Source organism: Proteiniclasticum aestuarii (assembly GCF_017368455.1).
GTDB lineage: Bacteria > Bacillota > Clostridia > Clostridiales > Clostridiaceae > Proteiniclasticum > Proteiniclasticum aestuarii.
Genome location: NZ_JAFNJU010000001.1, coordinates 173,014 through 230,684, shown reverse-complemented (window position 1 = coordinate 230,684; position 57,671 = coordinate 173,014). Strand labels below are relative to the sequence as shown.

At 43.3% G+C, this 57,671-nt stretch carries 55 protein-coding genes and 1 pseudogene (2 of these 56 only partly in view); 42 read left to right on the top strand and 14 right to left on the bottom strand.

Features of this window, described 5'->3' with window-relative positions; genetic code table 11:
- From J3A84_RS01115 to J3A84_RS01090, 6 genes are all read left to right on the top strand, one after another.
- Positions 1-886, top strand: partial view of a replication-associated recombination protein A gene (locus tag J3A84_RS01115; protein ID WP_207598153.1) — the 3' portion only. Its footprint begins 383 nt before the window's first position; the window shows 886 of its 1,269 coding nt (coding positions 384-1,269); its start codon lies beyond the left edge, outside the window; its stop codon occupies positions 884-886.
- Positions 887-957: 71 nt separating this feature from the next.
- Positions 958-1,407 carry an Rrf2 family transcriptional regulator gene (locus J3A84_RS01110; protein ID WP_207598152.1) on the top strand — a complete coding sequence of 150 codons (450 nt, stop codon included), beginning with the start codon at positions 958-960 and terminating at the stop codon, positions 1,405-1,407.
- Positions 1,400-2,551 carry a cysteine desulfurase family protein gene (locus J3A84_RS01105; protein WP_207598151.1) on the top strand — a complete coding sequence of 384 codons (1,152 nt, stop codon included), beginning with the start codon at positions 1,400-1,402 and terminating at the stop codon, positions 2,549-2,551. Before J3A84_RS01110 ends, J3A84_RS01105 begins: the two co-directional genes overlap by 8 nt.
- 36 nt (positions 2,552-2,587) lie before the next feature.
- A complete protein-coding gene (gene mnmA / locus J3A84_RS01100; protein WP_207598150.1) occupies positions 2,588-3,667 on the top strand; it encodes a tRNA 2-thiouridine(34) synthase MnmA in 1,080 nt (359 codons plus the stop codon).
- A gap of 122 nt (positions 3,668-3,789) precedes the next feature.
- Positions 3,790-4,965, top strand: coding sequence for a DUF2812 domain-containing protein (locus J3A84_RS01095; protein ID WP_207598149.1), 1,176 nt, complete (start codon positions 3,790-3,792; stop codon positions 4,963-4,965).
- A gap of 38 nt (positions 4,966-5,003) precedes the next feature.
- Positions 5,004-5,183: a hypothetical protein gene (locus tag J3A84_RS01090; RefSeq protein ID WP_207598148.1), complete on the top strand. Its 180-nt coding sequence runs from the start codon at positions 5,004-5,006 to the stop codon at positions 5,181-5,183.
- Positions 5,184-5,222: 39 nt separating this feature from the next.
- Here the strand turns inward: J3A84_RS01090 and J3A84_RS01085 are convergent, their stop codons facing one another.
- Positions 5,223-5,837, bottom strand: a complete 615-nt coding sequence (locus J3A84_RS01085) for a 4Fe-4S binding protein (RefSeq protein WP_207598147.1) — start codon at positions 5,835-5,837, stop codon at positions 5,223-5,225.
- Positions 5,838-5,932: 95 nt separating this feature from the next.
- Here J3A84_RS01085 and J3A84_RS01080 point away from each other — a divergent pair, with 95 nt between their 5' ends.
- A complete protein-coding gene (locus J3A84_RS01080) occupies positions 5,933-6,598 on the top strand; it encodes a Crp/Fnr family transcriptional regulator (RefSeq protein WP_207598146.1) in 666 nt (221 codons plus the stop codon).
- A 74-nt stretch (positions 6,599-6,672) separates the two neighbouring features.
- Here the strand turns inward: J3A84_RS01080 and J3A84_RS01075 are convergent, their stop codons facing one another.
- The gene (locus J3A84_RS01075) at positions 6,673-7,548 is read right to left on the bottom strand and encodes a general stress protein (RefSeq protein WP_207598145.1); all 876 of its coding nucleotides are present in this window, start codon (positions 7,546-7,548) and stop codon (positions 6,673-6,675) included.
- Positions 7,549-8,146: 598 nt separating this feature from the next.
- Between J3A84_RS01075 and alaS the strand changes: the two genes are divergently transcribed.
- From alaS to J3A84_RS00985, 18 genes are all read left to right on the top strand, one after another.
- Entirely contained in the window at positions 8,147-10,765 is a 2,619-nt protein-coding gene (gene alaS, locus J3A84_RS01070; protein ID WP_207598144.1) for an alanine--tRNA ligase, read from the top strand.
- A gap of 101 nt (positions 10,766-10,866) precedes the next feature.
- The gene (locus J3A84_RS01065) at positions 10,867-11,121 is read left to right on the top strand and encodes an IreB family regulatory phosphoprotein (RefSeq protein WP_207598143.1); all 255 of its coding nucleotides are present in this window, start codon (positions 10,867-10,869) and stop codon (positions 11,119-11,121) included.
- 142 nt (positions 11,122-11,263) lie between these two features.
- The gene (ruvX, locus tag J3A84_RS01060) at positions 11,264-11,683 is read left to right on the top strand and encodes a Holliday junction resolvase RuvX (RefSeq protein ID WP_207598490.1); all 420 of its coding nucleotides are present in this window, start codon (positions 11,264-11,266) and stop codon (positions 11,681-11,683) included.
- Between the two features lie 17 nt (positions 11,684-11,700).
- Positions 11,701-11,970 carry a DUF1292 domain-containing protein gene (locus J3A84_RS01055; protein WP_207598142.1) on the top strand — a complete coding sequence of 90 codons (270 nt, stop codon included), beginning with the start codon at positions 11,701-11,703 and terminating at the stop codon, positions 11,968-11,970.
- 1 nt (position 11,971) lies between these two features.
- Positions 11,972-12,469 carry a Fur family transcriptional regulator gene (locus J3A84_RS01050; protein WP_207598141.1) on the top strand — a complete coding sequence of 166 codons (498 nt, stop codon included), beginning with the start codon at positions 11,972-11,974 and terminating at the stop codon, positions 12,467-12,469.
- Positions 12,450-14,117: a ribonuclease J gene (locus J3A84_RS01045; protein WP_207598140.1), complete on the top strand. Its 1,668-nt coding sequence runs from the start codon at positions 12,450-12,452 to the stop codon at positions 14,115-14,117. Before J3A84_RS01050 ends, J3A84_RS01045 begins: the two co-directional genes overlap by 20 nt.
- A 16-nt stretch (positions 14,118-14,133) precedes the next feature.
- Entirely contained in the window at positions 14,134-14,481 is a 348-nt protein-coding gene (locus tag J3A84_RS01040; protein ID WP_207598139.1) for a YlbF family regulator, read from the top strand.
- 202 nt (positions 14,482-14,683) lie between these two features.
- The gene (typA, locus tag J3A84_RS01035; RefSeq protein WP_207598138.1) at positions 14,684-16,501 is read left to right on the top strand and encodes a translational GTPase TypA; all 1,818 of its coding nucleotides are present in this window, start codon (positions 14,684-14,686) and stop codon (positions 16,499-16,501) included.
- 34 nt (positions 16,502-16,535) lie between these two features.
- Positions 16,536-17,558 carry an endolytic transglycosylase MltG gene (gene mltG, locus J3A84_RS01030; RefSeq protein WP_207598137.1) on the top strand — a complete coding sequence of 341 codons (1,023 nt, stop codon included), beginning with the start codon at positions 16,536-16,538 and terminating at the stop codon, positions 17,556-17,558.
- Positions 17,559-17,662: 104 nt separating this feature from the next.
- Positions 17,663-18,244 carry a 5-formyltetrahydrofolate cyclo-ligase gene (locus tag J3A84_RS01025; protein ID WP_207598136.1) on the top strand — a complete coding sequence of 194 codons (582 nt, stop codon included), beginning with the start codon at positions 17,663-17,665 and terminating at the stop codon, positions 18,242-18,244.
- Between the two features lie 163 nt (positions 18,245-18,407).
- Positions 18,408-18,605 carry a hypothetical protein gene (locus J3A84_RS01020; RefSeq protein WP_207598135.1) on the top strand — a complete coding sequence of 66 codons (198 nt, stop codon included), beginning with the start codon at positions 18,408-18,410 and terminating at the stop codon, positions 18,603-18,605.
- Between the two features lie 199 nt (positions 18,606-18,804).
- Entirely contained in the window at positions 18,805-19,656 is an 852-nt protein-coding gene (gene ku / locus J3A84_RS01015; protein ID WP_207598134.1) for a non-homologous end joining protein Ku, read from the top strand.
- A 2-nt stretch (positions 19,657-19,658) separates the two neighbouring features.
- The gene (gene ligD / locus J3A84_RS01010; RefSeq protein ID WP_207598133.1) at positions 19,659-22,169 is read left to right on the top strand and encodes a DNA ligase D; all 2,511 of its coding nucleotides are present in this window, start codon (positions 19,659-19,661) and stop codon (positions 22,167-22,169) included.
- 182 nt (positions 22,170-22,351) lie between these two features.
- Complete coding sequence (locus J3A84_RS01005; RefSeq protein ID WP_207598132.1) at positions 22,352-22,984, top strand: O-methyltransferase; 633 nt, start codon at positions 22,352-22,354, stop codon at positions 22,982-22,984.
- A gap of 1 nt (position 22,985) precedes the next feature.
- Positions 22,986-24,212 carry a peptidase U32 family protein gene (locus J3A84_RS01000; protein ID WP_207598131.1) on the top strand — a complete coding sequence of 409 codons (1,227 nt, stop codon included), beginning with the start codon at positions 22,986-22,988 and terminating at the stop codon, positions 24,210-24,212.
- On the top strand, positions 24,209-24,877 hold the full coding sequence (gene udk, locus J3A84_RS00995; protein WP_207598130.1) for a uridine kinase: 669 nt from the start codon (positions 24,209-24,211) through the stop codon (positions 24,875-24,877). Before J3A84_RS01000 ends, udk begins: the two co-directional genes overlap by 4 nt.
- 77 nt (positions 24,878-24,954) lie before the next feature.
- Positions 24,955-25,725 (top strand): shikimate dehydrogenase family protein, encoded by a 771-nt coding sequence (locus tag J3A84_RS00990; protein WP_207598129.1) that lies wholly within the window; start codon positions 24,955-24,957, stop codon positions 25,723-25,725.
- Positions 25,698-26,654, top strand: a complete 957-nt coding sequence (locus J3A84_RS00985) for a type IV pilus twitching motility protein PilT (RefSeq protein WP_207598128.1) — start codon at positions 25,698-25,700, stop codon at positions 26,652-26,654. The genes J3A84_RS00990 and J3A84_RS00985 overlap by 28 nt, the downstream gene beginning before the upstream one ends.
- Before the next feature lie 40 nt (positions 26,655-26,694).
- On the opposite strand, the gene J3A84_RS00980 is transcribed toward J3A84_RS00985, so the two are convergent.
- The 4 genes from J3A84_RS00980 to J3A84_RS00965 form a co-directional block, all read right to left on the bottom strand.
- A complete protein-coding gene (locus J3A84_RS00980; RefSeq protein ID WP_207598127.1) occupies positions 26,695-27,912 on the bottom strand; it encodes an FprA family A-type flavoprotein in 1,218 nt (405 codons plus the stop codon).
- Between the two features lie 284 nt (positions 27,913-28,196).
- Positions 28,197-29,951, bottom strand: coding sequence for an NADH-dependent [FeFe] hydrogenase, group A6 (locus tag J3A84_RS00975; RefSeq protein ID WP_242693916.1), 1,755 nt, complete (start codon positions 29,949-29,951; stop codon positions 28,197-28,199).
- Between the two features lie 9 nt (positions 29,952-29,960).
- Complete coding sequence (locus J3A84_RS00970) at positions 29,961-31,784, bottom strand: NADH-ubiquinone oxidoreductase-F iron-sulfur binding region domain-containing protein (protein ID WP_483434092.1); 1,824 nt, start codon at positions 31,782-31,784, stop codon at positions 29,961-29,963.
- A gap of 44 nt (positions 31,785-31,828) precedes the next feature.
- A complete protein-coding gene (locus J3A84_RS00965; protein ID WP_207598488.1) occupies positions 31,829-32,311 on the bottom strand; it encodes a complex I 24 kDa subunit family protein in 483 nt (160 codons plus the stop codon).
- 194 nt (positions 32,312-32,505) lie between these two features.
- Here J3A84_RS00965 and J3A84_RS15375 point away from each other — a divergent pair, with 194 nt between their 5' ends.
- The 9 genes from J3A84_RS15375 to J3A84_RS00925 all read left to right on the top strand — a co-directional run bounded on the left by J3A84_RS15375 (position 32,506) and on the right by J3A84_RS00925 (position 41,674).
- Entirely contained in the window at positions 32,506-32,634 is a 129-nt protein-coding gene (locus J3A84_RS15375) for a hypothetical protein (RefSeq protein ID WP_281069602.1), read from the top strand.
- Between the two features lie 73 nt (positions 32,635-32,707).
- Positions 32,708-34,306 (top strand): ABC-F family ATP-binding cassette domain-containing protein, encoded by a 1,599-nt coding sequence (locus J3A84_RS00960; RefSeq protein ID WP_207598125.1) that lies wholly within the window; start codon positions 32,708-32,710, stop codon positions 34,304-34,306.
- Between the two features lie 173 nt (positions 34,307-34,479).
- Complete coding sequence (locus J3A84_RS00955; protein WP_207598124.1) at positions 34,480-35,364, top strand: YitT family protein; 885 nt, start codon at positions 34,480-34,482, stop codon at positions 35,362-35,364.
- 116 nt (positions 35,365-35,480) lie between these two features.
- On the top strand, positions 35,481-36,785 hold the full coding sequence (locus J3A84_RS00950) for a cell division FtsA domain-containing protein (RefSeq protein WP_207598123.1): 1,305 nt from the start codon (positions 35,481-35,483) through the stop codon (positions 36,783-36,785).
- A 14-nt stretch (positions 36,786-36,799) separates the two neighbouring features.
- Entirely contained in the window at positions 36,800-37,897 is a 1,098-nt protein-coding gene (gene ftsZ, locus J3A84_RS00945; RefSeq protein WP_207598122.1) for a cell division protein FtsZ, read from the top strand.
- 14 nt (positions 37,898-37,911) lie between these two features.
- Positions 37,912-38,403, top strand: coding sequence for a transcriptional regulator NrdR (gene nrdR / locus J3A84_RS00940; RefSeq protein WP_207598121.1), 492 nt, complete (start codon positions 37,912-37,914; stop codon positions 38,401-38,403).
- Between the two features lie 197 nt (positions 38,404-38,600).
- Positions 38,601-39,302, top strand: a complete 702-nt coding sequence (locus J3A84_RS00935; RefSeq protein WP_207598120.1) for a response regulator — start codon at positions 38,601-38,603, stop codon at positions 39,300-39,302.
- Positions 39,299-40,993: a two-component system histidine kinase PnpS gene (gene pnpS, locus J3A84_RS00930; RefSeq protein ID WP_207598119.1), complete on the top strand. Its 1,695-nt coding sequence runs from the start codon at positions 39,299-39,301 to the stop codon at positions 40,991-40,993. Before J3A84_RS00935 ends, pnpS begins: the two co-directional genes overlap by 4 nt.
- Before the next feature lie 228 nt (positions 40,994-41,221).
- Positions 41,222-41,674: a DUF6241 domain-containing protein gene (locus J3A84_RS00925; protein WP_207598118.1), complete on the top strand. Its 453-nt coding sequence runs from the start codon at positions 41,222-41,224 to the stop codon at positions 41,672-41,674.
- A gap of 134 nt (positions 41,675-41,808) precedes the next feature.
- Here J3A84_RS00925 and J3A84_RS00920 read toward each other — a convergent pair whose 3' ends face one another.
- The 3 genes from J3A84_RS00920 to srtB all read right to left on the bottom strand — a co-directional run bounded on the left by J3A84_RS00920 (position 41,809) and on the right by srtB (position 44,768).
- Complete coding sequence (locus J3A84_RS00920) at positions 41,809-42,360, bottom strand: hypothetical protein (protein ID WP_207598117.1); 552 nt, start codon at positions 42,358-42,360, stop codon at positions 41,809-41,811.
- 269 nt (positions 42,361-42,629) lie between these two features.
- The gene (locus J3A84_RS00915) at positions 42,630-43,841 is read right to left on the bottom strand and encodes an MFS transporter (protein ID WP_207598116.1); all 1,212 of its coding nucleotides are present in this window, start codon (positions 43,839-43,841) and stop codon (positions 42,630-42,632) included.
- A gap of 126 nt (positions 43,842-43,967) precedes the next feature.
- Entirely contained in the window at positions 43,968-44,768 is an 801-nt protein-coding gene (srtB, locus tag J3A84_RS00910) for a class B sortase (protein ID WP_207598115.1), read from the bottom strand.
- A gap of 136 nt (positions 44,769-44,904) precedes the next feature.
- Between srtB and J3A84_RS00905 the strand changes: the two genes are divergently transcribed.
- Complete coding sequence (locus J3A84_RS00905; protein WP_242693914.1) at positions 44,905-45,531, top strand: fasciclin domain-containing protein; 627 nt, start codon at positions 44,905-44,907, stop codon at positions 45,529-45,531.
- 899 nt (positions 45,532-46,430) lie between these two features.
- Positions 46,431-47,048 (top strand): fasciclin domain-containing protein, encoded by a 618-nt coding sequence (locus tag J3A84_RS00900; RefSeq protein ID WP_242693939.1) that lies wholly within the window; start codon positions 46,431-46,433, stop codon positions 47,046-47,048.
- A 68-nt stretch (positions 47,049-47,116) separates the two neighbouring features.
- Here J3A84_RS00900 and J3A84_RS00895 read toward each other — a convergent pair whose 3' ends face one another.
- Positions 47,117-48,310, bottom strand: coding sequence for a DNA polymerase IV (locus tag J3A84_RS00895; RefSeq protein ID WP_207598114.1), 1,194 nt, complete (start codon positions 48,308-48,310; stop codon positions 47,117-47,119).
- 124 nt (positions 48,311-48,434) lie between these two features.
- The gene (locus J3A84_RS00890; RefSeq protein ID WP_207598113.1) at positions 48,435-49,820 is read right to left on the bottom strand and encodes an L-cystine transporter; all 1,386 of its coding nucleotides are present in this window, start codon (positions 49,818-49,820) and stop codon (positions 48,435-48,437) included.
- Between the two features lie 608 nt (positions 49,821-50,428).
- On the opposite strand from J3A84_RS00890, the gene J3A84_RS00885 reads away from it, so the two are divergent.
- From J3A84_RS00885 to J3A84_RS00875, 3 genes are all read left to right on the top strand, one after another.
- Positions 50,429-51,187 (top strand): EFR1 family ferrodoxin, encoded by a 759-nt coding sequence (locus J3A84_RS00885; protein ID WP_207598112.1) that lies wholly within the window; start codon positions 50,429-50,431, stop codon positions 51,185-51,187.
- Positions 51,188-51,337: 150 nt separating this feature from the next.
- Positions 51,338-51,685, top strand: a complete 348-nt coding sequence (locus tag J3A84_RS00880; protein ID WP_207598111.1) for a CidA/LrgA family protein — start codon at positions 51,338-51,340, stop codon at positions 51,683-51,685.
- Complete coding sequence (locus tag J3A84_RS00875; RefSeq protein ID WP_207598110.1) at positions 51,682-52,374, top strand: LrgB family protein; 693 nt, start codon at positions 51,682-51,684, stop codon at positions 52,372-52,374. The genes J3A84_RS00880 and J3A84_RS00875 overlap by 4 nt, the downstream gene beginning before the upstream one ends.
- Before the next feature lie 58 nt (positions 52,375-52,432).
- Here the strand turns inward: J3A84_RS00875 and J3A84_RS00870 are convergent, their stop codons facing one another.
- Positions 52,433-53,689, bottom strand: a complete 1,257-nt coding sequence (locus J3A84_RS00870) for a C40 family peptidase (RefSeq protein ID WP_207598109.1) — start codon at positions 53,687-53,689, stop codon at positions 52,433-52,435.
- Positions 53,690-54,038: 349 nt separating this feature from the next.
- Between J3A84_RS00870 and J3A84_RS00865 the strand changes: the two are divergent.
- The 3 genes and pseudogenes from J3A84_RS00865 to J3A84_RS00855 all read left to right on the top strand — a co-directional run.
- Positions 54,039-54,659 (top strand): annotated as a pseudogene (locus J3A84_RS00865) (RNA-guided endonuclease InsQ/TnpB family protein); the annotation flags it as partial.
- A gap of 165 nt (positions 54,660-54,824) precedes the next feature.
- Positions 54,825-55,046 (top strand): PC4/YdbC family ssDNA-binding protein, encoded by a 222-nt coding sequence (locus J3A84_RS00860; RefSeq protein WP_207598107.1) that lies wholly within the window; start codon positions 54,825-54,827, stop codon positions 55,044-55,046.
- Positions 55,047-55,282: 236 nt separating this feature from the next.
- Positions 55,283-56,137 carry a PhzF family phenazine biosynthesis protein gene (locus J3A84_RS00855; protein ID WP_207598106.1) on the top strand — a complete coding sequence of 285 codons (855 nt, stop codon included), beginning with the start codon at positions 55,283-55,285 and terminating at the stop codon, positions 56,135-56,137.
- Between the two features lie 46 nt (positions 56,138-56,183).
- Here J3A84_RS00855 and J3A84_RS00850 read toward each other — a convergent pair whose 3' ends face one another.
- Positions 56,184-56,849 carry a DUF6320 domain-containing protein gene (locus tag J3A84_RS00850; RefSeq protein WP_207598105.1) on the bottom strand — a complete coding sequence of 222 codons (666 nt, stop codon included), beginning with the start codon at positions 56,847-56,849 and terminating at the stop codon, positions 56,184-56,186.
- A gap of 14 nt (positions 56,850-56,863) precedes the next feature.
- Positions 56,864-57,671: the 3' portion of a condensation domain-containing protein gene (locus J3A84_RS00845; protein WP_207598104.1), read on the bottom strand. It continues 461 nt past the right edge of the window; 808 of the gene's 1,269 nt are visible here — the last part of the coding sequence; its start codon lies beyond the right edge, outside the window; its stop codon occupies positions 56,864-56,866.

Genomic DNA, 57,671 nt, shown 5'->3' with positions numbered 1-57,671 from the left:
CACGGAGAATCCTCATTTTGCAGTATTCAAAGCGCTTCTTTCCAGAGCCATGGTCATTGAATTCAAACCGCTGGAGTTTGAGGATATTCTCGACGGCATGAATCGTGCCATCACGTTTTACAAAGAAGAAAAGGGACTGAAAGAGGTACTGATCTCGAAGGTTTCCATGGACTTCATTGCAAGCCTTGCCAATGGAGACATGAGAAAGGCCATCAATAATCTGGAACTGCTTCTTCTATCCAAAGACCGGGTCAATCAGGAACGTATAGAAATCAGTCAGGAAGATGTGGAGACTCTGCTGCAGAGGAAAATCATCAATTTCGATATGGACGGCGATTATCATTATGATCTTCTAAGCGCATTCCAGAAATCCATCAGAGGAAGTGATGAGAACGCCGCACTTCTGTATCTGGCCATGCTGCTCAAGGGGGGTGACCTGATTTCCGTGAACAGAAGACTGCTGGTCATTGCAGCAGAGGACATCGGGCTAGCCAATCCGCAGGCCATTTCCATTGTGAAAGCCTGTACCGATGCGGCCCTTACTCTGGGGCTGCCGGAAGCGCGCATCGTACTGGCCCAGGCGGTGATTCTTCTTGCCACGTCGCCGAAGTCCAATTCCGTCATTACCGCCATTGATTCGGCAATCAGCACGGTGGACTCGACCTCGGTTCTGGAGCTTCCGGCTCATCTGCGAGACGGTCATTATGCAGGAGCCAAATCTCTGGGTAGAATGCAGAAGTATCTTTACCCCCACAGCTACAAGAATAACTATGTGAAACAGAACTATATGCCTAAAGGACTGGAAGGCAGAAAGTTCTATGTCACTGGAACCAATAAATACGAAGATGCCACAAAGAACTACTGGAAACAGATCAAGGAAGAATAAGGGTCAATAAAGTTGACACAATCACTCGGAATTGATACAATTTATGGATGAAATGCCTTGGAGGTGTAGAAGTGAAACTATCAACAAAAGGAAGATACGGTGTCAAAGCGATGATGGATCTGGCGATTCATTACGGGAACAATCCGATTTCAATAAAGAGTATTTCCGAGCGTCAGGGGATCTCAGAATATTATCTGGAACAGCTTTTCGCACCCTTAAGACGAGCGAAGCTTGTTAAAAGCGTAAGAGGTGCACAAGGTGGGTATATCCTGAACAGACTGCCCAAAGAGATCACGGTGCTGGAAATCATGGATGTTCTGGAAGGTCCTGTGGAGATCTCGGACTGCCTGACCAATGATGAGTGTGATTATCTGGAAGCCTGTGCCACAAGAGTGCTGTGGGCTAAAATAAGAGATTCCATCAATTCGGTCATGGCGGGCGTAACTCTGCAGGATATGCTCAATGATTACAGAAAAATGCAGGCGACGCCGATCAAAGAGGGGATATTTCTGAATGACTGATTTTATATATCTGGATAATGCAGCCACCACATTCATGGATTATGATGTGCTGAAAGCCATGGAACCCTACTATCTGGAAAAGTATTCCAATCCATCCTCGATTTATTCCTTTTCCAGAGAAAACAAATCAGCCATGAAAAGAACCAGAGATGTAGCAGCGAAGCTTCTGGGCGCAAAACCCAAAGACATCTATTTCACTTCAGGTGGAAGTGAAGCAATCAACTGGGCGATCAAGGGTGTTGTATATGGCAATGAAGGCAAAGGCAGACACCTGGTTTCCACCAGGATCGAGCATCATGCTACCCTCCATGCGCTGGAGTTTCTGGAGAAACAGGGTTATGAAGTGACCTATCTTGATGTGGATGAAACAGGACAGATCGATCTTTCGGAGCTGAGCCGCGCCATCAGACCGGATACTGTTCTTGTAAGCATCATGGCTGCCAATAATGAGATCGGGACCATTCTTCCGCTGAAAGAGATTGGAAGGATCTGCAGAGAAATGGGGGCTTTTTTTCATACAGATGCGGTCCAGGCTGTGGGTGCAGTGGAGATTGATGTGGAAGAGATGAATATCGATTTTCTTTCAGCATCGGCACATAAGTTTCATGGTCCAAAAGGAGTCGGATTTCTTTATCTCAGAAGCGGAATCGTTATTGAGAATCTCATCCATGGCGGAAACCAGGAAAGAGGCAGACGATCCGGTACGGAGAATGTGGCTGGAATTGTAGGAATGGGCAAAGCACTGGAAATTCTCATGGCAGAAAAAGAAGAGAAAAACGGAAGGCTGACATCGCTTCGCAATCAGCTCACAAAGGGGCTTCTGCAGATAGAAGGAAGCAGACTGAATGGCCCTAAAGGCGTAGACAGGCTTCCGAACAACGTGAATATCTCCTTTTCCGGGGTGGATGGTGAAGCCCTGCTCATGAATCTTGATCTGGCTGGGATTTTAGCTTCATCAGGCAGTGCGTGCACCTCTGGTGCCATCGATGAGTCTCATGTGCTCCAGGCCATCGGAGTAGAAAAGGAATATATCCGAGGCAGTCTGAGATTTACCCTGAGTAAATACAATATGGAAGACGAGGTCGAAAAGACCATAGAAACAGTAAAAGAAGTTGTAATGAGACAAAGAAAAATCGGAAGATAGCTCATTGTGTGTGAATAAACAGAGTAAGGTGAAAAGATGAAAAAGAGAGTAGTACTGGGTATGTCAGGTGGAGTGGATTCCGCCGTTGCGGCATACCTGTTAAGAGAGCAGGGTTATGAGGTCATCGGTGTGACCATGCAGGTCTGGCAGGATGACAATGGGTTCAAGGAAAGAGAAGGCGGATGCTGTTCCTTGTCTGCAGTGGATGATGCCAGAATGGTTGCAGATACTTTGGACATTCCGTTTTATGTCATGAATTTCAAAGAGGTATTCAGGGAAAAGGTCATTGATTACTTCATGGAAGAATACATAGAAGGCAGAACACCGAATCCCTGCATAGCCTGTAACAAATACATCAAGTTTGATGAGCTTCTGCATCGTGCGGAAACGCTGGGGGCTGATTACGTGGCCACAGGTCATTATGCCAAGATCTATGAGAAAGATGGCAGAATGGTGATTGAAAAGGCGGATGACGATACGAAGGATCAGACCTATGCGCTCTACAACCTGACCCAGGAGCAGCTTAGAAAGACACTGATGCCCTGCGGAGAGTTCAAGAAGAGCAGAATCAGAGAAATCGCCAAAGAGATGGACCTGGGGGTTCACAACAAGAAAGATTCCCAGGAAATCTGTTTCATCGATGACAACGATCATGGCAGATACATCTACGAAAAGAAGCCTGAGCTGAAAATGCCTGGAAATTTTGTGGATCCGGAAGGAAAGGTACTGGGACAGCATAAGGGTATTGCCTATTACACCATCGGACAGCGTAAGGGATTAGGTCTTTCTTTAGGAAGACAGGTATTCGTGTCCAAGATCGATAAGGATACCAATGAAGTGGTTCTCACAGATGAAAGTGCACTGTTCAAGAATACCCTCATCGCCCATGATCTGAACTGGGTTTCAAGGGATGAGGTCCAAGAGCCCTACAAGGCCAAGGCGAAGATCAGATACTCCGCAAAACCCGCAGAATGCACCATCTATCCTTTGGAGGACGGTAAGGTGAGAGTTGTGTTTGAAGAGAAGCAGAGAGCCATGACAAAAGGTCAGGCTGTGGTGTTCTATGAAGACAACTTCGTCTTGGGCGGAGGAACCATCTACGCAATTGAAGACTAGCAAGAGAGGAGCTTATCATATAAGCTTCTTTTTTTATAGCTCGTTGACCGCAGGATAGAATGAAGGTATGATAAGAATATAACATTTTATAGTTCAGAAAGATCAGGAGGAGGCAGCAAGGCATGGCAAAAAGATTCTGGGTACCCTATGCAGCCTATGATGTGGAAAGCATCAGGATGTGGCTGGAAGAGAAAGCGGACGAAGGCTATCGTCTCAAAAAGATGAAGCCTTATTTTGCTGTCTTTGAAGAGACCGACAGAGAGCATCTGAAGTTTCATCTGGAACCTACGCTGAAGGATGCCAGGGAGCCCGAAAGCGAAGTGGTGGAAGCCCATGCTGACAGAGGATGGACCTATGCAGGGACCCTTGCGGATCACTTTCATGTGTACTACGCAGAGAAAGATACACCGGATTTCTATACGGATCCCCATTCAGTGAAATGGAAATATGAAGAAAAGCTGAAAAAGGAAAGATGGGGGATATTCTGGTCGATTCCAGGATTTCTGCTGCTTTTTCTTCTGGATCTGGACTTTCTGAATGGATTCAGTGATCCGATTTTATGGATTCTCCAGAATCTCCAGGTGTATCATCTACTGTATCTTTCCTTTATTGTCTTAGGCCTTATGACAAAAGTCATCACCTATCGAAGGCATAAGAAATATGTGGAAAACTTGGATGAGAAAGAAGACTTTCAGACCCCATCCACTGGGATTTTCAGAATGGTGAATCTCATGGGGAACTTTCTGTTCTATGGTGCAGCCATAGGTATTCTCCTCTTTGCGTTTTCAGCAGATCAGGAAATGTATGGCTACCGCGAGATTGAGAATCTTGATTTCGAACCCGTGATTACACTGGAGGAGATTGAAGAGCTGAAGGATCCCGATTTCAGGGAGGAAGAGCCTTTCGATTATGGAAATTATGCCAGTGTTCGAAAAAGCATATTTCTGAACGATCAGATAGTGATTGATGAAAATCTGTGGATCATCAACCGGTACAGTCCGGGACTGCAGACCACATATTATCAGGTGTCTTCTCAGTGGATACTGAATTTTTTCGAAGACAGGCTGATCAGCCGGGTGGAGAAAAGCACTGGTGACACAGATTCCATCAAAGAGACGTACGGCAACGTATCGGTCAGCTATTTTGATGTGCCTGAACTTAGGACCATGATTCTACGCATGGAGGATCGACTGATGGTGGTGAATTATCGTGGGAGAGTGGACCTGAAGAGCTTCAAGGAACTCATAGCAGAGAGGTTCTCGGCGTCCGTGGAAAGCGCTCTGGCAAAAAGTGAATGAGAAAAGGATCTTCTATGTGCTGAAAGGAGCGTACAGTAATGAAATTCAAACCAAGGACTTTGATGATTGCGGCCTTATTCGTGGCGGTATCGCTGATCTATTACTTCATCTATCGAAATGATACCTTCTTCATCGGTGCCACCATGCTCATCATGGTGCTATGGCTGCAGCTCTCAGGAGGATGGAAGCCTAAAAGAAGAAAAAAAGAAGAAAAATAAGCAAATAGAATAGACCCGTGAGGGTCTATTTTCATGGGATTATTTATAGGAAATGGCATTGGTAGGACAGGAACGGATGCATTCTCCGCAGACGAGGCATTCGTCTTTCAGAATCTCATGCTTGTCTTTTCTGATTACAGCCTTGGATGGACAGACTTTCGCACATTTTGTGCAGTTGACACACAAGTCGGAGGATATGGTTATAAAATACTTGGCTTTCTTTGACGGAAAGCTGAGGAAAAGTCCATAAGGGCAGAGAAAGCGGTGCCAGAGTTCTTCATGGAAAAACAAGGTCAGGATGGCACCTAGCAGCACCATGGCTGGAAGTACAGGGAGTTTTTTTCCTGATACTACTGATATCAGAAACAGACTGATCAAGAGAACCAGAACCACTATGCGTGTGGCTGGCTTTTCCAGCAGAGGGGACACTTCATGATCTTTCAGATGCAGTTTTTTCTTGATCCATTTAACAGGCTTCATGAGGGTGTTGATGGGACAGATGTACCCGCAATAGATCCTGCTGAATGCAAAAGCGAAGATCATGGAGGCCACAAAGAGAATCATCCAGATCTGGGGTTTTCCAAGAAATACAAGAATACCGAATAGAATCAGAAAGAATATCTGGATGGCCACTTGCGTACTTTTCGTTGTCATAATTCATACCTCACATAATTGAATATTGATTTATCTATAGCATACTGCTACTATGAAGAATATAGTGTTACCGTGGTAACTAGAGGGGTGAGTTCATGAAACTGAATGATTATATGGAAGATCTTGCTCAGCTCCCTCTTTTCGAAGATTTCAGAAGAGACGACCTGAGAAATCATCTTATGGAAAGAGGGACTGCACTGCACAGATATCTAAAGAATGAAATGATCTATCTGCAAGGACAGACTGCATCCAAGATGGATATTGTCCTCTCAGGGAAAGTTTCAGTACAGAGACTGGATGAAAACGGCAATGTGCTGAGAATCGAGGACTTCAGAAAAGGCTCTCTCATCGGGGCCAATCTCATTTTCTCTACTTTCAGTACATATCCCATGACTGTCGTTTCTGAGGAGGAAACAGTGCTTCTTTCTTTGGATGCGCCACTGATTCTGAAGCTATGCACTCTGAACAGGGACTTCATGGTGCAGTTTCTCAAGGCGGTTTCAGATCGCACACTTGTGCTCACAAATAAGATTGAAGAGATTTCTCCTGGTACACTGCGGAAAAAGCTTCTGGATTATCTTACCTACGAACAGAAATTCCAGAAAAGCAGCTGCATCGTCCTGGATGGCACCAAAAAGCAGCTTGCGGAAAGGCTGGGGGTACAGCGGACTTCCCTGAGTCGTGAACTCCAGAAGATGAAAAAGGATGGTCTTATTGACTATGACAGAAATACCATAAGGATCAAGAACCTTATTGAATGAAGAACGCAAAGAAAAGGAGACTCCATGTTGTTAGAGTCTCCTTTCCCATTCAAGGGGAGAAATACTATGAAAATTTAAAACTGATCTACATCTCTTAGTTTTTTGTCCAGTTCATAGGGTTTATCGGCTTCAAAAGGCTCATCTTTTTCAAGCTGCCTTTCGTGACCGTCCACGATATGATTAGTGTTTCCTTTTTCCGGATCCTTGTTGATTTCCTTGTTCCAGCCTTTGTCATGGGTGGCGATTCCGCCATCATAAGCTGGATTTTCATTGACTTCCTCGTCATTCTTCTCCAGTATTTTGTCTAAATCTTTGTTTTTATCCACTTCAACAATCACCTCTTCATTTTTTTCCGCATAACTATCTGTCAGATAGCTGGGTTTTCCGGTTTCTTCTGATATACTATCATCTTCATAGGGGGCGCTTCGATCTCTATGCCTGTATGTGTCTCTGTTGAGGCTTTCATTTCTATAAAAATTATCGTATGCTTCATTACGTTTTTCTTCTTTCTCCTCTACAAGAATCAGGATATCACCTTCATTGATGCGTTGCTCATATTCCTTCGCTTCTGTTTCAGGTACACCATAATCAATGAGTGCACCGGCAAGTCCGCCTACGACTCCTCCTGCGAGGGCTCCTGTGATGGCGGCTGCAATAGGACCAGCAGCGACGATGGGACCTACTCCAGGGATAGCCAGAGCGCCAAGACCCAGAAGCAGTCCGCCTAATCCGCCGATGGTGCCTCCGGTTACCGCTCCTGCAGCAGCACCGCTGGCAATGTCCTGTTCATTTGTTATATCATTACCAACTTTATTGACAAGTGTATTATACTTTTCTTCATCCTTAGTGATGATGGAAATCTCCTCATCTCTGTATCCGGATGATCGTAAACCTTCTATGGCTCTTGTGGCAAGCTCTTCGGTTTTGAATATTCCAATGATTTTTTTCATTTTTACCTCCTGTGAATAATCTGAATTTCACATATTGAAATTGACTATGTAATAATGATATCGCTTCAATTGGAACTGACCATGACTGTTTTATAAACAAGTGGATAATTGACTGAAAACAATACTTCATGAAATTAATGAATTTTCAAAATTGATCTGCAGTCTATGAACCATAAGGCCATATTATGAAGGGATTGTTGATAAAGGGTTTCAATATCTGCAGCAGTACTCAGCCTATTGTGATGTTTCTCTTCTGATGCTGCGTCTGCCATGGGTTCTTTCTTTAATATGTGGATATGTAAATGATTGACTTTATGGAAGCTAATGAGTATACTTTAAAAGTAAACAGTGAATACTGGATGTTGAAGAGAATGAGTACTCATCGGAATCTACCATTTAGAGAAGAGGCGGCTGGTGAAAGCCTTCGGAGAGAGATGACGAAGCTGTCTTGGAATCCGGATCTTTTAAGAGATGAATGCAGCGCATTCATAACTAGGGTGGTACCGCGGAAGCAGAGCTTTCGTCCCTTGCTGGGATGAGGGCTTTTTTGTTGTATTAAATTATAAATAGAGAAGATTAATTTTATGGAGGAAGAATAATGGAAAAACTTACAACCAATGAAATCAGACAGAAATATCTGGACTTTTTCAAAGAGAAGGAGCACTACGTGATGGAGAGCTTTCCTCTGGTGCCAAAGGATGACAAATCACTCCTTCTGATCAATGCGGGCATGGCACCATTGAAGCCCTATTTCACAGGTGTGAAGGTTCCTCCTTCAAAGAGAGTGACCAGCTGTCAGAAGTGCATACGAACCGGTGATATTGACAATGTAGGGCGCACGAAAAGACATGCCACATTCTTTGAAATGCTGGGAAATTTTTCCTTCGGCGATTACTTCAAAGAGGAGATCATTCCTTGGGCTTGGGAGTTTGTCACAGAAGTCCTGAAAATCGACAAATCAAAACTCTATGCGACGGTCTATTTTGAAGATGATGAAGCTTTTGAAATCTGGAAGAACAAAACAGATATCAATCCAGACCGCATATTCAGACTGGGAAAAGAAGATAATTTCTGGGAAATCGGTGTAGGTCCATGCGGCCCATGCTCGGAAATTCATTATTACAAAGGTACAGATGAAATAAAGACCACGGACGATTTCATCGCAGCCTCTGATCGGGATGAGATGACTGAATTCTGGAACCTGGTATTCACACAGTTCGATAAGGATGAAGAAGGAAACTACAATCTTCTGGCAAATCCGAATATTGATACGGGTATGGGGCTGGAAAGAATGGCCACCATCATGCAGGGTGTAGACTCCATCTTTGAGATCGATGTTCTGAAAAACATCATTGATAAAGTCACGGAAGTCACCGGAAAAGCTTATGGGAAGAACAAGGCAGAAGATGTTTCCATAAGAATCATCGCTGACCATGCAAAAAGCATCGCTTTTCTCATCGGAGATGGCGTACTTCCATCCAATGAAGGCAGAGGCTATGTACTGAGAAGACTGTTAAGACGTGCAGCAAGACACGGCAGAGTACTTGGCCATAAGAAACTCTTCCTTAATCAGATCATTTCTGCGGTGATGGAAAGCTATGGAAAGGCATACCCGGATCTTCTGGAGAGAAGAGAGTATATCGAAAAAATCGTGGACCTGGAGGAGAAGAAGTTCCATGAGACGCTGGATGCGGGCATGGAGATGCTTCTGGGATTCGTGGAAGAAACGGAAGGCGATACTTTCAGTGGAGAACATGCATTTAAGCTCTACGATACCTATGGATTCCCTCTGGAGCTGACGGAAGAAATCATCGCTGAAAAAGGAATGAAAATCGATCTGGAAGCATTCAGGAAGGAAATGAATGATCAGAGGCAGAGAGCCCGTGCTGCCAGAGGAGAAAGCTCCTATATGGGTTCTGAGAATTCGGGTATAGACGTACTGGAGGAAGCTGTTTCGACTACGTTCACTGGATACTCTTCTTTAAGTGATGATGCTGAGATTGTATTCATCTATAATGAGGATGAGCTGGTGGAACATCTGGAAGCCGGGCAGAAGGGTTATGTGGTTTCGGACCGGACTCCATTCTATGCAGAGATGGGTGGTCAGGTAGGAGATGTGGGCTTCATCGCTGGAGAGGCGTTCAAAGCGGAAGTGCATGATACACGAAAGAGCAGAAACGGAAATACCGTGCACCTTGTTGCGGTATTGGAGGGGAATCTGACTAAGGGCAAGGCGAATTTCCAGGTAGCAGAAGCGGTTAGAAAGAGCACAGAAAGAAATCATACCGCAACACATCTGCTGCATAAAGCCTTGAAGATGGTTCTCGGCAGTCATGTGAATCAGGCCGGTTCAGTGGTGCAGCCTGATAAGCTGAGATTTGACTTCAATCATTTCCAGCCCATGACGGAAGAAGAAATAAGAAGCGTGGAACAGATTGTCAATGAAGAGATTCTGAAGGCGACACCTGTTTCTACTGCACTCATGTCCATGTCTGATGCGAAAGCTTCCGGAGCCATGGCACTCTTTGACGAGAAGTACGGTGACGAAGTACGCGTGCTTTCGGTAGGAGAGTTCTCAATGGAACTCTGTGGTGGAACCCATGTGAAGAATTCCGGGGAAATCGGGCTATTCAAAGTGACTTCCGAAGCGGGAATCGCATCGGGCGTAAGAAGAATCGAAGCAGTCACCGGGATGAATTCCTTTGAACTGTTCAACCAGAAGGAAAAAACGCTGAGTGAGCTCCAGGATCTTCTCAAAGTAGGGAAGAATGAGATTGTCAACAAAGTCTCAGCGAACTTACAGGATATGAAAGCGCTGCAGAAAGAACTGGAAGAGACAAGAAAAGCGCAATCTCTGGGATATGTGGATGAACTTCTGAAGATGAAGGAAGAAGTTCATGGAGTTCAGCTTGTCCGAGGAGAAGTGCAGAATGTAGAGGCCGGAGATCTGAGAGATCTTACCGAGAAAATTCTGGATAAACTCCAGTCAGGGATCGTTGTACTGGCAGCCAAAGGGGAAGGGAAGGTCAATTTTTCCGTCATGATCTCAAAAGATAAAGTGAAAGACGGATACCATGCTGGAAAGCTGATCAAGGAAATTGCAGCCATTGCCGGTGGCGGCGGTGGTGGCCGACCTGACATGGCTCAGGCAGGCGGAAAGAAACCTGAAATGCTGCAGGAAGCACTTGAAGCCGTAGAAGAACTCCTGAAGAAATAAGTTAATTCTGAAGTTGTCTATACAATTTAACCAGAATAATTTATAATATAGATAGTAAGGTACTATTTTCAAGGGGGTGAAGCTGCGAAGCAGCGTTGTTTATGAACAATAAAGATCATACCATGCAATTTGACTTTGAGAATGATAAGAAAGATCTGACCAAAGCGATACTTGAAGAAGTATATAATGCGCTCAACGAAAAGGGATACAATCCCGTAAATCAGCTGGTTGGATATATCATTTCCGGCGACCCGACGTACATCACAAACTACAATGGAGCAAGAGCCCTAGTAAGAAAGCTTGAGAGGGATGAAATCCTTGAAGAGGTTCTGAAATCCTATTTAAACATTAAGTGATAGGAAGGGATACCTTGAATAAGGTATCCCTATTGCTTTTATTCTCATTATGTGCAAGAATGATACGATAAAAACATAAGGTTTTTTAAGGAAAGTTTGATACAATATAATAGTATCAATTTGAAAGGATTTAAATTTATTGATGAGGTATATTGGACTGGATGTAGGCGATAGAACCATAGGGGTTGCGGTAAGCGATCCGTTAGGGTATACCGCCCAAGGAATAACTACTGTGAGAAGAAAGTCGCTTGAAAAGGATTTTGAAAAACTTCGAGAGATTTTCAAGGATTATGAGATTCTGGGAATCGTTGTGGGACTTCCTAAAAACATGAATGGAACCATTGGACCCCAGGCTGAAAAAGCCATGGAGTTCGGCAGGGTTCTTGAGGAAGAATTCGGACACAAGGTGATTTACTGGGATGAAAGGCTTACAACCATGGCTGCACACAGAGCCATGCTGGAAGCGGATATGTCCAGAAAAAAGAGGAAAACTCTGGTGGATAAGATTGCAGCCACCTATATACTTCAGGGATATTTAGATAAAATTAGCAGCACAAAATAAACAAAGAGGTGAAAATTATGGAAGACATGACAGATTTAATTGTACTGACGGATGAAGACGGAAATGAAGTGGAAGTTGAAGTCGTAACAAGAATGGAAATAGAAGATGTTGAATATTTCATCGTTTCTCCCGTCGAAAGTGATGAGGAAGAACCTGTATTTACAGCCCTCAAGGTTGTGTATGACGAAGAGGGAAATGAATTTTTCGAAACCGTTGAAGATGATGTAGAAATCGCCATGATTGAAGAGGCATACAGCGTTATATTCGACGAAGACGGACTGAATTAATATGGTAACCACTTATACCAGAGAGGATATTCAGACCATAACCAGTAAACTTAAGAAAAGCGGTTATAAGCTGACACCCCAGAGACAGGCGATTGTTGATGCAATCATCGAAAGTGTGGGGGAACATCTGACCGTGGAAGAATTATTTGAAATCGTAAAGGTGAAGAGGCCGGAAATCGGTCTTGCCACTGTTTATAGAACAATCATGCTGATGCATGAGGAAAATATTGTTACACGACTGGATCTTAAAGACGGAACTGCGAGATATGAACTGACCAGGTCAGATGAAGAACATACACATCATCACCTGATCTGCATAAGATGTTCCAAAGTTTACGAGTTCATGGGTGACCTCCTGGATCCTCTAGAAGAGGAGATTGGTAGAAAGTATAAATTCAGGATTCTCGATCATAGCCTTAAATTTTACGGTATTTGTAATGAGTGCGCTAAAGAGGAAGAACTTAAGGAGGAAACAAATAATGGCAAAAGAGAAGGATAATGTTAAAATTATACCTCTTGGCGGTACGAACGAAATTGGCAAGAACATGACAGTAATAGAATACAAGGATGAAATCATCGTGGTGGACAGTGGTTTGAAGTTCCCGGATGATGACATGCTCGGTATTGACGTTGTCATTCCTGATATTACTTATCTTGTTAAGAATCAGGAAAAAATCAAGGGTATTTTCATAACCCATGGTCATGAAGACCACATAGGAGCACTGCCATATGTGTTGAAGCAGATCAATGTTCCTGTATATGCAACAAAGCTGACAGCAGCTTTGATTAATCTGAAACTTACGGAGCATCGCATCCAGGATGTGGTGACAGTGAATATTGTGAAGGCAAAAGATGTGATTAAACTGGACAAGATGTCCGTTGAGTACATTAAAGTCAATCACTCCATTGCAGATTCCTGTGCGCTTGCAATACATACTCCACTGGGCGCCGTAGTGCACACAGGGGACTTCAAGATAGACTATACTCCCGTTGATGGAGAAGTCATCGATCTGCAGAGATTTGCGGAATTAGGAAAAAGAGGAGTGCTGGCCCTTCTATGCGATTCAACAAACGTTGAAAGAGAAGGATTCACCATCTCTGAATCTTCTGTGGGAGACAGTTTTAAAAGAATATTCCACGGTGTTCAGGGGAGAATCATCATATCTACTTTTGCGTCTAATATCCATAGAATACAGCAGATCATAGAAGCGGGTATCGCTGCGGGAAGAAAAATCGCTGTTTCAGGAAGATCGATGGAAAACATCATTCCCATCGCCATTGATCTGGGATACATCCATATCGATGAAAAGCATCTGATTTCCATTGATGATGTGAAGAAATATCCGGACAATCAGATTGTGATTGTAACCACAGGCAGCCAGGGAGAACCTATGGCGGCGCTGTCAAGAATGGCCAACAACATGCACAGGAAAATCCAGGTGAAACAGGGTGATACAGTTGTATTCTCTTCCTCACCGATTCCAGGTAATGAGAAGCCGATTTTCAGAACCATAGATAAGCTTGCACAGCTTGGTGCGGAAGTGGTTTACGGAAAGCTGGAAGCCATTCATGTATCCGGCCATGCATGCAAAGAAGAAATCAAACTGATGCATACTCTGACAAAACCGAGAAATCTGATTCCTGTTCATGGAGAATACAGAATGCTGAGAGAGCACAGAGATCTGGGCATGAAGCTCGGATTAAGCGGCAACAACATTGTGATTCCTGAGAATGGAGACGTCATCGAGGTATTCAGAAAGGGCATCAAAAAGGTAGGTACTGTGAATTCAGGACATGTACTCATTGATGGTCTCGGTGTTGGAGATGTAGGAAGAATCGTATTGCGCGACAGAAAGCACCTGTCCGAAGACGGAATCATTACTGTGGTTGTGACCATGGAGAAGGAAAGCGGCTTAGTCGTTGCAGGACCAGACATCATAACAAGAGGATTTGTATATGTGAAAGAAGCGGAAGCGCTTATGGACAGTTCCAGAAAAGTTGTCATGGATGCACTGAGAGAATGTGAAGACAAACACATCACGGACTGGAACATCCTGAAGAACATCATCAAGGATACACTGAAGAATCATCTTTTCGAGAAAACCAAGAGAAGACCCATGATTCTACCGATCATCATGGAAGTGTAATAGGAGGGCAGATAAGTTGAATATTTATGACAAATTCAATGAATTGGCAGCCGAGCTGAAAGTGAACCCGGATGTGGTCGCCTTCAGAGAAGCAGCTCTAAAAATTCAGTCTGATGAAAAGAAGACCAAAATGCTGGAGGATTTCAGAAAAATTCAGATTGCAGCTTATACCGAATCTATGGAGAGTGGAAAGGTTTCAGATGAAACCACAGAACAGATGCAGAATTTCGCATCTGTCATCAAGACCAATCCTGATATCAACGAGTATCTGCAGGCGGAAGTAAGATTCTCCATCCTGTTTGAAGATATGATGAAAATCATCAATGATGCCGTCGGTGTGGATGTCATCGGAGCAGGGAAATAAAAGCAGCCAAAACAGAATGATGATATGAGAAGCAGTGAGATGTAATCTTGCTGCTTTCTTCATTCATTGCCATGATTCACGTGAATATGCATAAAAATTTCAGCGTAAACCGGTTACATGAGAGAACGAAGCTGTAAACTTCCCACAGGGCAATGTTTTTATGCTATAATACATTGTTAGATACAAAAAATGGAGGAATAAGATGTCATATAAGAGAGAGAATGTCAGAAACATAGCAATTATTGCCCACGTTGACCATGGTAAAACCACACTGGTGGATGCTATGCTTAGACAGTCCAATAACTATAGAAGTAATGAAAAAGTAGAAGAAAGAGTGATGGATTCCAATGATCTGGAAAAAGAGAGAGGAATTACGATTCTTTCCAAAAATACATCCATAACGTACAAGGGTTATAGAATCAATATTGTCGACACACCAGGTCATGCTGACTTTGGTGGGGAAGTGGAAAGAGTACTTATGATGGTGGACTCTGTACTGCTTGTTGTGGACTCCAATGAAGGAGCCATGCCTCAGACGAAGTTCGTATTGAAGAAGGCGCTTGAAGCCGGACTGAATCCAATGGTTGTTGTAAACAAGATCGATAAGAAAGACGCCAGACCGGATGAGGTCATCGATGAGGTCTTTGACCTTTTCGTGGAGCTTGGTGCAACGGATGAACAGTGTGATTTTCCGATCATCTACGCATCCGCGAAAGATGGATATTCAGGCGAGAGCACTGATGATGAAATGACGGACATGATTCCTCTGCTTGATAAAATCATAGATTATGTGAAACCACCTGAAGGAGATATTGCTGGCCCCCTTCAGATGCTGGTTACAACGCTGGACCATAACAACTTTGTGGGAAAGATCGCCATCGGTAAGATTGTAAGAGGTATTGCTAAAAGAAATCAGCCTATTGCAATAATTGAAACAGATGGTACGATTAAGAAGACAACCATATCCAATCTCTATCTATATGATGGACTAAAGAGAGTGGATACAGAAGAAGCTGCCATAGGCGACATCGTTGCGATTTCAGGGATCGGTGATGTTCACATCGGTGATACCGTGACAGATGCCAATGCGCCGGAAGCACTGCCTTTCGTGCATATTGATGAACCGACACTATCCATGAATTTCATGGTCAATGATTCTCCCTTTGCTGGGCAGGATGGAAAGTTCATCACCTCCAGACATCTTAGAGACAGACTGATGAAAGAGCTGGAGACCAATGTCTCTTTACGTGTGAATGAACTCACACCGGATACCTTTGAAGTTTCAGGCCGAGGAGAACTCCATCTTTCCATCCTCATTGAAACCATGAGAAGAGAAGGATTCGAGCTTCAGGTATCAAAGCCAAGAGTCATCAATAAAGAGGTTGACGGGGTAACCATGGAGCCGATGGAATACCTGACCATCGACGTACCAGAAGAATTCATGGGTAATGTCATGGAGAAACTGGGGCCAAGAAAGGCGGAAATGGTCAATATGACATCAGCCGTCAATGGATACACCAGACTGGAATTTGTGATTCCTGCAAGAGGACTCATCGGGTTCAGAAATGAATTCATGACCGATACACGCGGAAACGGAATTATGAACCATGTATTCCAGGGATATGAGAAAGTCAAAGGAGAAATGCCTGGAAGAAGCAGAGGTTCTCTGGTGGTGTTTGAAACTGGCGAAGCCATCACCTACGGTCTGTATAACGCTCAGGAAAGAGGAACTCTCTTCATTGAAGCAGGAACACCAGTTTATGCAGGTATGGTCTGTGGAGAATGTTCCAGAGCAGAAGACATCGATGTCAATGTCTGCAAGAAGAAACAGCTGACCAATACAAGATCCTCAGGAGCAGATGATGCCTTAAAGCTGGTTCCTGTAAAGAAAATGACATTGGAGAATTATCTGGAGTTCGCTGCAGAGGACGAAATTGTAGAGGTGACTCCACTTAATATCCGATTGAGAAAGAAGTTCCTTGATCACACACAGAGAAAGAGAGCTGCAAGAAACAAATAATCAATAAATGATAATGAGCCGGGGGGGACGACCATTGAAGAAATTCCTGATTTTTCTACTGATTTTAGTTCTGGTACTGGGTGGAGCTGCACTTTACGGATGGAACTACTATAACGATGTGGGTGAAAGACCACTGACAACAGATGAAGAGATTATTGAAATCACTGTAGAACCCAACGACAATTTCAGTCGACTGATTACCAGACTGGGTGAAGAAGGTCTCGTGAGAAACGTCCTTCTGACCCGTATTTATTTCAGAATGAATCCCATGGAAACTGCATTGAAACCAGGGACGTTTGAAGTGAATGCCAAAGGAACTTTACATGAAATCATCACCGAACTGAATGAGGGTGAGGATATCTATGAAGTAACTGTGGTGATTCCTGAAGGGCTGTCCATTGATCAGATGGGGGAAGTCTTCGAGGAGAAGGGACTGTTTACCAAAGAAGAATTCATTGAAGCCACCAGGAGCTACATCGTGCCCAGCTGGCTGGAAAATATTGAAGAGAGAAGACATGTGCTGGAAGGATTTCTTGCACCTGCCACGTATAAACTCAAGATCGGTCAGACACCTGGATATGTTGTGGACGTCATGTATAAAGCTTTTGTCAACAGAATGTATGGTGTCATCGAAGAGCTTGGAGAAAATCTGCCCACATCTGAGTGGAACGAGATTGTGACCATTGCTTCCATGATCGAACGTGAAGCGGCCAACACAGCTGAAATGCCTAGAGTAAGTTCTGTGATCTACAATAGACTTACAAAGGGGCAGAAGCTGCAGATTGATGCCACTGTAGTGTATGCCCTTGGACTGACCTCCAAGGACAAAGTGACACTCGATGATCTGAAGGTGGAATCGCCATTCAACACCTATCATGTCAGCAGTCTGCCTATAGGGCCCATCTCCAATCCGGGTGCGGCAGCTATCAGAGCTGCGCTGAAGCCAGAGAATACAGAGTATTTCTATTATGTTCTGGATCCTTCCATCGGGGAGCATTTCTTCACAGATGACTATAATGTGTTTCTGCAGAAGAAGAATGAATTTGCTGGTGAATAATCTGAAATCCTCTTATCCCGATGACGGGATGAGAGGATTTATTTTTGATTTGCAGAATAATGATGCTAGAATAGGACTAGAGTAAAAAACGTTTGGAGGATGCCATGTTACAAGTAGATCCAATAATCAGGCAGGAGAAGAAGGAGCTGAGAAAAGAGCTCATTGAAAGACTGAAGAGTTTAGATGGAGCTTACAGGAAAGAAGCTTCCGAGAAAATGCTTAATGAAATCATCACCCAGAAGGATTATCTCCTGGCGGGCACGATTTTCATTTATGTGGGAACAGAGATTGAGGTGGACACCAGTCTCATCATTAAGGATGCCCTTGCCAAGGGAAAGAAGGTGGTTGTGCCCAAAACCATCGAATTGGGTCATATGGAAGCCTGTGAAATAGATTCCATGGAAGATCTTCATCCTGGAAGACATGGTATTCTGGAGCCTGAAAATACCCTATACAGACTGGAACCTGATAAAATAGATGTGGCATTCATACCCTGTGTCGCCTATACAGGAGAAGGGTACAGATTAGGATATGGGGGCGGATTCTATGACCGGTTTCTTCCTAGAGGAAAATTCAAGAGAATTCTGCTGGCATTTGGCGCCATGGAAGTGAAGAAACTTCCTGTTGATCATTTTGATGAGAAAGTCCAGGGGATTCTTACAGAAAAAGGGTATGTAGAAGTATAGATCCATGAAAAAAGAGCCTACGGGCCAATGTCATTAAGTTAAGAAAATCAGTGTATGGAAATCATACACTGATTTTTTAATGGAAATATCAAGAAAAAGCTTGATAATCATCATCAAAATGCGACGAAGCCCTTTGGATATAGAGATTTGAAGGAGGGCTATCATGCCGAAACAAACTTTCCCCACTGTTGTTCGAAAAAAGCTATTTACTGATGTTGATGACCATAATGCACGAAAACATGAGTTTCTCTCTAATCCAGAACGAGATTTTACGCGCCGTCGTAAGCTGTCTCTAGACAATATGATTAAAGTGGTTTTTACAGTCTGTCGTGTAGATACTGATGATATCTTCCAGATCTGAACTCTAATCTCTGATCAGAGTACAGATCTCACGCTTTAGATATAAATTAATATAATGAAATATAATATATATTCAGATTAATAAAGAACGGTGAAAAAAGATATAAGAATCTCGTAAAAATCTAAACAATATGGTAAAAGATTGTACAAATTGATCTGCTATAATGACGCTAACAATGGAGATATAAAGGGGTGATTTTATGCGTTCCATTTGGAAAGGCGCAATTTCCTTCGGGTTGGTCAATATTCCTGTCAGTCTGTATTCAGCTGAGGAGAGAAATGATCTGAAGTTCAGTCTCATAGACAAGAGGGATGATGGCAAGATCCGATATCAGCGGATCAATGAAACTACGGGAGAAGAAGTGGCTTATGAAAATATCGTGAAAGCCTACGAGTTTGATGATGGTGATTACGTGGTCATGACCGATGAGGATTTCGAACAGGCTGATGTGGAAGCGACAAAGACGGTTGATATCGAAACCTTCATACTGCGTGAGGAACTGAATTTCATGTATTTTGAAAAGCCTTACTTCATCGCTCCGACAAAAGGTGGAGAAAAGCCTTATGTGCTTCTGAGAGAAGCCATGGAAAAAACCGGGAAGATCGCCATTGCGAGGGTGGTTATCAGAACCAAAGCATATCTTGCGGCGATCTACAGTTCAGACAAGATTCTTGTGCTTAATCTGATCCGCTTTCATGATGAGCTCAGATCATCTGACGAGCTGAAAATCCCAGATTCTGTGAAGATCTCAAGAAAAGAGATGGATCTGGCGGAGAGTCTCATAGAAGGCATGACTGCGCAGTGGAAACCGGAGGACTATGAGGATGAATATAAGGATGCGGTGATGAAGAGGATCGAAGCCAAGGCCAAGATGAAAGGGAAAGAGGTGCTTCCTGAAGAAGAGAAAGCGGAAGATTCTGGAAGTGGTAAAGTGGTGGATATCATGGATCTTCTTAAGAAATCGGTGGAAGCGAAAAAAACGGATGCTAAGAAGAAAACGGGAAAGAAATCAGCTGAACCGGATGATGATAAAAAGAAAGCGAGTAAGTGATGATGTCAGATAAACTGGAAAGTTATAATAAGAAAAGAGATTTCAGGAAAACAGAAGAACCTTCAGGGAAGGAAGAAAAGAGCGGAAAAAAGCTTCGTTTCGTCGTGCAGAAACATGATGCGTCCAGACTTCATTATGATTTTCGCATCGAGTGGGATGGCGTTCTTTTGAGCTGGGCTGTGCCCAAAGGTCCATCCTACAATCCGAAGGAGAGAAGGCTGGCAGTGGAAGTGGAGCCGCATCCCGTATCCTACAGAGACTTCGAAGGAACCATTCCAGAGAAGGAGTATGGTGGGGGTACAGTGATGCTGTTTGATGAGGGGTACTGGGAACCCCAGGAAGAGATGGAGAAGAACCTGAAAGAAGGCTCCATCAAAATGATTCTTCACGGAGAAAGGCTGAAAGGGAAATGGACGCTGGTCAGAATGAAGGCCAAAGAGGAAGAAGAAAACCGAAACTGGCTGCTGATCAAGGAAAAGGATGAGCTGGTTCAGGAACAGGACGGAATCAGTCAGTTCAAGACCAGTGTAAGAACCGGTAGAACCATGGAGGAGATTGCGCTGGAGAAGAGGCCTGCAAAGCAGGCTAAGGAGAAGAAACTGCCTTTTCAGGAATACACCCTGCAGCTGGCGAAGCTCGAAAAAGAGGTTCCTGAAAACGGGGAATGGGTCTATGAGCTGAAATATGATGGATACCGAATCACTGCGGAAATAGAAGGGGGGCAAGTGCGGCTACTCACAAGAAACCAGAAGGACTACACGGAAAAGTTTCCAGTGGTGGCAGAGGCACTGAAGGAGATGGCCGGCACAAGAAATATGATTCTTGATGGAGAAATCGTGGTTCTGGATGATAACGGCAGAAGCGATTTTCAGAAACTGCAGAGATATCTGAAGCACCCCGGTGGTAAAAACATCACCTATATCCTGTTTGATCTCCTGGCACTGGGGGAGAAAGACTACAGAAGCCAGGAGCTTCTGAAGAGAAAGAAGGAACTGAAAAAGCTCCTGGCAGAAGAACATCCCCATCTTCATTACAGTGAACACACTGATGGAGAAGGAGGAGAGATCCTGAAGGCTGCCTGTGAAGCGGACATGGAGGGAATCATCGGCAAAAGAGCGGACTCGCCTTATGCGGGCAGCAGGAATGGAGACTGGATCAAAGTCAAATGCGAGAAAAGACAGGAATTTGTCATCGGGGGGTACACGTCTTCTGATAAGAGAAGCAAGGGCATCAGTTCACTGCTTCTCGGGGTCTACGAAAAGGAGGAGCTGGTTTATGCGGGAAGAACTGGAACAGGGTTTTCTCAGAAGCAGCGGAAGGAACTGGAGGGGAAATTCAGCTCTATTCTTAGAAAAACCCCGCCTTTCAGGGATGCCCCAGAAGAAAGAAGCGGAGAGGAGATTTTCTGGGTAACCCCGAAACTCATTGCTGAAGTCAGGTTTCAGGAATGGACGGATGAGCATCTGCTCAGACAGGCCAGCTTCAAGGGGCTGAGAGAAGACAAGAATCCTTTCGATGTGATAAGGGAGAAGGCTGCTTCCAGAGAAGCAAGTGAAAAGGGAAAAGAACCGATGAAGCTGATTACACCAGATGAAGCTGATGGGCAGAGAAAAGGGACAAGGGGAAACAAAAAGAAAGAACGTGAGAGCATCACGGTCAAGGGAATACGAATCAGCAGTCCGGATAAGGACATGTATGATGGAGACCAGATCACCAAAGAAGAGGTGGCGAGGTATTATCATCTTGTTTCAGAAAGAATGATACCTTATGTTTCAGAACGTGTATTAAGTATCATGCGCTGCCCGGATGGTATAGGAGAGTGTTTTTATCAGAAGCATCTGGATCAGATCGGTAAAGGTCTGGAGAAAATTGAAATCACGGAAAAGGATGGAGACAGGGAGGACTATGTCTATATCGGAAGTGAAGAGGGAGTCTTGTCGGCGGTTCAGATGGGTACCCTGGAATTTCATATATGGGGCAGCACTGTGGACAAGCTGGAATTTCCGGATATGATCGTTTTTGATCTGGATCCTGCTGAAGGGATGAAGGTGGATAAGGTCAGAGAAGGGGTCCGTGACATGAAGAAGATACTGGATGAACTGTCTTTGACTTCATTTCTGAAAACCAGTGGTGGGAAGGGGTATCATGTGGTGGTGCCTGTGAATCGAACTGCTGACTGGGATCGGGTGCGTGACTTTGCGAAGCTCTGCGCTCAGGCTATGGAAGAGCGCTGGCCTGAAAAGTATACAAGCAATATGCGAAAAGAGAAGAGGAAAGGAAAGATCTTCATCGACTGGGTCAGAAATGGCAGAAGCGCCACATCCGTTGCACCTTATTCCCTGAGAGCCAGAAAAGGAGCACCCGTATCCGTGCCGATTTTCTGGGAAGAGCTTGATGAGATTACACCGAATCAGATCAAGCTGCGAGACATAGAAGAGAGGCTGGAAAAGGAGGATCCCTGGAAGGATTTTTTCAAGGTCCATCAGGGTATTCGAGGGCAAATGGATGAATAAGTGCTCTCATCTGGATAAATGATGGGAGATGAGAATAATATTTTGATCAATCTGCTTTGGAGACAAGGCAGATTTCTTTTTAATAATGGAGCTGCTGTGTTTGATAAAGCTTATCAAATCGGCTATAATAGGATAGGAATTTTACGGGCCCTCAGGGGTTAATTTTATATGTAGGTGTTTGTATGGATGGAATTGTATATCCGAAGGTTTCGGAGTATATAGAAAAGTTTGGTGGAATAAAGGAACTTCAGAACCTTGAAGACTATGCGAAAGAGAATCACGTGCCCATCGTCATGAAGGATGCAGCAAGGCTTCTGGCGTTCATGGTGTCTCTTCATAGACCGGAGAAGATTCTGGAGCTGGGCACAGCCATCGGGTATTCCGCCCTTGTTATGGCTCTTCATTCGGGTGCGGAGATCGTATCTGTGGAGAGAGAGGAAGGGATGAAAGAGACTGCACTGAAGAATATCGAAGAATATGGGATGAAAGACCGTATTTCCGTGGTGCTTTCAGAATGCGAGGAGTATCTTCAGAAAACAGAAGATACCTTTGATTTCATATTTATGGATGCAGGAAAATCTCATTACAGAGAATACCTGGAACTATCGTTACCTAAGCTGAACCCGGGCGGATTCATCTTATGTGACAATGTCCTATATAAGGGACTTGTGGTTCATGATACTGCGGCAAGAAAACACAGAACAAATGTAGTAAAACTTCAGGAGTTTCTTGATTATGTGCACAGCAGAGAAGACCTTAGGGTGTCTCTTCTCACTGTGAGTGATGGAATGCTTCTGATCAGGAGGAAAGAATAAAATGAATAAACCGGAACTGTTAGCCCCAGCGGGGAATCTGGATAAACTGAAGACAGCAATAGACTATGGCGCGGATGCCGTATACATGGGAGGAGCCAGGCTGAATCTGAGAGCCTTCTCAGACAATTTCACCAACGAGGAAATGATGGAAGGCTTGAAATATGCCCATGATCGAGGAAGAAAGGTCTATGTGACCATCAACGTCTTCCCTCATGAGAGTGACATGAAGGGGCTGGATGAGTATCTTCTGAATCTGCAGGAGATCGGCGTGGATGCCATCATCGTATCAGACCCCGGCGTCATCATGACCGCCAGGGAAGTGGTCCCTGATATGGAAATCCATCTTTCCACCCAGGCGAATAATGTGAACTCACGCTCTGCCACCTTCTGGCATAAGATGGGTGTTGCAAGAGTGATTCTTGCCAGAGAACTTTCTCTCAAGGAAATCAAGGAAATCAGAAAGAACATACCAGAAGAGCTGGAACTGGAAGCCTTTGTTCATGGGTCCATGTGCATGGCTTATTCAGGAAGATGTCTTCTGTCCAACTATATGACAGGCAGAGATGCCAATCGTGGTGCCTGTGCACAGCCCTGCAGATACAAGTACTATCTCGTTGAGGAGAAAAGACCCGGGGAATATATGGAAATCAATGAAGACGAGCGTGGAACCTACATCATGAATTCGAAGGATCTATGCATGATCGAGCACATTCCTGATCTGATCGCATCAGGACTTCAGTCACTGAAGATCGAAGGCAGAATGAAATCAGAGTTTTATGTGGCTGCCATTGTAAAAGCCTACAGACAGGCCATTGACACCTATTTTGATGATCCTGAAAACTTTGTCTATGATGAGAAGTGGCTGGATATTCTGAATATGGTAAGTCACAGAGAATATTATACAGGATTTTACTATGGCAGAGGAAATTCTGAAATCCATGGTACCAGTTCCTATGTTCGCACCCATGAACTTATAGCCATCGTGAAAGAGGATCTGGGAGACGGAAGATATCTCATCGGACAGAAAAATCGTATCTATCCCGGTGAGAAAATTAAGATAATGAGACCAGGGGATGATATAATAGAAGCAGTAATGACAGAATTCAGAGATGAAGAAGGCATTGAAATCGAAGTAGCCAATAAAGCAGCCATGGATTTCACCGCTTATTCATCCGTGAAGCTTTACCCGAATGATATACTGATTAAAGAAAAGGAAGATCAATTATGAAAAAGCCTATACTTATCGGAATCACAGGTGGTACAGGATCTGGAAAGAGTACTGTAGCTAAGTCCATCTATCGCAACTTCAAGAAAGAAAGTATCAGCATCATCATGCAGGATTCCTATTACAAAGATCAGAGCGATATGACCTTTGAGGAAAGAACGAAAACGAATTATGACCATCCACATGCTTTTGATACGCCTCTTCTGATCAGTCATCTGGAAATGATGCTCAAAGGGCAGGCCATTGAAATGCCGATCTATGACTTCACCATCCATAACAGGAAGAAGGAAACCGTAAGGGAAGAGCCCAAGGATATCATCATCGTGGAAGGGATTCTGATTCTGGAAGATGAAAGACTCCGCAACCTATTTGATATCAAGATTTATGTGGATACGGATGCAGATATCAGAATTCTAAGAAGGCTGACGCGAGACATCAGAGACCGCGGAAGGACACTGGAATCTGTGATAGATCAGTATTTAGGCGTAGTAAGGCCCATGCATCTGCAGTTTATTGAACCGACAAAAAGATATGCGGATCTCATTATACCTGAAGGTGGGAAGAACCGTGTTGCTATAGACATTCTTGTATCGACAATCAAGCAGCATCTGACTGAGGGACCGGTTGACGAACTACCCAGACCCGATGTAAGCAAAATATTGAAATAGACAGAAACAGCAAAGGGAGCGCAGCTCCCTTTGTTTAATATTAAGGTTCATGATGCATAATAGAGTAAGGAGAGGGGATGAAGAATATGAGAAAAACGGGACTATTAGGCAGACGGATCGGCTACTCCAGATCACCTGAAATTCATGAAAGATTATTTGGAAACAAAAGAATGGATATCACCTATGAGATCTTCGATCTGCCCAGAGAGGAAATCAGAGCATTCATTGATTCCCTTGCTGTGAACCAGATCATCGGATTCAACGTGACGATTCCATATAAGGAGGAAATCATCAGCTATATTCATGAGTTGGATTCCACTGCGCTGGAATGTGGAGCGGTGAATACCGTGGTCATCAAGAACGGGTGGAGAATCGGCTACAATACCGATGTCTATGGATTCATGCAGTCCCTGAAGGACAACAGGGTGGATGTGAGAGGGAAAGATGTGCTGATTCTAGGCAGTGGTGGCGCAGCAAAGGCTGTCTACACTGCTCTTAAAAAGATGAAGGCGAATATCCATATGGCTTTCCGCTCTGAGACCAGAAGAAAGGAATTCCCGGAAGCCATCACCATCACTCCACTGGATGAAATTTCGGATATCTCAATGTATCATCTAGTCATCAACTGCACGAAGCTTGGGAGTGTGAATTTTGACGAAATGCCTATTGACATCAGAAACTACAGCAATGACACCATCCTATACGATCTCAACTATGAACCCATGCATTCGGCCTTCCTGAGATTCGGCACAAGTGCTGGACTTCAGGTGATCAATGGGGAGAGCATGCTTTTCAACCAGGCGGTGAAGAGTCAGGAACTATGGATAGACGCATTGAATCTATTTTAGATGAAGCACGCCTTTTGGGCGCGTCAGATGTGGTTTTAAAGGAAGATCAGAAGGCCATCTACAGAATCCTTGGGAAGCTCACGGAAAGCGATCAGATTGTCAGCAGAGATGAACTGGAGCGGTTCACTTCATTTCTGAGACCTGCAGGATATGTTCAGGAGTATCTGGGTGGGACTTCAGGTATGGATGTGTCTTTCGAGTATCATGGTCGCTATCGCGTCAACTGCTTTTCTTCCATGGGAAAACGCTGCGCTGCCTTGCGTGTGATCAGTGATGAAATAAGAACGCTGAAAACCCTCGGCTTGCCGGAAGATCTTTCCCGACGTGTCGTAGAAAGAAAAGGCTTATCGCTGATTGTAGGAAAAACCGGAGCAGGGAAGTCCACCACGCTCGCGGCCATCACCCAGAGTATTCTGCTGTACGAGAAAGCGCACATCATAACGCTGGAGGATCCTGTGGAGTACAGGTACAGCCGAATGCAGGGTGAAATCACGCAAAGAGAAATGGGCATAGACTTTCCGGGCTTCGAAGTGGGAATACAGGATGCGCTCCGACAAAGTCCGGATTATATCGTCATCGGTGAAATCCGTACACTCAGTGCCCTTAAGGCGGCCATAAGCGCTGCGGAGGCGGGTCACGGAATCATAGGTACCATTCACTCCATTGGGGCTGCAAGGACCCTTACACGGATGCTGTCCATGTTCAGTGAGGCAGAGAAGGAGTTTATCCGATATCAGCTGTCTGCAAACCTGAACTTCATACTTTCCCAGAAACTGACCTATAGTGAAATGAAAGCACATCTGGATTATGAACTGATGCTGAATATTCCTTCCATGGAAAACACCATAAGGGAAGGGCGATTCAATCAGATGGACAATCTGATTCTGCTGGGGGAGAAACAGGGGATGAAGAGATTCAGTGTAAAATAGAAGGGATGAAATCTTAAAATGTTAAGATTTCATCCCATTTTTATTCTTCCGTATTTCCTAGTACCGATGCAGCGATCACATCTGCCAGGTCATCCAGCTTCTGTTCTTCATCATCTTTGAGTCTTGATTTGATGTCGAAGGTTTCTCCGATGATTTCCATGTTCTTCATGCTGCTGAATCTCTCTGTCATCAGTTTCTGTGCTGCACTGGACCAGCTGTGATTGCCGATGATGGCAACCTTACGGTTCTTGACGCCTAATGCAGCCATTTCATGGAGCAGGTTATCCATCGGATAGTACAGTCCCATATTATAAGTAGGAGCCGCTGCAACCAGATGGCTGTATTTCCAGATGTCGCTTATGATATAGGAAGGATGTGTTTTGGAAACATCATATACACGAATGTCCTTGACGCCACGCTGACCAAGTTTATTCGCCAGAGCATCCGCCGTGTTTGCTGTATTTCCATACATGGAACCATAGAAGATGACCACGCCTTCTTTTTCAGGTTCATACTTAGACCATTTGTCATACAGATCCAGAATCAGATTCAGATCAGATCTGAAAATCGGACCGTGGAGTGAGCAGATCATATTGATTTTGAAAGAGCTGATCTTTCTGAATACCGACTGTACCTGGGCACCGAACTTTCCTACTATATTCGCATAATATCTTCTTGATTCATCTAGATACAGATTCCTGTAGTCCACTTCATCATCGAAGAGATTTCCTGTAAGCGCACCAAATGTACCAAATGCATCTGCAGCAAACAGAATTCCTTCTGTGGTTTCGTAGTTCATCATGACTTCTGGCCAGTGCACCATTGGTGCAGTGATGATTTTCAGATTATGCTTTCCTAAACTGATTTCATCTCCTTCACCTACAAGCATCTGATTATCCGTGATATCCATATTATAGAACTGGTTGAACAGCTGGAAGGACTTCTTGTTTCCGACTACTTTCACATTAGGATATCTGCGCACAAGATTTTCGATATTGCCGCAGTGATCCGGCTCCATATGGTTGATGATAAGATAATCAAGTTCTCTTCCCTGCATGAGATGTTCGATGTTTTCCAGATACTGATCTGTTACCGCATCATCGACGGTATCAATGATTGCGGTTTTTTCATCAAGAATCAGCCAGGAGTTATACGATACACCGTTTGTCAGCGGGAAGAGGTTTTCAAACTGTTCCAGTCTTCTGTCATTTCCACCGATCCAATAAATCTGTGGGGATATTTCTCTTACATTATACAATTTAAAAGCCTCCTAGTTTACATTTACCTTTACATGCCGATTGAAGGGTTGGTTCAATCGATAAAGAATCTTCATAAATATCATAACGCATCGTGAGAGATATCTCAATAGTCCGAGGATAATTAATTGCACACAATTCAAATAATGCGGACCCGAATCTTCATCAAAAATGCCTCATAGTACTCGATTGATTGTACAAAGTGATTTCTGGAATGACATCTGATGATAATTGTTTTTCATAAAGAAATGGCGCTGCAGCATATTCAGCGCCATTTCTGGAGGTGTCAGATCATTTCCTTTGCTGTATAAGTAGTGTGCAGAAGTTCATGAGCCTTTTCTCCATAAGGATCTCCCAGATATTCACGGTACAGTTTCATCACCATCTCATTTTCATGGGATTTCCGTTTCGGCTTTCCTGCATCTTCACGGTATATGGCTTCCTGCCTTTTCCTAATTATACTGAAGTCCCCATGATGATAGGGCTGTCCGCCCCCACCGATGCAGCCGCCAGGGCAGGCCATGATTTCAATGGCATGAAAATCCAGTTCGCCTCGCTGAATCCCTTCCAGCATTTTTCTTGCATTTCCGAGCCCGTGGGCAATTCCGATCTTTAAGGTCATGTCCTTGAGGGGTACTTCTGCAGAACGGATCCCTTCCAGTCCTCTTAATTGTCTGAAATTCACATCTGTCAGTTCTTCATGTGTGATCCATTCATAAGCCGTTCGAACAGCAGCTTCGATGACGCCGCCAGTTGAACCGAAAATGATGGATGCACCTGTGCTTTCTCCCAGAATCTGATCGAATTCTCCTTCTGGTAAGGTTCTGAAGTCAATGCCTGCTTCCTTCAGCATATAGCCGAGTTCTCTTGTAGTAATGACCCAATCCACATCTTTCATCTCTCCGATTCTCAGTTCTTCTCTCTGCACTTCAGCTTTTTTTGCGATGCATGGCATGACAGAGACCACAAGAATGTCTTCTGGTGCGATGTTCATTTTTTCGGCATAATAGGTCTTAATCATAGTACCCATCATGATCTGGGGAGATTTGCATGTAGAGGGGATATCGAGGAGGTCAGGAAACTGATATTCGAAAAAGCGAACCCAGGCGGGACAGCAGCTTGTCAGTATCGGGAGTTTTCCGCCATGCTCGATTCTGTGAATGAGTTCCGAGGCTTCTTCGATAATGGTGAGATCTGCAGCCCAGTCTGTATCGAATACGCCATTGAATCCCATTCTCCGGAAGGCTGTGGCCAGCTGTCCTGTGGTGATGGATCCTGGTTCCATATCAAACATTTCTCCGATGGCGACACGCACAGCAGGAGCGACCTGTACAACCACATGCTTCTCATGTTTCAGAAGAGCTGCCCACACTTTATGCATGTTATTGATTTCGGATAAGGCGCCTGTAGGGCAGACGGCAACGCACTGACCACAGAAGGTGCAGGATGTATCAGCCATATCAAGATTAAATGCGGGACCAACAAAGGCATCAAACCCTCTGGAGTTTGCAGACAGGATACCGCAGGTCTGGACTTCATTGCACATGGTCTCACACCTTCTGCACATGATGCATTTGTCGGGATTTTTTACCAGTGCAGCAGAGCTTTTATCCAGAGGTCGGCTCATTTTCTCTCCGACGAACTGGATATCGTATATACCCAGTCTCTTTGCCAGGGCTTGCAGATCGCACTGGAGATTCTTTCTGCAGGTAAGGCATTCCATGGGGTGATTCGACAGCAGCAGCTCCAGATTCAGTCTGCGAGCGGAGACAGCCTTCAGGGAGTCTGTGATGATTTCTATTCCTTCTGTCACCATTTCAGAGCAGGAAGGAGACAAAGCCTGTCTGCCTACTACTTCCACCATGCATACGCGGCAGGAAGCTGTTCTATTGACCATTCCGAAGCCTTCAAGATTAAGGTGACACAAGGTGGGAATGTCCGCATTCACAAGTTTTGCCGCTTCATGGATTGTAGTGCCTTTTGGAACGCTCAGATCTGTTCCGTTGATTCGGATATGAACCATTTCAAGTATGTTTTCCATATTCTTCACCTAAGCCTTTTTTATCGCGTTGAATTTACAGGCATCAAAACATGCACCGCACGAAATACAGAGATTCAGATCAATGAAATGAACCTGCTTAGGATGTCCAGAAATGCAACCTACGGGACATACTCGCCTGCAGGCGGTACATCCGACGCATTTTTCTGGGATCACACTGTATCTGAAAAGTCCTTTGCAGATCCCAGTGGGGCATGTCTTTTCTTCCACATGCATCCGATACTCTTCTTCAAAGTATTTCATAGTGCTGAGCACCGGATTTGGGGCAGTCTGTCCCAACCCGCAGAGTGCAGAGTTCCTGATGTTGTTCCCGAGCATGTCCAGCTGTTCCAGCACATTAGGGGAAGCGGTACCTTTGGTGATGCTGTCCAGAAGTTCGTAGAGGCGTTTTGTTCCGATACGACAAGGAGTGCATTTGCCGCAGGATTCATCCATGGTGAACTTGAGATAGAATTTTGCGATATCAACCATACAGTTGTCTTCATCCATGACGATCATTCCTCCAGAACCCATCATGGTTCCCAGGGAACGAAGACTCTCGTATTCTATAGGGGTATCCAGATAATCCACTGAAATCACACCGCCCGATGGACCACCGGTCTGGACTGCTTTAAAGGCCTTGTCATCGGTGATGCCCCCACCAATTTCATAAATGATCTCTCTTAGCGTGGTTCCCATGGGCACTTCCACAAGTCCTACATTTTTCACTTTACCAACCAGTGCGAACACTTTTGTTCCCTTTGAATTCCTTGTTCCGATAGAAGCAAACCATTCTGCGCCTTTGTTTATGATTTCAGGGACATTGGCCAGTGTTTCCACATTGTTCACTGTGGTGGGTTTGTGAAGATATCCTTCTTCGGAAGGGTAAGGAGGTTTTTTAGTAGGTTCACCTCTTTTTCCTTCCACAGAGTGGATCAGAGCGGTTTCTTCACCGCACACGAATGCGCCTGCACCAAGTCTTATTTCAATATCGAAATCAAAGCCGCTGCCCAGAATGTTCTTACCCAGAAATCCATAGTCTCTTGCCTGATCCAATGCCGTATTCAGTCGTGCGATGGCAAGAGGGTATTCTGCTCTGATGTAGATGATGCCCTGATTTGCACCAGTAGCGTATCCTCCGATGATCAGACCTTCCAGAACACTATGAGGGTCTCCCTCGAGGAGTGAACGGTCCATATAAGCACCGGGATCTCCTTCATCCGCATTGCAGATCATATATTTCTGAGGGTTTTTCTGCTGGTTTGTCGCCTGCCATTTCAGGCCGGTGGGAAAACCGCCTCCACCACGACCGCGAAGACCGCTTTCTTTCAGAACATGAATGACGTCGAGAGGTGTCATTTCAGTGAGTACTTTCGCTAAGGCTTCATAACCATCAAAGGCGATATACTCCGTGATTCTTTCAGGATCGATATTACCGCAGTTTTTGAGTGCAATACGGTACTGTTTTTTCTTGGCACCGGAAGGATCTGTTCTGTTGAAGGTCATGGGAACCACTTTATCCTTCAGTATCTTTCCCTGTAGAACGTGTTCGTTTAGGATTCTTCCTGCCGTTTCCAGGTCAACATATCCGTAGTATATGGGGGCATGACCTGGGATGTTGACCTGCACAGTGGGTTCACAATAACAGGAACCGATACAGCCTACTTTCACGAGATCGACATTACTTAAGTGCATATCGCTGATCAGAGATTCCAGTTCTTCGTAGATTTCTCTACCGCCTGCAGCAATTCCGCATGTAGCTAAACCTACCAGGAGTTCTATGCGCTTTCCTTTGCCGCCTCCTAACTCACGAAGCAGCCTCATTTCATTCTGCATTTTTTTGATCTCAAGAAGTTCATTCCGATCTTTTATCATAGGTATCACACACCCTTGTAACTGCTTGTGACAGCTTTAATATTACCTTCATTCATGTGTCCATAGACTTTATCGTCGACCATGACAGCAGGTGCCAGTCCACACGCTCCGATGCATCTGATTTCTTTCAGTGTGAACAGTTCGTCGATGGTTGTTTCATCCATACCGATTTTAAGTTCCTTTTTCAGCGCTTCTTTGACCTGCTCTGCGCCTTTCACGAAACATGCCGTACCCATACAGACACTGATTGTGTGCTCCCCCCGTTTTACCTGCGTAAAATAGGAGTAGAAACTGACGACTCCGTATACTTTAGAGGCCGGAATGCCTATCGAACGTGCGATATAAAGCTGTAGATCAGGTGGCAGATAGCCGAAGAGATGCTGTGCGCGATGTAGAATATGGATCAGCATACCTTCCTGATCATCGAGACTCCGGATATAGGTGTCAAGCAGTGAAAGTTTGTCTTCAGGAAGGGTAACGGATTCCATCAGAAGAAGATCCTTTTCCATTTGTATTCACCTCCGTTGAAAATTCAGAAAATTTCTTAATTACGTTGTATCAATAAGAATGAGTCGTGTCAATAATTTAACAGATATTTATGAATAGTTCGTTTTTGATTGATTCCATTAATAAATTGATGAATCAGAAGAGATTTTCTTCAGGTTGACAGGCAAGACTGGTTATGGGAATGTCAGGTTACAGAGAGGGAAGTAGAAATAGAATAAATGTAAATGAAAATGAAAAAAGAAAAAAAGAAAAAAAGAAAAAAGATTGCAATGAAGATGTATTTATATTGAGTTTCATGGTATAATCATAATTTGTGTGATAGAAATCATGTAAGAACTGACGATTGAAAATAAACTAATATGGAGTGAATAAATTTAATGCTGAATGTAAACAATGTAAGTCTGAGATATGGTGGAAGAAAACTTTTTGACGATGTGAATATCAAGTTCACCTCTGGGAACTGTTACGGCGTAATTGGGGCCAACGGTGCAGGTAAATCCACATTTCTGAAGATACTGTCTGGTGAAATAGAACCCAATACAGGAGATGTTTCCTTAGGCAAGGACATGAGAATGTCTGTGCTGAAACAGGATCATTTCCAGTTTGACCAGGATAAGGTCATCGATACAGTCATCAAGGGAAATGACAGACTCTACCAGATCATGAAAGAAAAAGATGAGATCTACAGTAAAGAAGACTTCTCCGATGAAGATGGTATCAGAGCATCTATTCTTGAAGGTGAATTTGCCGAACTGAACGGATGGGAAGCGGAAGCGGAAGCGGCATCACTGCTGCTGGGCCTTGGCGTGGATACCGACAAACATGATAGAATTCTGAGTGAACTGGAAAGTGCTGAAAAGATCAAAGTCCTTCTGGCGCAGGCTTTATTCGGAAAGCCGGATGTGCTGATTCTGGATGAGCCTACCAACGATCTGGATCTGCCTTCCATCACCTGGCTAGAAAACTATCTTGCTGATTTTGAGGGAACCGTCATTGTAGTATCTCATGACAGACATTTCCTAAACATGATCTGTACGCATATCTGTGATGTGGATTATGGTAAAATCAAAATCTATATGGGCAACTACGATTTCTGGTACGAGTCAAGTCAGCTGATGGCCCAGTTGATGAAGGATTCCAATAAGAAGAAGGAAGAGAAGATCAGAGATCTTCAGAGCTTCATCACCAGATTCTCTGCCAATGCGTCAAAATCGAAGCAGGCAACTTCAAGAAAGAAGCTTCTGGATAAAATCACCCTGGATGACATCGCTGTATCAAACAGAAGATATCCATTTGTGGGATTCAAACCGGAAAGAGAGCCTGGTAATGATATTCTCATCGTGGAAAACCTGACAAAATCCATAGATGGTGTAAAGGTACTGGACAATGTTTCCTTTATCGTCGGCAGAGAAGATAAAATCGCATTTGCCGGAAATGACATTTCCGTAAGTACGCTCTTTAAGATTCTAGCTGGTGAAATGGAGCCTGACAGCGGTTCATACAGATATGGAGTGACCATCACAAAGGGATATTTTCCAAGAGACAATGGTAAATACTTCAATGACATCCATCTGAATCTGGTGGATTGGATGAGACAGTATTCAGAAGAAAAGAGTGAAAGTTATCTGAGAGGATTCCTCGGAAGAATGCTGTTTTCAGGAGAAGAGGCTCTGAAAGAAGCTCATGTTCTTTCTGGAGGAGAAAGGGTAAGGTGCATGCTGTCAAAGCTTATGCTTTCCACTGCGAATCTTTTGATTGTGGACCAGCCAACGAACCATCTGGATCTGGAATCCATCACTGCTGTGAACAACGGATTGATTGATTTCAAAGGCGTGCTGCTCTTTTCAAGTCATGACCATCAGTTCAGTCAGACTGTTGCGAATCGTGTCATAGAGGTCACGCCAGAGAGCTTCTATGATAAACTCTGTAGTTTCGATGAATACATTGAAAACAGGGAAGAAAGAAAAGTATCCTGAAGATAAAAACTTCGAATGCGCAAGCATTCGGAGTTTTTTTTATAAGAGCTGAGTGATACAATGAATTGTGAAAATATAATCCCAGCTTCTATGGAAATGTTTACAGAAAAGCGTTATATTAGTTAAAGAATAGTATTTATTGAGATGATAATATCTCTAGAATGAGGTTAGATTTGAAAAACGAAACAAAATTTCTTAAAAAAGCGCAGCTGAAAGATTATGTTCTGATTTTTCTTGGAATCATTCTCACAGCCGCATCCATAGTCTATATTTTCACACCGAACAGACTTGCTGCAGGTGGAGCGCAGGGGATAGCTCTTGTGGTCAATCATCTGACAGGTATAAACAGCGGGCTTCTCATGATTCTGATCAATGGGATGCTCTTTATTACGGCGTTCATGATTCTTGGCACAAGTTTCGGCGCCAAGACGCTGTTCTCCTCTTTGGGGCTGTCCTTTGTCGTATTCATCATGGAAAAATACCTGTATTATGGACCGCTGACAGACAACCCGATGCTTGCGACTATTTTCGGAAGTGCACTCATGGGAATGGGGGTCGGTATCATACTCAACCGAAATGCTTCCATAGGTGGAACAAGTCTCATCGGGAAAATCATCTCCAAGTTCACCTATCTGGATCAAGTGAACTGCATCGTAGCTACGGATATTCTCGTCACACTATTTTCCATGGTTGTATTCGGCATAGAAATCGGATTATATCAGCTTCTTTCCGTGTATCTCACGGGGGAGATCATTAACAAGGTCATTGATGGAATTACCTATCGCAGAGAAGTCATGATCATCAGCGGGAAAAGGGAACTGATCATGAAGTATCTGATTAATGATATGAAGAAAGGTGCCACCCTTCTGAACGGAAGAGGCGGATTTACAGGGAAGGATACGGAAATCATTCTAACCATACTTACCAGGAGGGATTTCATCAAGCTGAAACTTTTCATCCGAAAAGTGGATCCCCAGGCATTCATCTCAGTGAATATTGTGGCGGAAGTCTCCAGTGCGGCAACCGAAAGTCCTCTGGTGAAGATAAATCACTCATAAGTTACAGAATTTAATGAATTATGTGAAATAACATGTGAATTACTGAATTTTGTTTTAATTATTGAGAAATAGAATGTATAATTGATTTATATATAATTTTAGGGAGGTATGCCATAGTGCAAACGGACAACTTTATAATAGGGCTTGATATCGGTACACAGTACATAAAAGCATCTGCATCTTCAGTGCAGGATAATACCCTTATGTATGGATCCGTTGTTGAATCCCAGGGAACTGATAAAAATGGAATTACAGATATCAAAGCGCTGAGCAGCGCAATCAAAAAAGTCATAAGCAAACTTGAAGTGAAGATTTCGAGAAACATCAACACCGCATTTGTATGCATTCAGCCTGAATATGTAAAGCTGTTGGACACACAAGGTCATGCATCGGTTTTAAGTGATGAGGTCACCCAGTATGAAATCGACAAGTCGCTTGATGGAGCGCAGCTCATCTCGCTGGAGCCTGGTGAAGAAATTGTAGATATTATCGTGAACAAATATTATGTGGATGATACAGTTTACAGAGATCCGCTAGGGGTAAAAGGTAGACATCTGGATATTAAAGCGCAGCTGGTCACAGCGAAAAAAGACTATATCGAATCCATCTATGATGCCATGGCCATGGCTAAACTGAAAGTAGCAGGTACAGGACTTGCGAGCGTTGCTGCTTCAAGTCTTCTGCTCAGCAAAAGGGATCTTCTGAGTGGAGCGATTTTAATCGATACAGGCGCCAATATGACGAGAGCATCCCTGTTCAAAGACAATAAGCTGGTGGATTCGGATGTCATCAATCTTGGCGGCAAGAGTATTACGAGGGATATTGCCATCGTCATGAAGACTTCTCTTCTGGAAGCGGAAGAAGTGAAGAAAGGATATGCAAAGGGTGAGCTGACGCTGGAGGAAGAAAAATATAATCTCGTTGAACAAATCATCAAAGCCAGAGTGGAAGAGATCATGTCCTTTGTGGAGAGATTCACAGATAAGTACAACAGTGATGAAGACATTAGAAAAGTTGTGATTTATGGTGGCGGCTTGTGCGGATTTACAAATATCAATAAATTGTATGAATCTACCATGAATAAGTCCACAAATTTTGTTACATCTGATATAATAAGGGATGATAGTGTGTTTAACATTCAATCAGGAGGATTAGCCTATCATTTATTGACTGCGATTCATTGCAAAGGGGCCATAGATGATATGGTCAGATCAGATAATGAGAGTGTTGATGAAAAAAGTACGGAGACCATGAGCGATGATGACTTTTTCAGAAAGTATCAGAATCAGTTTAATGTAAAACAGGAAACGGCCGATGAGAACCGATATGATTCAGATGATGACTATCTGGAAGACGAGAGCGTTTTCGTGAAAATACGCGAGTGGTTCATTAATTTTAAAAATAAGATTATTAATAAATAAGGGGGAATTAAATCGTGTTAGATTTTGATTTTCAGATTCAGGGCCCAGCAGAGATTAAAGTAGTAGGTTGTGGCGGCGGTGGAAACAACGCTGTCAATAGAATGATTACAGAAGGACTAGGAGATGTGGACTTTATCTCGATTAACACAGATAAACAGGCGCTTCTACAGTCCAATGCCACTCATAAAATTCAGATTGGTGAAAAACTCACAAAAGGACTAGGTGCAGGTGCAAATCCGGAGATTGGAGAAAAAGCTGCAGAAGAGTCAAAAGAAGAAATCATGGCAGCACTAAAAGGAGCCGATATGGTTTTCATCACCGCGGGAATGGGTGGTGGTACTGGTACAGGTGCAACACCGGTTGTTGCTGATATAGCGAGATCCATGGGTATTCTCACCGTCGGTGTTGTGACAAAGCCTTTTAACTTTGAAGGTAAGACCAGGATGAAGAATGCCGATGTAGGTATTCAGAAACTGAAAGAGAAAGTGGATTCCCTGGTTACGATTCCAAATGAAAGACTGCTTATGATTGTGGATAAAAGAACCACATTCAAGGAAGCTTTCAATAAAGCGGATGATGTTCTGAGACAAGGTGTCCAGGGTATTACCGACCTGATCACTGAAAATGGTCTTGTTAACCTTGACTTCAATGATGTGAGAACAATTATGCTGAATAAGGGACTGGCGCATATGGGTGTCGGTTATGGAAAGGGTGAAAACAAAGCCGTTGATGCAGTGAAGCAGGCGATTTCTTCGCCGCTGCTGGAAACAAAGATCGATGGAGCAACCGGTATTCTTCTTAATGTGACAGGTGGAGATGATCTGTCTCTGCTTGAAATCAATGAAGCAGCTGAAGTGGTCAAGGATGCTGCGGATCCAGATGCGAACATCATCTTCGGTGCTGTAATCGATCCGAAGCTGAAGGATGAAATCAAGATCACAGTGATTGCAACAGGTTTTGATGAAGTCAAGGTCTATAGCAGAGAAGAAGAGAAGAAGGCTGAAGTGAAGGAAGAAGTCAAGCAGGAATCAGAAGCGGTAAACAAGGAACTGGAGACCGCTGAAGACCAGCTTGAAATTCCAGCATTTCTCAGAAACAGATACAATAAGTAATTGAGGTGTAGCCCATGAAATGCCCGTTTTGTACTTTTCCGGAGAGTAAGGTCATCGATTCAAGGGCAATTGAAGATAATTCTGCGATTAGGAGAAGGCGTGAATGCCTATCCTGCGGTAAGAGATATACCACATTTGAGAAAGTGGAAGATATCCCGATTTTAGTTGTGAAGAAAGATGATAGTCGCGAGAACTTCGATAAAAATAAAATTATCGTAGGGCTTATTAGAGCATGCCAGAAAAGACCCGTTTCGAGATTTCAGATCGAAGAAATTGCTTCAGACATTGAAAGAACTATTTCCAACAGTATGATCTCAGAGATCTCATCCGAAGAAATCGGTGAAATGGTCATGGACCGTTTGAAGGAAGTGGACGAAGTGGCTTATGTCAGGTTTGCTTCAGTATACAGACAGTTTAAAGACATCAATACTTTCCTGACTGAAATTAAGAATCTGATGGGAAATGAAAAAGTGACCGAATCAAAAAAGAACAACAAGAAACTATAACATAAACAACGATGTGCGATATAGAATCAGAAATGAGGATATGTGGCACTTTTTGTTATGTGGCTTAATCCAGACAGCTCTGGGTTTATGGACTGGGGAGATTCGCGTTAATTCTAGGTAAATTGGGAGTTATTCAATTGTAATGAATTTGTCTTTATGGTTAAATGAAAGAGAAAAGAAAGCAAGTGGAGGATCTTATGACAAAGGATAAAGTACTGATTATTGATGATGAAGAACACATTGTGGAGCTTATTCGGTATAACCTTGAAAATGCAGGGTATGATGCGGTTGAGGCTTATAATGGAGTTGATGGAATCAAAGCAGCAAAAAATGAAAAACCAACCCTGATTTTACTGGACGTCATGCTTCCTATGATGGATGGACTCGAAGTATGCAGAAAACTGAGAAAAGATGACACAACAAAACACATTCCGATCATCATGCTTACAGCAAAATCCGAAGAAATCGATAAAATATTAGGGCTGGAGTTAGGAGCAGATGACTACATCACAAAACCATTCTCTGTAAGGGAGCTTCTGGCCCGTATCAAAGCAGTTCTGAGAAGAACCGGTTCTGAACTTGAAGAGACTTCCGTATTCTCCTTTTCCGATGTGACAATTGATTATGACAAGCATCTGGTGACAAAGAATAATGTGAAGGTGGATCTGACTTTAAAGGAATATGAACTCCTTGATATTCTGATCAAGAATCGGGGTAAGGTTCTGAAGAGGGATCTACTACTGGATAAAATCTGGGGCTACGAATATGTCGGAGAAACAAGAACTGTGGATGTCCATATCAGACATTTAAGACAGAAACTGGAAGATGATGATAAAAATCCGGTTTATATAGAAACCGTGAGGGGAATCGGATATCGGTTCAATGATCTGGAACTATGAGTAGAAGAATCATAACTACTTTTCTGGCAAGCATCATTGTGGCGATGTTCTTTCTTACGTCAGCATTTCTCATCATTTCAAACCTTCAGAAACTGGAACTTGTTTCTGAAAAGCTTGAAACAAACAATGAAGTGCTTATCAATTATATGGAAGCGACAGGGATTGATCCCATTGTGTTGCTTAGAAGTGCGAATGAATCCTTTCGTATGACGCTGATTGACGAGAGAGGGAATGTGATATTTGATTCATCGGGAAAGGAGACTTTTGAAAATCATCTGCTCAGAAAAGAGATTGTAGATGCATTTTCTTATGGAACAGGTTCCGATGTCAGAGTCTCTGAATCTCTGGGTATTCAGATGGTGTACTTTGCGACGCTGCTTCCTGACGGCAGATTCATCAGAAGTTCTATGGAATCAGGATCTCTGGACCTGGGGAACCAGTTTACCAAGTATATGGCGGTGGCCTTTGTTCTTGTAATCATACTGGCTTATTTCCTGGCCCAGAGGATTTCCAATTACCTGATTGAGCCCATCAATGAAATGACATTTGCCACAGAGCGGATTGCCAATGGGGAGTATACAAGAAGGGTCAGCATTCGAAGAGATGCTGAGCTGGGCAAGCTGGGCATGAATTTCAATAACATGGCTGAGCGCCTGGAGAATACATTTCTGGAAAATCAGGAGAAGCAGAATCGACTGGAAGCCATATTGAAAAGCATGAATTCCGGCGTATTCGCATATGATAATCAGGATCACATCATTATGATCAATCCTTTCTGCAAAGAACTTTTCGGCATTTTTGGCGATGTCATCGGAAAGAACATATATGACATCAAAGAGCTGAGAGAGCTGATATTCATGCTTGAAACTGAAAAAGATGCGGTTGAAGTCCGTATCGAAAAGCCCATAAGAAAAGACATTCGCATCAAATCAGCGGAAATATACGGCGAACGCGTTACGAAGGTTGGTACAGTAGTAGTGTTGGAAGATATTACCGACCTTAAGAAGCTGGAAAAAATGAGAAGTCAGTTTGTTGCGAATGTATCTCATGAACTGAAAACGCCATTGACATCCATCAAAGGATTCTCCGAGACGCTGAAGTTTGTGAAGGATGATGAAACCCGAAACAAGTTTCTGGATATCATCAATGATGAAAGTGAGCGTCTGACCAGGCTCATCAACGATATACTGACCTTATCCACCATCGAACAGACCAAAACCGCTAAACATGAGGAAATTGATGTGGCAAAGGAAACAGAACAGGTGTATCATCTGCTTCTGCCTAAAGCGGAATCGAAAAACATCACACTGAATCTTACACAGAAAGAACCGATTTTACTTTATGGTGATCGGGATAATTACAAGCAGCTGATCCTGAATCTCGTGGATAACGCGATCAAATACACAAAAGAATCCGGTGAAGTCCGGATTCAATTGGATAAACAGGAGAACAATCTACGTCTTGTGATCGAAGATACAGGTGTAGGAATTCCTGAAAAACACATTAGTCGAATTTTTGAACGCTTTTACAGAGTGGATAAAGCGAGAGATCGCGCTATGGGAGGGACAGGACTAGGTCTGGCCATTGTCAAGCATATTGTCCTTTCCATGGGGGGGACAATCGATGTGGTTTCAGAAATTGGAGTGGGAACCAGATTTACAATCCTCATTCCAATAAGAAGTCTAGAATAAGTAATAACTACAGCATAAAGTGCTCTCCCTGTAGCAGATTGAACATTGGCATTCTGTCTCAACGGGGAGTATTTTTATGCATGCAAGAAAGTGGCAGACCGGTGTTTACTGAAAATCGGAACCACTATGATCGAAATACGACAACTTATTGTAAAGATATAATAACAACCTCCGAAATATCCTTATATATATGTTACAATAGATATAAGGATATTTTGGAGGGATTGAATGAGTAATAGAAACAGATTATATGTCTTCCTGATAGCGCTGATTCTTTTTTCTGGCATCTGGATCGTGAACAACTACAAACCTGCCATTGAGCGCATCACGACATCCATTGTAGAGAGCAGCTCAGAGATCAGTCGGCGAGAAGACAAAGACCTGGTCTCCATCTATACTGATATTCATCATATGTCTCATAATGTGGTGATTGCAGATGAAAAGTGGGGATATCGAGATCTGACACTCGAGAATATTGACAAGCTGTACAGTGAACTGGCTGGAGTAGAAGGACAGGATGCAATAAAAGAAGAATTATACGAAATACTGGAGAGATGGAAAAACGGTGATTTCAGCAGGGCGCACCGTGACCACAACTATGTATGGAGAAGACTTGGCGGAACCGTAGGAAGGGCTACAGGAGTGAACACCAGGAATCTGCCGGATTGGGCGGTTCATTAATCCACTTGAAACTGAATCAGAACAGAAAAAACCTTGACCATCTGCAGCATGGATACTGCAGAGTGGTCAAGGTTTTCTACTTGGATTTATTCAGCTTCTTCAGCTTGGATTTATTCAGCTTCTTCAGCTTGGATTTATTCAGCTTCTTCAGCTTTGAATTCTATAAAGTATACATCGCTTCTTGATGACAGAAGATCAGTTTTAACTTCTGTTTCAAAAAGGACGCCTGCATTTGGCTCAATTTCAATGTCCATTGGCAGTGTGACTTCAATTGCTTCCTGCTCCTGATTTAAAACGGAGATTATTGTTCCTTCTTCCACTACAGTGGTATCGGCGAAATTGTTCTTGAGTACCAGTTCCATGTTGAAACCACCCTCAATTTCAGTCATTTCGAATAGTGCCACCTGGACCGTGTCATCAACTGTTCTCATGAAACGAACTACTTTTTCAAGACTGTTCTGCTCTTCGTCGGTGAGTTCTCTGCTTTCAAGAAGTGATGTGACTGCAATTTCTGATTCCTCTGGAGTCTCAGCAGGGGTTTCCTCTGGTGTTTCAGCAGGAGTTTCCGCTGGTGTTTCAACAGGGGTTTCAGCTGGAGTTTCTGGAGTCTGCTCTTCGGTTGTACAACCTACTGCGAAAAGTACTGCCATTGCAGAGATGATTAAAACGGTAAGTTTTTTGTTCATTTTGTCATTCTCCTTTGATATGCTACTGGTTGCCGCCATAGACGCACAACTGTATGCTTATTGTAGATATTCTTAACACAACTTAATAAATTATTAAGAAATAAGCTGATATTCTGAATTGGTTTATCATATTTCTTTGATTTACTAAGTAATATTATAAATATCTCAATCTCTATATTATCATCTTTCGCTATGAAATCAAGGTGTCTTTAGTGAAATGCATAACAGTTGTTTGCTAATCATCACAGATGCTTAAGGTGTCGGTGATCTCACTTTTCAATGGTTATCAGAAGAATCAGGCTTCCGGCCAAAGAAATGCCAAGTCCGACAATTAGCATGAGTTTGACCGTTGCGGCAGATAAGATCCATCCACCGATGAGACTTCCGCCTACACCACCGAGAGTTGTCGCTGCAGTAGTAAAGGCCTGTCCTTTGATCATATCCTTCTTCTCGATCACCTGATTCACATAGTAAATCGATCCTGGAATGAATATGGCATATGAAAGCATCTGAAAGGACTGAGCTAGGAAAATCATCCCGACAGAGGATGAAATCAGTGTGATGAATGCCTTCACAGAAAAAACCAGTCCGGCTAATTTCAGTAATGAAGTATTATGATATCTACTGATGAGCTTAGCGAAGGAGAGCATCACTGGCAGTTCGAGTATTGCGGCTATGGCAAAGGCACTACCCATGGTTGCTTCGTTTCCCCCCACACTCTGAACGATTTTTATCATATAGATATTGATGATGTTGAAACTTATGAAAATTAGAATCACACCAAGGAGATAGAAGGAGAAACGGTGATATTTCAGGATGAAGCCTGTTGCGGTAAGCGCAGAGATGTCACCATGTGATGGAATGCTGGTGCCTGCGCTTTCTGAAGCATCCGCATCCTCAGAAGATCTGTTTTTCAAAGTGAACGAGATGGTGAACACGAAGGTGAAACCGAAGAGGATTATAAAGGCGAAAGGCAGAATATCCGTGCCATACTGTTCTACAGCTGCGCCAAGTACGAAGGACATTATCGCATAGGACAAGGAGCCCATTCCTCTGGCGAAACCGAAGTTCAGTGGTATCCCTTCATTGATGTAATTCATCCCCAGAGAATTGATCAGGGGGTGTATGGTAAGCATCACGGTCAAGAGAAGAAAATAAAGTGATGCGGTGACGAACATGATGTCCGGTGAAACTGCCATGATGAAAGATAGCGACAGACAGATGAACAGCATAAGAGAAGTCGTATATCTCAGTGCGCTTTTTCTGCTGCGATCTGCATAGCCTGCTACCAGGGGCTGTAGAATGGCGGAAAAAATGTTTGTGAAGGCGAGAATAAGTCCAATCTCATGACTCACAAAGTTCTTTGATAATAGATATACAGTTATGAAGTTATAGGTTGCACCAAAGACCATCCAGTAAGACCCGTGAATCAGAGCGTATCGGGCTGTCATCATACCGGCGGTTGTCATTCTGTTTTTCATACGTGTTCTCCTGCCTATGCTAGTATACTTATAATCCGAATCAAAGTAAAAAAAGGATTACCTAGAAGTATTATACAATAGAAATAGAATAAAACACCGAAGTGAATCGCTTCGGTGTTTTATTTTTCATTGAAGTACTTCTATTGCGTGAATGAAAAGTCTACCATCTTCTACAGCATAGTTGCAAGTCACGAGACTCAGCAAGTCGAGATTTTCATCGAGAACTACGTCTCTATCTACGATGGACTCTTCTTTCAGCAGGCTGAGAAAATCAGTGTAAGCAATGTCTTTGAATTGCGTTTCCAGGAAAGGGCCTTCCGAAGGAGAGATGTGCATGGAGAAGATCTGATAGGTTTTTTCTCCCTGGGGGGTGGAAATAGTGAAGGTGTCGTTACTGGACAGAAATTCCGAATCAAGATATTTTCGTAGATCACCGAACATGTAGCCTCTCTCAGTATAATGACCATAAATTATGGTATGCTGATCCAGTCCCATCCCGATGTTTCTGTAGTCCATGAAGATGGAACCCAGAACATCCTTTTCTCTGTCAAAATTGATATCCAGATATTCCTCGTTGTCCGAACCTCTTACAATCGGATAGTCGATTTTTGTATTATCGATTTTGATCCAGCCAACATAGTCAGGGTTGATCTTTAGGAGTGCACTGTCCGGATTTGGCGTGTAGGTGAAGTTTCCGGTGGGGAATAGGGGGGGTGCTTCTTCCGGCTGAACATCCAGCTTCACATCTGGCGTTTCAGGAAGATCTGTCTCAATTGCAGCGCTGTTTAACTGTGACAGCTCATCATAATAAGCTTCTGACGCTTTCATGGCATTCTCATTATTGATGTCGTAAATCCATAAAGAAAGCTGCAGCAGCGCTGCAATGGACAGGAGAGTTACAATTATATTTCTTTTCGTAATAATCACCTCGGTTTCTACATTTAACCACATAACGTGATTAAAATTTAAATTTGTTGCAATTAAATGACATCATATTTGATTAGTGCTATTATAACCTCATCGAAAGAGAAAAACAATAAAAAAATAATAGGAGTTGTTCAAAATGAAAAAAATGTCAAAAAGAATCAGCCTAATGGTAGCCGCTATGCTTCTGGTATTCAGCATCCCTGTATTCGCCGCCGAACCTACGGATGACATCGTTGATATCGCTGTTGGTAATCCTGATTTCAGTATTCTTGTCAGCGCTCTACAGAAAGCGGAACTTGTTGAAACACTGCAGGGTGAAGGACCTTTCACAGTCTTTGCGCCAACCAACGACGCATTCGCAAAACTTCTTGAAGCTTTAGACATCACAGCAGAAGAGCTTCTTGCACAGCCTGATCTGGCAAAAGTCCTGACCTATCATGTAGTAGCTGGAAAAGTAATGTCTGGAGACCTTACCGATGGACTGGAAGCTGACACAGTGAATGGCGGAAAAGTCAAGTTTGATTTATCCGGAGACCCTAAAGTCAATGATGCCAACATCACATCAGTAGATATCGAAGCCACCAATGGTGTGATTCATGTCATTGATACCGTACTGGTACCAGAAAACTTCACACTTCAGGAAGTGGATATGGAAGAAACAGTAGCCCCTGAAACTGGAATTCCTGCATCTTTCCCATTCCTTCTGACAGCAATAGGAACTGCCGGAGCAGCCATGCTGGTATATAAGAAAAAGGAAGCATAACAGTATATAGATAATGACTCCAAGAGACCTTGAAGCGGTGATGTGATTCTGCTTCAAGGTCTCTTCTTTATGTACCGTATAGGGTGATATTCCAATGATGAGAGACCTCAAAGTACTCATAAGATGAAAGACCAGGTAAAAGAAAAGGATGTCCGCAGTACGTTGATTTCTAAGTTCAACTATTCGTACTGAAATCAGAGAAAAATGAATCTCCGACTTCTACTCATCACAGATTGGCATACCAGTTCAGTCCGTATCGTAAATGCGGGTACAATCATCTCCGGGTGGCAGGCTTACCTCTGAGTTAAAGAGATCGTAATACTAGAAGCATTTTTACCGGTTTTATTCTGACCAGTACTTCGCAAATAGAAGACGCGCACAGGAAGGAAACTTTGCGATCATCAAGCAGCTTAAACCTTTGCTTATGCACTTTGTCCTTATGAGGATAGTCTTCGCTTACTTGAATTTCTTGTTATGATGATATTTTTAAGGCATTGATCATGATCAAACCAGCCTGATCATTCATTAATTCAAGCACATCGCTTTACTGTTTTTGAATATAATTTAAATAATCACTAGGAAAGGAGTGGGTTTTCATTGCGCGATGCGATAAGGTTCGTCACAGAACGCTCATTACTTTTTGGATATCGGGTTTCCTATCGGAGACAATCCTTTGAGAATATGTTCGGTATCACGGATTGGTATACTGTATAGGCGCGATTTCAATACATTTTGTAATTTATCATTTGATAAAAATGCGATTAATCACGAAATGTGATTTTGGGGCTAAATTGTCAGAATATAGTGACATAGAATTCTGTTAGTGTTATTATAACGTTACAGTTAAGAAAAACAAAAGAAATTAATTAAATTAATAGGAGTTGTTCAAAGTGAAAAAAATGTCAAAAAGAATCAGTCTGATGGTAGCCGCAATGCTTCTGGTGTTCAGTATTCCTGTATTCGCCACCGAACCTACAGATGACATCGTTGATATCGCCGTTGGTAATCCTGATTTCAGTATTCTTGTCAGCGCTCTACAGAAAGCGGAACTTGTTGAAACACTGCAGGGTGAAGGACCTTTCACAGTCTTTGCGCCAACCAACGACGCATTCGCAAAACTTCTTGAAGCTTTAGACATCACAGCAGAAGAGCTTCTTGCACAGCCTGATCTGGCAAAAGTCCTGACCTATCATGTAGTAGCTGGAAAAGTAATGTCTGGAGACCTTACCGATGGACTGGAAGCTGACACGGTTAACGGTGGGAAAGTCAAGTTTGATTTATCCGGAGACCCTAAAGTCAATGATGCCAACATCACAACAGTAGATATCGAAGCCACCAACGGTGTGATTCATGTCATTGATACCGTACTGGTACCGGAAAACTTCACACTTCAGGAAGTGGATATGGAAGAAACTGAAGCACCTGAAACTGGAATTCCTGCATCCTTCCCGTTCCTTCTGACAGCAATAGGAACTGCCGGAGCAGCCATGCTGGTATATAAGAAAAAGGAAGCATAACAGTATATAGATAATGACTCCAAGAGACCTTGAAGCAGTGATGTGATTCTGCTTCAAGGTCTCTTCTTTCATGTTCTTTCATCACTGATGAGGGATGCCCAGGATACCATATCGTTTCCGTACTTCTTTCGAATCTCATCAAGGGCTTCCTGCAGCTGATGATCTTTCTGCTGGCTCTGATGCTGGGTATCCAGATCAAAAAATGAAATCTGTTCGCCCGATGCAGTTTCCTCAAAACCGGTCAATGCAATACCGATAAGTCGTATGGGCTTTTTATCATTCCAGGCATCTTTCAGCAGATCCAGGCCCGCACGATGAATTTCTTTGTACAGGTTGGTTCTGGGAACTGTGCATTGCCTTGTGATGGTCTTGAAATCGGAATATTTCAAGGAAATTTGTACTGTGCATCCTTCCTTTGATTTCCTTCTTGCTCGGATTGAAACTTCATCTGCAAGTTTCATGAGAATCAGTTTTGCTTCTTCGATTCTTGAAATGTCTCTGCTCAGTGTGACGGATTTGCCGATGGACTTCACATCATCTTTTGAATGGGCGATCACTGGTTCGTTGTCGATTCCGTTTGCATGCTCATGCATGGAGATTCCGGATTTTCCGAAGATGGAAACAAGCTGATTTTTATCGAACAAGGCTAAATCACGGATTGTGATGATTTTCAGCTTATTCAGTGCCTCTCTTGTTTTGGCTCCGACTCCATACATAGTCTGAACGGGAAGGGGCCACAGTTTCTGTGGCACGTCTTCCTTTTTCAGGACAGTGATTCCTAAAGGTTTTTTCATTTCGGAGGCCATCTTAGCGAGGAATTTATTGCTGGAAATGCCAATGGAGCACCATAACTGGAGTTCCCGCTTTAGCCCTTCCATGATCATTTCGGCAGCTTTCATCGGATCTCCGAAAAGGTGTTCTGTTCCTGACATGTCGATCCACGCTTCATCAATACTGTTCTGCTCGATTACAGGAGAGAATCGGGAAAGATAAGTCATGACTTTTTCAGACATCTCTTCGTAATACTGGTGGTCTGGTGGAACAAGGAGAAGGTCTGGGCATAGTTTCATCGCATGACTGACGGTCATGGTTGTTTTAATGCCGTGTGCACGTGCTTCATAATTTGCAGCCAGAATAATGCCTGATCTTTTGATTGGATCACCAGCTACTGCGGCTGGCCTCCCTTTCAGTTCAGGATTTCTTCTTGTTTCACATGTAATAAAAAAGGCATTCATGTCAACCAGAAAAACGACTTTTTCCATCTCCTAGCACCTCCTTATTATGGATGGGATTCTTTTTGTAAAGTAATATGCACTTCTATTATACTATGAAAAATCACTGCAGAAAAAATCCTCATCCGTTTTCACGAATGAGGACAATCATTAATTAAACTGCTTCTTCGATTTCTTCGAAATCCTTGTTATAGGTATCCATGTCGATCTCGCCAAGTCTTTTTGCAGTTACAAGACCAGCTACCATGGAGCCAGATACGTTCAGTGCTGTTCTTGCCATGTCTATGAGAGGCTCTATGGCAATAAGCAGTCCAACAAGGCCTACAGGTAGTCCCATGGAGGAAAGTACAGTCAGCGCTGCGAATGTAGCACCACCACCGACACCTGCTATACCAAAGGAACTGATGGCTGTAATGATGATCAGTTTAATGAAGAAGGCTGCGTCCATAGGGACACCTGTGCCGACAGCAATCATGACGGCGAGCATACCGGGATAGATTCCTGCACAACCGTTCTGCCCGATGCTCGTACCAAGGGAAGCAGACAGATTAGCCACTCCGTTGGAAACTCCGAATTTATCGGTCTGGGTCTCCACATTAAGCGGCAGTGTACCTGCACTTGATCTTGAGGAGAATGCAAAGGAAAGTGGCACACTGGCTTTCTTCAGATATTTTACAGGGTTCAGTTTGTATAGAACAAGAATCATCAGGTGGATGATGAACATGATGATGATTGCCACATAGGATGCTGCTACAAATTCAAACAGTCTGGATATTTCAGAGAAGTTTGAAGTCGAGACAAATCTTGAAAGCAGTGCGAATACACCATATGGGGTGAATCGTAATACCAAGGTGACCATTCTCATGACGACATCATGGAGCATATTGAGAAACTTGGTGAATGCTTCAGCACTTTCTGGTTTCTTTCTTCTAAGTCCGATTGTTGCTATCCCAAGAAAGGCCGCGAAAAATACGACGGATAGTGTAGCTGAAGAACCTTGACCGCTCATGGCATAAAACACATTACGCGGTATGATTTCTGTAATCTGTTCAGGGATGGACTTTGACTGGAACTGATCAAGGGTCTCTTCCAGAGCCTGACCTCTGGCTGTCTCTGCCTCACCGGCAAGTATTTCGCTGGAATCGAGTCCGAAGATTGTTGAAATTCCTGCACCAAGACCAGCTGAAATAGCTGTCGTAAGCATCAGTACCACAATGATGGACAGAGCGCTCTTTCTTAGAGAGCTGGCATCCTGATTAACAATTGATGTGGAAATGGCGACAAAAACAAGTGGGATGACGATCATGTTCAGAAGCCTGACATAGCCAGATCCGATGATACTGATCCATGTATTGGATGATGTGATCAGTTCCGATCCAGTGCCAAGCAGCAGCTGAAGTGCACCTCCGAAAAGTATTCCGGCTACCAGTGCAGTCAGAACCCGTTTAGTGAAGGTCATGTGCTTTTTCTGCATGTAGTACAGACCGTAAATGATCCCTGCCGCTATCGCAAGAATAAGCAGTGTATAAAGTGTGTTCATAAGTATACCTCCTGATATTTTGTAGTAATTTAACCTGAAAATCCGTCATCCTGCCGAGAAATCATCTGATTGAGTGAATATTGCCGAAAAATAAAAATACTTCTACCCCTACTACAGAGGCAGAAGTTTACTTCCACGGTCCCACTCTGTTGACCCTACACTACGATGCAGGGAAAACTCAATATTGGTACATTCATACCTCAATGCTGTAACGGGCATACCCGCTGGAGTCTACTGTTATTTCAATCCAGTACTCAGAGATGCACTTCTGCTATGATCCGTTTAAAATCCTTCCAGCCTAAGGGATTTACTCTCTTGAAACATTGAATAGCATACTCTTCTCTTCCTAGTAATCCGACTAATTTGGTCAAATATAAGTACAAAACCTAATATATAGTAAAAATCAGAAATTGTCAATAACGTTTGATGATGAAACTGAATCAGATTGATTTATTTTCGCAGCTGATGGCAATAACCCAGCTGAATCTTCTGACCTGATCTGGGAAATCGGATCGTAGTCTTTTTTAATGCTTTCCTGAACTTCATGATATATTTGTTTGAATTCAGTGGTTCAGCTGATATCATATAGGTAGAGAAGGGGGGGTATCATGATTTTTTATTTTTCGGGAACAGGTAATTCCTTATATGCTGCAGAGCGAATCAGGGAGCAGATCGGTGGCAGGGTCATTGATATGGCAGAGGCGATGGAGAAGAGTCAGTACAGATATGAAATTGAAGCGGGAGATCGGATCGGGTTTGTGTTTCCTGCCTATTATTATGGGCTGCCTACAATCGTTAAAGAGTTCATCGGCAAGATAGAGATGAACACTACTGATTCAGTGCATGTATACTCTGTTGTGACATGTGGTGCCAATTATGGTGCAGTAGATAGAGTGATGAAAAAGCTTCTGAAAGAGAAGGGGCTTAACTTATCAGCTTTTTATGGACTTCCTATGGTGGATAATTTCATTTTCGGATATGATCTGCAGAATAAGGTGGAGCAGGAGCAGACTCTGAAAAATGCGGAAGGAAGATTAAGGGCAATCATGAAGTCCATATCCGTAAATGGAAAGTCAGACAAGCCATCCACATTTTTTGAAAGGATGCTCACGGGAGCGGTCTATCCCATTTATGAGAAAGGGCGTAAAACCAGAAAATTCTATGCGGACAATCGATGCATTTCGTGCAATCTATGCGAGGAGATCTGCCCAGCAAAAGCCATAGAAATGGTGGATGGAAGACCCAAGTGGATCAAAGAGCAATGTATTCATTGCGTAGCCTGCATAAACCGCTGCCCAGTAGAGGCGATCCAGTACGGACAGAGTACGAAGAAAAGGAATCGCTATGTACATCCGATATTGAAGTAGAGAGGAGACATATATTTACAGATCTTTGGTGTTTTGCTCTATAGGTATAGAGCAGGTTTGCAGTGCGGATAGACTGATTTGCGGTCCTTACAGGATACGCTTAGGTAGAAGTGCTGCATACATATATTATAGGACAGGAGAAAAGACTAAATGAAATTAATCAGACAATCAATCCTGTTGCTGGGTATTTCTGCAACAGGAGAGTTTATGAATAAGGTGCTCCATGTACCTTTACCGGGAAGTGTGCTCGGATTATTGCTGTTACTATCACTTCTGCTATCTGGGCTGGTTCGCGTGAAAATGATTGAAGATCTCACAGGCTTTCTGATGAATCATCTGGCTGTTTTCTTTGTTCCAGCAGGAGTGGGACTGATCACCGTGGCTGGTATTCTGAAATCATCCTGGGCAATCCTTCTTGGCATATCAGTGGTCAGCTCGGTGATCGTAATGAGTGTTACCGCTGTCGTAGTTCAGGTGATTCGGAGGAGGAAATCATGACGCAGCTTATTGACAATCCGATATTCGGTGTGCTGATCACCCTGATGGCCTATGAAGCTGGTTTATACCTGCAGAGAAGGACGGGGTATGCGCTATTGAATCCACTTCTGATCTCAACGGTACTTATTATTCTCTTTCTTGTGATTTGGGGAATTGACTACGAAAGCTACAATGCAGGAGGGAAAATTGTTTCCTTCTTCATTACACCCGCCACTGTTGCACTGGCAGTGCCTTTATACCGAAATTTCAAGCTGCTTCGCGCAAATCTGTGGCCGATTTTTCTTGGCATCACTGCTGGAGTCCTAGTCAATTTTATCTCTCTCTACCTACTGGTGGAATACACGGACCTGGGGAAAGAGATGTTTTACACACTGGTTCCTAAATCCGTGACAACGCCCATCGGGATTGAACTTTCTCAGCAGATCGGAGGGATTCCTCAGATTACAATTGCTGCAATCATCATTTCAGGGCTCACAGGAGTCATTCTAGGCCCTGTGATTTTCAGGATATTCAGGATCAGTGATAAGGTTGCACGCGGCATCGCCTATGGAACGACATCCCATGCTCTAGGTACCACAAAAGCTCTGGAAGAGGGGGAAATCGAAGGCAGCATGAGTGGTCTTTCCATCGGAATAGCAGGTCTACTGACTGCGGTGATTGTTCCGCTGCTTTTGAAGCTGATTTTATAGGAAATGAAAAAATGATAGGTCGTCTGACCTATCATTTTTAGTTCATGTTAATTTCTGATTAGATTCTTCTCGCACCCTTGATTCTGTAATTTCTTACATGCCAGCCGATATCTACGATTTCAACTGTTTTTCCAGGCCTTGGCGCATGTATCATTTTGTTGTTTCCGATATAGATCCCCACATGTGTTACAGAGGACTGACCGAAATACAGGATATCCCCAGGCTGAGCATTGGAGATGGAGACATAGCTTCCTGATGCTGCCTGTGCTCTTGATACTCTTGGCAGACTAATGCCTTGTGATCTATATACATACTGAATAAATCCGGAACAGTCAAACCCGCTTGGTGATGTGCCACCCCAAACATAGGGTACACCCAGGTACTGGTATGCCTTGTTAACAATAGCACTGCTTGAAACGGAGGCAGCACCGGCATTGCTTGAACTGTTATTCTGCTGAGCATTTTCTCTAGCCAGTCTACGTTCTTTCAGTATGGATTTCGCTTTTTCAATCAGCTCCACTGCTTCATTATCAGCAGCTTCAGTGATGATGGATTCTCTTATTCTTCTCATTTCAGTAATAGCAGCATTCAACTTCTCATCTGAGCTGGAGGAATTATTGACAATGGACTTGCTTGCTTCAAGTAGAGAAAGTTCTGTGGTGGAAAGACTGCCTGCGATTTTCTTCTCTTCTTCTTCCATTTCAAGAAGTTTATCATCCGCTTCGGCTTTCTTTTCTTCCGCCTTCTTCATATCTTCTGCATTTACTGCATTAAGTTCTTCTAATACGTCAATGTCCTTCTGAAGATTGCTCTTTTCTTCTTCCAGCTGTTTCTTGATTTCTTCAATCTCATCTAGAAGCTGCTTGTCAATCTTCGCGATTTTGATGACCGCTTCTGTTCTTGAAATCAGGTCCGCAATGCTCTCAGAGCCAAGTATTGCACTCAGGATTCCAGTGTTACCCTGTTTGTACATGGCGCGAAGTCTTTCGCCGTATTCTTCAATCTTTATTTTTAGTTCAGCTTCTGTTTCTGTGATCTTATCCATAGTGGCTTTCTTTTCTTCTTCCACCACGGTTATTTTTTCGTTGGTTTCTTCAATTCTCACCATGATATCCGTGATTCCATCAAGAATCTCGTCAATTTCCATGTGAAGCATGTTTATTTTTTCTTCTACTTCTCTGTATTCTGCCTGCTGCTGAAGCATTTCCTGCTGAACTTCCTCTGAAACAGGGGATGCCATAACTGGGGTTGTTACTCCGAATAAAGTGGAAGTTGTGATTAAAGCCGCAATGACTTTCATTCTGATATTCTTCATTGTGTTCTCCTAACCTCTAAACATTACAAATTAATTACAGGCCTATTATATGTTCGAGATATGATGAAGTTATGAAGATTTTAAAGAATATGATAAAATTTGTGAATTTATATGTAGTATTTGCTGAACTTTACATCGTATCGATATAAATACCGAACAAAAGTACGTATTTTCTGATTATTGCAGGTAAAATCAAATATGGAGTAACAATTTTCTGAAAATTAACAGGTGGTAATTATTTCTGACTTCAGGAATGGAATATTGATTGAAGAAGTTTGTGATTGAAACGGACGGACTGAGGTATAATAAGGGTATAGGAAAGGAGTAGCTAGAGAAGCCCTGTGATGTGCCTGAAGGAAATGGTATCGGCATAGATCTGGGCATCAGGGATTTTGCGGTGGTGAACACCATGGAAAATCCATTCGCAAACATCAACAAGACCAGATCCGTGCGTGAACTGGAAAAAAGGCTGAAACGCGAACAAAGAAGGCTTTCGAGAAAATACGAAAGCCTGAAAGTCAGAAATAAAGAAACGAAAGGAGGCGCTACTAGACAGAACATCCATAAGCAGACCATAAAGGTACAGAAACTTCATCAGAGACTTTCCTGCATAAGGGAAAATCACATCAATCAGGTGATCAGGCAAAAACCACGTTTTATGAGCATGGAAGACCTGAACGTGAAGGGCATGATGAAGAACAGGCATTTAGCGAAGGCTGTACAAAGCCAGAACTTCTATTCCTTCAGGCTGAAACTTGCGGACAAGTGCAGGAAGAACGGGATAGAACTAAGAATTGCTGACAGGTGGTATCCTTCAAGCAGGCTGTGCTCGGAATGTGGTTCCATCAGAAAGGATCTGAAGCTATCTGATAGAACATACAGATGCGATGCGTGCGGCCTCGTCATAGACAGGGACAGGAATGCCAGCATGAATCTTCTGAATGCCAAAGTCTACAATGTAGCACCATAACGCTACTATAGATGTGTACCGATGGCTAGTCGGGAATTTACGACTGTGGACTGTACAGGAACTTGTGCGTAGCAGCTCAGGAGACTGAGGCGAAAGCATACAGGAAGAAGCAGTAAAAGTCTCGATATGGATAGTTGTCCATATTTTGAGTAGCAGATGATGTCTGTGGCAGATATTAAGTATGAAATTCTGGAGAAGATCGGTGAAATTTCTGTATCACCTAAAGGGTGGACGAAGGAACTGAATCTGATCAGCTGGAATGACAGACCAGGTAAATTCGATATTCGTGAATGGGATCCTGAACATGAAAAAATGGCGAAGGGAATCACTCTATCCAAGGAAGAAGCCTTGAAATTAAGGGAACTTCTGAACAAGATTGATTTCTGACTGCATCAGTATGTCAGGGTGAGTGATCAAGGTGAAGGAATTCATCCTGATTACTGTAAAATCCGAAATTGATGATGGAGAAGAGGCTACGCAATTTCCAGACAGTGTGCTTAGATGGCACACTGTTTTTTAAGGAAAAATGGAAATCCGGTTCAAATTGAAAGCCTTCTGCGTTAAGATGAAAGAGACAGGGGATTTATAGTTTCATATGATTAATGAAGAAGGAAGTGATGGCTATGATAGAAGTTTATACTACAAATTCTTTTGCAGAAGAAACGGGTGGGGGCAATCCTGCAGCAGTAGTTCTAGAAGCGGACTCTTTTTCTGAACAAAAAATGCAGGAAATCGCACAGAAAATCGGATTCTCCGAAACAGCATTTGTCATGCGTTCCAGTAAGGCGGATCGAAAAGTGAGATACTTTACACCTGTACGAGAAGTTGATTTATGCGGGCACGCGACCATCGCGGTGTTTTCTCTGTTAAGAGATCTGAATATCTTAGCCTCGGGGCAGTATAGACTGGAAACCGTTCAGGAAGAGCTGCATATCGAGATCAGCCCTGACAGCGTGATGATGGAACTCTCCAGACCGATTTTCTTTGAATACGCAGATCCGATAGTAGTTTCTGATTCACTGAATATTGATGCAGAAGATCTTTTGCCTGAGCATCTTCCGCAGTTTGTCTCCACCGGATTAAAGGATCTGATCATACCTGTCAGAACGAAAGCTGTTCTAGATCAGATCAGACCGGATTTTGATAAAATCACCCATCTATCCGATCGTCATGATGCAGAGGGATATCATCTGTTTGCTATGGATGAGGAGAAAGTGACTGCGTATACAAGGAATTTTGCGCCATCTCTGGGAATCAGCGAAGAGTCTGCGACAGGTACTGCCAGTGGTGCTCTTGCAGCTTATCTCCATAGATATGGACTGATATCTGATAATGAATCTGCCTCTCTGGTATTTTTGCAAGGGGAAGCAATGGGGCGTTCATCAATAATCAGAGCATCCATCGAAGAAAGACAAGGGGAAATCAGGAGAATCTTTGTGGGTGGGAGTATCAGAGATACGAAGAAGATCCATCTTTGAATTGAATGACTGCATGAAAAATCACCATGGAATTTCCATGGTGATTTCATATATGAAATCTCTTTTCGATTTCAGATTTGATGCTGCTCCCCTGAAGGATGAAAATTGCGGAAAGAAAGATAAAGCTGACCGCGATGCTGATAATGGAGGGATATTCCACTGTAACCCAGTCAAAAAGGAGAAACAGGATCGGAATAAAACCGAAAAGCGCAGACATGAAGGCATAGGTGATATAGTCTCTGTTTCCCAGCTTCATGATCACTGCTATGGAGTACATGAGAAGCAGTGCGGTAATACAGAGAAGGGGGATCACGTAATTCAGCGACCACCCACGCCATCCGGTATTCCAGTCCCAGAAGACAGACAGGAGCGAAATGATAGCCACCTGCCAGACGATCTTCTTGGGAATATGGAATCTTTTCTGAACAAGAAAAATCATATCAAGCCAGATGCTGAGCAGTCCCAGAAGAAGCAGTAGGGGCCAGTTTAATTCTGTGGGGAAGATGAAGTAGATGGTGAAACTGAACACTACCATGACAACGGAGACAAACAGGAGAATTCTCAGTGTCATATGACTTTTCAGGTAGGATGGAATCTGCGGAAATGATACAGCTGCTTCTCCTTCCTGAGGGGGCGGCAGTTTGTTTCCGCAGAGCGGGCAGGTGGTTCTGGTCTCAAGAACTTCAACATTGCAATGTGTACAGTGCTGCATGGGGTTCCTCCTTTCTACAGATTTGAAGAGATGCCGACCTGGATGCCTCTGCTGGTCAGAAATTCGAAATAGGTTCTCTGAAGATCGGTATCCTGATAGGGAGACGTGAAGCTCACCACCAGCTGATCCCGGTAAGAACACATGACTATCTGAGGTCGTCTTGCACTGACGAAGACACTGAACTTATGGATGTAGGGTTCAAATTCCTTCGGCATGATGATTCTTCCTACATTGGAGATGGAGGAGGTGATCTGACGATCCTTGATATGATTCGCGATTTTCAGAGCAATATCTTTCACAGGCAGCGGAATCACTCGAGCAAAAGGATTTTTCTCCAGAGACATGAGCTGGTCAAGATGATGGTTGACCTTGTCTCTGGTCAGTTCATTTTTGAAGCTTTCACTGACAGAATGAATGATATCCTGCAGCTCGTGACTCTCACGGGAGAAATCATATTGAATGTTCATGGTAGCGAAAAAATTTCGTGCAGTGTTTGATTCGAAGAACTGTCTCAGGTTTATGGGCACCTGTAGAACAACAGGATCTTTCCGCATCTTTGAGGGCATATCCTTGTTGATTGCATAGAAATAGAGTGCCGTCATGAAGACGGTCAAGGTTGTGTTGTATTCATGAGCCAGTTCAAGGACCTTCTTTACGGATAAGGTGCCTTCTATGAGCTTGGTACGATTCTCTTCCACCTTTGTACCCCTTAGCTGGTATGCTTTGACGGAAGGCGATTTGACCACATTCTCTGCTGCTCGTTTCTTGTAATAGGTTTTTTCGAAACTGTCGTCCATCTTCTGGCTCATGGATGCTTTATAG

Coding starts and splice junctions, on each gene's coding strand:
- alaS (WP_207598144.1), top strand. CDS start 8,147: ATGGAAAAACTTACAACCAATGAAATCAGACAGAAATATCTGGACTTT.
- J3A84_RS00985 (WP_207598128.1), top strand. CDS start 25,698: ATGGATAGACGCATTGAATCTATTTTAGATGAAGCACGCCTTTTGGGC.
- J3A84_RS00960 (WP_207598125.1), top strand. CDS start 32,708: ATGCTGAATGTAAACAATGTAAGTCTGAGATATGGTGGAAGAAAACTT.
- J3A84_RS15375 (WP_281069602.1), top strand. CDS start 32,506: ATGGGAATGTCAGGTTACAGAGAGGGAAGTAGAAATAGAATAAATGTA.
- udk (WP_207598130.1), top strand. CDS start 24,209: ATGAAAAAGCCTATACTTATCGGAATCACAGGTGGTACAGGATCTGGA.
- J3A84_RS01085 (WP_207598147.1), bottom strand. CDS start 5,837: ATGACAACGAAAAGTACGCAAGTGGCCATCCAGATATTCTTTCTGATT.
- pnpS (WP_207598119.1), top strand. CDS start 39,299: ATGAGTAGAAGAATCATAACTACTTTTCTGGCAAGCATCATTGTGGCG.
- J3A84_RS00875 (WP_207598110.1), top strand. CDS start 51,682: ATGACGCAGCTTATTGACAATCCGATATTCGGTGTGCTGATCACCCTG.
- J3A84_RS00900 (WP_242693939.1), top strand. CDS start 46,431: ATGTCAAAAAGAATCAGTCTGATGGTAGCCGCAATGCTTCTGGTGTTC.
- J3A84_RS00890 (WP_207598113.1), bottom strand. CDS start 49,820: ATGAACACACTTTATACACTGCTTATTCTTGCGATAGCGGCAGGGATC.
- J3A84_RS00915 (WP_207598116.1), bottom strand. CDS start 43,841: ATGAAAAACAGAATGACAACCGCCGGTATGATGACAGCCCGATACGCT.
- ligD (WP_207598133.1), top strand. CDS start 19,659: ATGTCAGATAAACTGGAAAGTTATAATAAGAAAAGAGATTTCAGGAAA.
- J3A84_RS01095 (WP_207598149.1), top strand. CDS start 3,790: ATGGCAAAAAGATTCTGGGTACCCTATGCAGCCTATGATGTGGAAAGC.
- J3A84_RS00870 (WP_207598109.1), bottom strand. CDS start 53,689: ATGAAGAATATCAGAATGAAAGTCATTGCGGCTTTAATCACAACTTCC.
- J3A84_RS00965 (WP_207598488.1), bottom strand. CDS start 32,311: ATGGAATCCGTTACCCTTCCTGAAGACAAACTTTCACTGCTTGACACC.
- J3A84_RS00850 (WP_207598105.1), bottom strand. CDS start 56,849: ATGCAGCACTGTACACATTGCAATGTTGAAGTTCTTGAGACCAGAACC.
- J3A84_RS00880 (WP_207598111.1), top strand. CDS start 51,338: ATGAAATTAATCAGACAATCAATCCTGTTGCTGGGTATTTCTGCAACA.
- J3A84_RS01005 (WP_207598132.1), top strand. CDS start 22,352: ATGGATGGAATTGTATATCCGAAGGTTTCGGAGTATATAGAAAAGTTT.
- J3A84_RS00895 (WP_207598114.1), bottom strand. CDS start 48,310: ATGGAAAAAGTCGTTTTTCTGGTTGACATGAATGCCTTTTTTATTACA.
- J3A84_RS01020 (WP_207598135.1), top strand. CDS start 18,408: ATGCCGAAACAAACTTTCCCCACTGTTGTTCGAAAAAAGCTATTTACT.
- J3A84_RS01055 (WP_207598142.1), top strand. CDS start 11,701: ATGGAAGACATGACAGATTTAATTGTACTGACGGATGAAGACGGAAAT.
- J3A84_RS00925 (WP_207598118.1), top strand. CDS start 41,222: ATGAGTAATAGAAACAGATTATATGTCTTCCTGATAGCGCTGATTCTT.
- J3A84_RS01075 (WP_207598145.1), bottom strand. CDS start 7,548: ATGAAAAAAATCATTGGAATATTCAAAACCGAAGAGCTTGCCACAAGA.
- ku (WP_207598134.1), top strand. CDS start 18,805: ATGCGTTCCATTTGGAAAGGCGCAATTTCCTTCGGGTTGGTCAATATT.
- J3A84_RS01025 (WP_207598136.1), top strand. CDS start 17,663: ATGTTACAAGTAGATCCAATAATCAGGCAGGAGAAGAAGGAGCTGAGA.
- mnmA (WP_207598150.1), top strand. CDS start 2,588: ATGAAAAAGAGAGTAGTACTGGGTATGTCAGGTGGAGTGGATTCCGCC.
- ruvX (WP_207598490.1), top strand. CDS start 11,264: ATGAGGTATATTGGACTGGATGTAGGCGATAGAACCATAGGGGTTGCG.
- J3A84_RS00855 (WP_207598106.1), top strand. CDS start 55,283: ATGATAGAAGTTTATACTACAAATTCTTTTGCAGAAGAAACGGGTGGG.
- nrdR (WP_207598121.1), top strand. CDS start 37,912: ATGAAATGCCCGTTTTGTACTTTTCCGGAGAGTAAGGTCATCGATTCA.
- typA (WP_207598138.1), top strand. CDS start 14,684: ATGTCATATAAGAGAGAGAATGTCAGAAACATAGCAATTATTGCCCAC.
- J3A84_RS01050 (WP_207598141.1), top strand. CDS start 11,972: ATGGTAACCACTTATACCAGAGAGGATATTCAGACCATAACCAGTAAA.
- J3A84_RS01105 (WP_207598151.1), top strand. CDS start 1,400: ATGACTGATTTTATATATCTGGATAATGCAGCCACCACATTCATGGAT.
- J3A84_RS00975 (WP_242693916.1), bottom strand. CDS start 29,951: ATGGAAAACATACTTGAAATGGTTCATATCCGAATCAACGGAACAGAT.
- J3A84_RS00970 (WP_483434092.1), bottom strand. CDS start 31,784: ATGCAGAATGAAATGAGGCTGCTTCGTGAGTTAGGAGGCGGCAAAGGA.
- J3A84_RS00920 (WP_207598117.1), bottom strand. CDS start 42,360: ATGAACAAAAAACTTACCGTTTTAATCATCTCTGCAATGGCAGTACTT.
- J3A84_RS01080 (WP_207598146.1), top strand. CDS start 5,933: ATGAAACTGAATGATTATATGGAAGATCTTGCTCAGCTCCCTCTTTTC.
- J3A84_RS00935 (WP_207598120.1), top strand. CDS start 38,601: ATGACAAAGGATAAAGTACTGATTATTGATGATGAAGAACACATTGTG.
- J3A84_RS01000 (WP_207598131.1), top strand. CDS start 22,986: ATGAATAAACCGGAACTGTTAGCCCCAGCGGGGAATCTGGATAAACTG.
- J3A84_RS00905 (WP_242693914.1), top strand. CDS start 44,905: ATGAAAAAAATGTCAAAAAGAATCAGCCTAATGGTAGCCGCTATGCTT.
- J3A84_RS01065 (WP_207598143.1), top strand. CDS start 10,867: ATGAACAATAAAGATCATACCATGCAATTTGACTTTGAGAATGATAAG.
- J3A84_RS00885 (WP_207598112.1), top strand. CDS start 50,429: ATGATTTTTTATTTTTCGGGAACAGGTAATTCCTTATATGCTGCAGAG.
- J3A84_RS01090 (WP_207598148.1), top strand. CDS start 5,004: ATGAAATTCAAACCAAGGACTTTGATGATTGCGGCCTTATTCGTGGCG.
- J3A84_RS01045 (WP_207598140.1), top strand. CDS start 12,450: ATGGCAAAAGAGAAGGATAATGTTAAAATTATACCTCTTGGCGGTACG.
- J3A84_RS00990 (WP_207598129.1), top strand. CDS start 24,955: ATGAAGAATATGAGAAAAACGGGACTATTAGGCAGACGGATCGGCTAC.